Genomic DNA, 56,389 nt, shown 5'->3' with positions numbered 1-56,389 from the left:
CCGGCCGCAAACCGCGGGCTCGCGCTTCGCCGGCGGGGACGAATGAACGCACCGCTGCCCCCGGGCCTGCTGATCACGGCGCCTGCTTCGGGCACGGGCAAGACCACGGTGACCTTGGGCTTGCTCCGCGCGCTGACCGAGGCCGGCGTCTCCGTCCAGCCGTTCAAGAGCGGGCCCGACTATATCGACCCCGCCTTCCACCGCGCCGCCTGCGGCCGCGCCTCGTTCAATCTCGATAGCTGGGCGATGTCCGACGCGCTGCTCGATGGCATCGCGGCGCAGGGCCACGAGGCCGACCTGCTGCTGATCGAAGGCGCGATGGGCCTGTTCGACGGCGCTGCCCGATCGGGCGCAAGCGGCGTGGGAGCCAGCGCCGATCTCGCGCGCCGGATGGGCTGGCCGGTCGTGCTTGTGGTCGATGCTTCAGGACAGGCCCAGTCGACTGCGGCGGTCGCGCACGGCTTCCGCACGCTCGACGGCGCCGTGCCCTTCGCCGGGGTGATCCTCAACCGCGTGGCGAGCCCGCGGCACGAACGGCTGGTGCGCAGCGGCATGGAAGCCGCGGGCATCCGCGTGTTCGGCGCCCTGCCCCGCCGTCCCGACCTGACCCTGCCCGAGCGTCATCTCGGACTGGTCCAGGCCATCGAGCACCCGGGTCTCGATGCGCTGCTGTCCGACTACGCGGCGATGATCCGCGCGCATGTCGACCTGCCGGCGCTTCGGCAGGCCGCGGATGCGCGCGCACGTCAGGCGGCCGCGGCAGTGACGATTCCGCCCCCTGCCCAGCGCATCGCTTTGGCGCAGGACGCCGCCTTCTCGTTCACCTACCCGCATCTGCTGGCCGCCTGGCGGTCGAGCGGCGCGGAAGTGCTGCCATTCTCGCCGCTCGCCAACGAAGCGCCGCCGCCCAAGGCCGAACTGGTCTGGCTGCCGGGCGGCTATCCCGAACTGCACGCCGGGCGTCTGGCCGCCGCCGAGACCTTCCTCACCGGCCTTGCTGCGCATGCGACGACACGGCCGGTCTATGGCGAATGCGGCGGCTATATGGTGCTCGGCGAAGGCCTGATCGATCGCGATGGCGTGCGGCATCGCATGGCGGGTCTGCTGGGGCTCGTCACCAGCTACGCCGATCGCCGGCTCCATCTCGGCTATCGCCAGGCGCGCCTACTCGCCCCCGCTGCCGGCTTTGCTCAGGGCACGCGGCTGCGCGGGCACGAGTTCCACTACTCGACGATCGTCGCGCAGCCCGATGCGCCGCTGGCCGAGGTCACCGATGCCGAAGGCGCGGTGCTGGCCGAGAGCGGATCGCACCGCGGGCAGGTCGCCGGCAGCTTCTTCCACCTGATCGCACCGGATCCAGCATGATCGACCTGCACCTGATCGGTATCGGCACGGGCAATCCCGAGCACCTGACCCTGGCCGCGATCACGACGATGAACGACGCCGACCTCATCCTGCTGCCGCGCAAGGGCGATCGGAAGTCCGACCTGATCGACCTGCGCCGCCTGATCTGCGAGACCGCGCTGACCGGCGCGACACGCGTGGTCGAATTCGATCTGCCCGAGCGCTCGGCAGACCTGCCCTACATCGACGCCGTCCACGGCTGGCACGACGCCATCGCCGAGGCCTGGGCCGCACAGATCGCCGCGCACCTGCCGAGCGGCGGCAAGCTGGCGCTGCTGGTATGGGGCGATCCGTCGCTCTACGACAGCACGCTACGCATCGCCGAACGTCTGATCGTCGGCGGAATGGATATGCGCATCCGCGTCGTGCCAGGCATCACCAGCATCCAGGCCCTGACCGCCGCCCACGCGATCCCGCTCAACACGCTCGCCTCGCCGGTGCTGATCACCACCGGCCGGCGTCTGCGCGAGGAAGGCTGGCCCGACGCGGCCGACACGCTCGTCGTCATGCTCGACGGCGATTGCAGCTTCCAGAGCCTGCCGCCCGAGGGCATCACGATCTGGTGGGGCGCCTACCTCGGTATGCCGCAAGAGGCGCTGGTCCAGGGCGCGCTGACCGACGTTGGCGGCACCATCGCGGAAACCCGCGCCGCGCTGCGTCGGCAACACGGCTGGATCATGGACGTCTACCTGATGCGGAGATCGCTCACATAGGGGCTTGGATGGCTTCGTCACCGACCAGGGTGAACCGATGGAGCAGCCGACCGGAGGTCGGGTCGAACGGCCGGGCGCGATGGAGCGTCCCGGTGTTGTTCCAGATCACGAGATCGTTCGCGCGCCAGGAATGGCGATAGATGAAGGCCGGATCGTTCATGTGGCTGCGCAGGCGGCACAGCAGATCGTAGCTGTCGGCCGGATGCATGCCTTCGACATGCGAAACCGCCACCCCCAGCATCAGCGACTTGCGACCGGAAGCATGCTGCCAGACCAGCGGCTGGCGCGCGGGCGGGCGCCGGCGCCAGGCCGCGATCTGCGCGTCGGTGGCATCCGGGTTCGCGGACAGGCCCGAGGTCGTGGCCGAGTGGAAGACGTGCAGACCGTCGATCAGGCTGCGATCGCGCTCATCGAGCGCTTCGTAGGCGGCATAGGCGTTGAGGAATTCGGTCTCGCCGCCGTCGCCGGCCAGATGGATCGGGCGGAAAGAGCCGCCGAAGCAGGGGACCGTCTGATTGTGATGGCCGTCGAGATGCCAGAACAGCGTGCTGGCAAAATAGGCGGCGTATTCGGGGCTGATCCGCGCGTCGATCGTGACGTTCTGCAGCTCGGTCCCGTCGTTGTCCGACTGGATCGGGCCAAGCGTGGCGGTGATGTCGCGCTGCTGATCGGTGGTGATCTCGAGATCGCGGAACACCAGCACGCCGCGATCGACGAGCATCTCGCGCAAGGCCGCGGCATGGACGCCGTCGATCAGATCGCCGGTATTGGCGCGAACCTCGGTCGCGATCAGCGTGTTCAGATCGCGTGTGACTAGATCGGCCATTCTGTCCCTCCACTCCCGTCGGGGATGATCACCCGACGAGCCCGGTCTTGGGAAGCGCAAAATGGTGGTCGAGGCAGGATCGCGGCGAACGTCCGGTTCGCCGCGATCCCACCGATTTGTTACTTCCCGAAGCTGTAGCGCAGCCGCAGGCCGTACATCCGCGGTGCGCCGAGCGGGCTGTTCACGAAGCCGCTCGAATCCCCGACGGAGAGGTAGTAGACTTCCTTGGTCACGTTGGTGACGAAGGCCGAAAGGTCGATCGGCGAACCCGCCACCGACTTCCAGTTCAGGTTGAAGTTGAGCAGGTCGTACGACGGCAACGTGCCGAACGCGGTCTGCAGCACGTACTGCGAGCCGACGTGGGTGAAGTTGCCGCCCAGGCTGATCTCGCCGACTTCCTCGGGCAGCGGCAGGGTATAGGTCGCCGACACCGTGTACTTGTGCTTCGGCGTGAACGGCAGCTGCTTGCCCACCACCAGCGGGATGAAGCTGTTGTAGGGGCTGCCCACCGGGAACACCGGATCGGTCACCGCCTTCAGCTTGCTGTCGATATAGGCATAGCTGACGTCGAGCTTCAGGCCTGCGACGGGGCCGATGCCGGCTTCGACCTCGACACCCTGGATGCGCGACTTGCCGACATTGACGATCGCCGCGTTGGGCGGCGCGATCGCGATGGCCGGTGCCGGAGCGCGGGTATCGAGGAAGCCCTGCTGCAGCTGCTGGTTCTGGAAGTCGTTGTAGAAGCCCGAGACGTTGAAGAAGCCCGGAACGCTGCCGCGCCAGCTGGCCTTGCCGCCGATCTCGTAGGTATCGACGCGCTCGGGCTCGAAGGTCTGGAAGCCGCCCGCGCCGAGCGGGTTGGTGCTGCCCTGGCGATAGCCGCGCGCATACTTGGCATAGACCATGACGTCGTTGACCGGCGTGTAGTCGAGGCTGATCAGCCAGGTCGGTGCATCGCTCTTCTGCTCGAGGTTCTGGTAGCACTGCTCGGGGCTGGTGATCTGCTGCGTGCGCGGCACGACCAGCGGATTGGCGCAGAGCCGCGAGGTGACCTGGCCAGCCGGGCTGAAGGTGTACTGTGCGTTGTAGGCGCGGCTCTTCGTAACGTCCCAGGTATAGCGGATGCCGCCGGTCAGCTTGAGCTGTTCGGTCAGCGCGAAGGTCGCCTGGCTGTAGATGCCGTAGTCATAGTACGACGAACGATAGCGCTGGATCGACATCGAGCCGCTGGCGCCGCCGATCGAGGGCAGTGGCGAGACGCACTGCAGCGCGAAGCGGTCGGTGCAGGTCAGGTTCGAGGCGGCCCAGACGTCGTTGTAGCCCAACGGATTGCTCAGCTCGACATAGGCGCCGGCCTGCCAGGTCAGGCGCTCGCCGAACGAGCCCTGGAACTGCAGTTCCTCGGTGAAGTTCTCCTGGTCCGCGATCGTGCCGCCCGGGGGCGAGAACGCGGTGTTGAACGAGGTGCGCGAACCGGCGAAGGCGCCCGACGAGACGGTGCCCGTGCCCGTCGAATTCGGGAAGGTCGCGGGGACGATCCACAGTGTGCCGAAATAGTCGGCGTTGGCGGCCTGCTTGATCTGCGAGTAGCTGGCGATGTTCTTGACCGTCAGCGTGTCGCTGGCCTGCCAGGTCGTCGTGTTGATCACCTGCCACTGCGTCATGCGGTTGTAGACGCCGTCGGCCGACAGCTCGACCGCATAGGGGCTCTGCCCCGCGAGCCGCTGGACCTGCTGTTGGCACAGCTGCAGCAGCGGATAGCGCCCCGCGGCCGGGTTGCAGGCGCGGATCGCCTGGAGCTGGCCGTTGGTGTCCGAGTGGCTGTAGGAGACGATCGTGTAGTTCTCGAGCGTCGGGGTCAGCTCGGCGACGATCGAGCCGCGCACCGCCCAGTAGTCGGTGTCGTTGAAGTCCTTCGGACCGACGCCCGACACGTTCTTCATGTAGCCGTCGCGGACCATGCGGTCGACGCCGAGGCGAACACGGAAAGTGTCGCTGAGCGGCAGGTTGAGCACGCCCTGGAAGCGGCGCATGTCGTAGTTGCCCACCGAACCCTCGACATAGCCTTCGAGGTCCGCCGTCGGCTTCTTGGGCACCAGCAGCACGGCACCGCCGGTGGTGTTGCGGCCGAACAGCGTACCCTGCGGGCCCTTGAGCACCTGGACGTTCTGCAGGTCGAAGAAGCTGCCGGGTCCGGCACCGTCGCCGGTCGCGATCGAGTTGCCGCCGCCGCGCGGAGCGACCACATCGGCAAAGTAGACGCCGACCGAGGCCGTGGTGCGCGCTTCCTGCGAGAAGCCGCGGATCGCGAAGCTGGTGTTCTCCGAACCGTAGCGCGCGTTGGCGCTCAGCGAGGGCGTGTAGGCGGCGAGATCGGTGGCATTGACGACGTTGCGGTTGTCGATCTGGGCCTGGTTGAAGACGGTGATCGAGATCGGCACGTCCTGGAGGCGCTCTTCGACGCGGCGGGCCGTGACGATGATGTCGGCGCCGTTCTCGGCCGCGGCATCGTCAGCCTCCTGCGCGAAGACCGGCGCGGCCATGCTGAGGCCCAGGGCCGTTCCGACATAGACACACGATTTCAGAAGCTTATTCATGAATTCTCCCTGAGGTAACTGTTCTTGCGCAGCCCATGCGGCCGCTCTCCGAGCCGTTGCCGAAACTGTGTGCGGACTTTCAGCTCACCAATTCCCTCTCCCTCGCCGCGCGCCTTCCGTCGGGCGCCGTTCGATGTCAGTCGCCTACATATCCGAACGATAAGACACAATAGCGAATTATCCTTCATTAAACCGAAGTAACTTTCGGTTCATCGCACGAGCCAAGCTCCTGCGAGAGCAAGCCACAACGGGCGTTCCGTCGTTCATCCGCCTCGTGCCGCGCTCAATCGGGTATCGCCCGCACGCGCTTTCCATCGGCCGCGCTTGCGCATATCCAGCAAGGCATGTCCCAGGCTTCGCCGGCGGTCCGGCGCGTCATCGCCGTCCTGAACTTCTTCGCGGATCACCCGGGGAGCGCCTTCACGCTCACCGATGTCTCGCGCGCGCTGAAGATCAGCCAGGCCACGACCCACGGCCTGCTCGCCGGGCTGGTCGAGGGCGGCTATCTCTATCGGCTCAGCGACAAGCGCTACCTGCCCGGCCCCGCGCTCGTCGCCATCGGCGAGACCGCGCGCGAGCATTTCTCGCCGCTCCGGGTCGTCCAGCCGGAAATGCGCCTGCTCGCCGACCGCTACGACGCGATCTGCACCGCGGCGTTCCGCGAACACGACGACGTCATCGTGCGCGCCCGCGCGGCGGCGCTCTCGCACCTGGGGATCGCCCATCCGCGCAACGAGCGCTTGCCGCTCCTGCCCCAGTTCGCCGCGCTGTTCTTCGCCTGGGCGTCGCCCGACGAAAGGGCCGCCTGGCTGGACCAGTTGTCACCTGCCCCGACGGCCGCGCAGTGCGAGGCGATGGATCGCGGCGTGGACTTCATCCAGCGCCATGGCTTCATGCTGGCCGTGCGCAATCCGGCCTCCACGACGAATGACGAGTCGTCGCGCTGGATTTTCGAGCAGAGGCATACCAACGCACCGATGGTTCCGGCGACGGAGATCGAGGCTCAGGCAAGCTACGAAGTCGGCTTCATCCAGGTTCCGGTCCGCGGCGTAGCGCGCGAAGTCGCCTTCGTCGTCGGGCTCACCGGCATTCCCGGCCAGGTCAGCGGTGCCCAGGTCATCGAGATTGGCGAAACGATCCGCGCCGCTTGCGAGCGCGTGGCCGGTTTCCTTACCCGCTCCACGACATAGTTGCCGGACTATCCGAGGAACAGTTCCGCCGCAGCGTCGATGATCGCTTCGGCATCGAGCCGATAGGTGCGGTGCAGGTCGGGCAAGTCGCCGGTCTGGCCGAAACGGTCGGTGCCCAGCGGGCTGACACGCATGCCCGCGACGCTGCCGAGCCACGACAGAGCGGCAGGCGATCCGTCGAGCACGGTGACGAGGCCGGCGCCCGGAGCCAGTGCTGCGAGGAGGCTGTCCGCATGACTGGGCTCCGGCCGCTCCCCTCGCCAGCGCGCGGCCCGGCGCGCCGACCAGCCGCGATGGAGCAGATCGGGTGACGTCACGTTGAGCAGGCCCAGTCCGGGCAGGTCGTCCGCCAGTTGCGTCCAGGCATCGAGCGCCTCGGGCGCGACCGCACCGGTGAAGACGATCGCGGCCTCGGCCCCTGGTGCCGGCCGCTTCAGCCAGTAGCCGCCCTTCAACGCATCGGCCTGCCAGTTCGCATCCGCGCGCTCGATCTGCGCGATCGCGCGGGTGCTGAGCCGCAGGTAAATCGATCCGCCGTCGCTGGCCTGCATGTGCTCGAAGGCATGCTCCATCAGCAGGGCGACTTCATCCGCCCAGGCCGGCTCGAAATAGGTGAGCCCAGGCTGGCCCATGCCGATCAGCGGCGTGTTGATCGACTGGTGCGCACCGCCCTCGGCGGCCAGGGTCAGCCCCGAAGGTGTGCCGACCAGCAGAAAGCGCGCATCCTGATAGCAGCCGTAGTTGAGCGCATCGAGCCCGCGGGCGATGAAGGGATCGTAGACCGTCCCCACCGGCAGCAGCCGCGTGCCGAAATGCGGCGCGGCGAGGCCGAGCGCGGCGAGCAGCAGGAAGAAATTGCTCTCGGCGATACCCAGTTCGATATGCTGCCCGGCTTCGTGCGCCGACCATTTCTGCGCCGAGGGGATGCGCGCTTGCTGGAACACGTCGGCCAGTTCCTGGCGACGAAACAGCCCGCGCTGGTTGACGAAGGCACCGAGATTGGTGGTCTGGGTGACGTCGGGCGCGGTGGTGACGATACGGTCGGCAAGCGGCGCGCCCGACTTGGCCAGATCGAGCAGAACGCGGCCGAAGGCGGCCTGGGTCGATTGCTGCTCGCCCGGCGGCACGGGGAGATGCGGCACGGGAACGACCGCGGCGGCAGGCTCGGCCGGCTTGCGGGCGATGGGACTGTCGGCGACGAAAGCTGCGAGCCGCGCCGAGACATTGGCACCGAGACCACCCCAGGGCTCCCATTCGCTGCCTTCGGCGATGCCGAGATCGCCGCGCAGTTGCGCGATCTGCGCGGGGTTCATCATGCCCGAATGGTTGTCCTTGTGCCCGGCGAGCGGCAGGCCGAAACCCTTGACCGTATAGGCGATGAACAGGGTCGGACGGTCGTCATCGGCGGCATCGAAGGCATCGATCAGCGTCTCGAGGCAGTGCCCGCCGAGATTGGTCATCAGATGGGCGAGCTCGGCATCGTCGAACTGGCCGAGCAGCTTGCCGACTTCGGGCAAGGTGCCGATGTCGCGCAGCAGTCGCTCGCGCCAGGCCGCCCCGCCCTGATAGGTCAGCGCGGCGAATTCGGCGTTGGGGCAATTGTCTATCCATTCCTCGATCGCCCGGCCGCCGGGGCGCCGAAAGGTTTCGCGCTGCAATTTGCCGTGCTTCAAGGTCACGACGCGCCAACCACAGGTCTCGAAGATGTCGTCGAACCGGCGGAACATGCGATCGGCGGTGGTGCTGTCGAGCGACTGGCGGTTGTAGTCGACCACCCACCAGCAATTGCGCAGATCGTGCTTGTAGCCCTCGATCAGGCATTCGTAGATGTTGCCCTCGTCGAGCTCGGCATCGCCCATCAGCGCGATCATGCGGCCGGTATCGCCCGTGCCGAGCTTGCCGTGCGCCGTGAGATAGTCCTGCACCAGGCTGGAGAAAGCCGTCACCGCGACACCGAGGCCGACCGAACCGGTCGAGAAGTCGACAGGGATCGCGTCCTTCGTGCGCGAAGGATAGCTCTGCGCCCCGCCGAGCCCACGGAAGCGCTGCAACCGGTCGAGCGACTGCTGGCCGAGCAGGTAGTGGATAGCGTGCAGCACGGGGCCGGCATGCGGCTTGACCGCGACCTTGTCCTGCGGCCGCAGCGCGTGGAAATAGAGTGCGGTCATAATCGCCGTCATCGAGGCGCAGCTGGCCTGGTGGCCACCGACCTTGAGGCCGTCGCGCTTGGGGCGCAGGTGGTTGGCGTTGTGGATCGTCCAGGACGAGAGCCAACGCAGCCGTGTCTCGATCAGTTCGAGCGCTGCGACGGTTTCCTGGCGATCATTGGCGATGGCATTGGCGGTGGCGATGTCCATGCCCGAGGATAGCCCGCGAACACGCGGCAGGTCCTTGCGAAGAAGATCGCCTATCCGGTATAATTTGGCATAACTTTGCACTCATATCCAAGATCAAAGCAAAAAATGCCATGATTGACGAGATCGACCACAAGATCCTCCAATACCTGCAAGCCGATGGACGGATGTCGAACCAGGAGCTTTCCGAGCGGGTCGGCCTGTCCCCGAGCCCCTGCCTGCGCAGGCTGCGCCACTTGGAGGCGAGCGGGGTCATCCAGCGCTATGTCGCGCTGGTGGAACCTTCGACGGTGGGCCTGGGCGTCACGGCCTTCGTGCGCGTCCGGCTCGATCAGCAGGACGACCGCCACCTCGCCGTGTTCGAGGCAGCGGTTTCGGAGTTCGACGAAGTCATGGAATGCTATCTGATGACCGGTGAGGCCGACTATCAGTTGCGCGTGCTCGTCGGTTCGCTCGGCGAGTTCGAAGATTTCCTGCGCCATCGCCTGACGCGCATCGCCGGCGTGGCGCAGGTCACGACCAGCTTCGCCCTGCGCCCCGTGGTCTACAAGACCGCCCTGCCCGTCACCGGCCGCGACAAGCGATGAGCCTGCGATGGCAAGAGCCCCGCAAGGCGAAAAGAGTGCGTTTCACCCCGACTTCTGGGGCCGCTTGCTTGCAATCATCGCCGCGAATTCCGGACCGTGACCGGGGCTGTGATGCAGTTCCCAGGCGTTCCCCGCGGCAAGGCTCAGACCGTCGGTATCGGTCATCAGCTTCTTGATCTCGCGATTGGAGCGCGCGCTGTTGCCGGCGATGTCGGCGCAGAGCGCATCGACGTAGCTATCGAGCTCCGCATCGGGCACCGCGTGGTTGGCCAGGCCCATCGCCGCAGCCTCGCTGCCCGAATAGGTCCGCGCGCTGAACATCATCTCCTTGGCCTTGGCCATGCCGATGCGACGCGGGAGGCGCTGCGTCAGTCCCCAGATCGGGACGAGATCGAACTTGGAATGGGTATCCGCGAAGCGCGTAGTTTCGGCTGCGACGATGATGTCGGCTGCCAGCACCAGCTCGAGGCCCCCCGTATAGCAATGGCCGCGCACTTTCGCGACGACCGGAAAGGGCAAGGTCGCAAGGCGCTCGACCAGTCCGTTCTCGAAACGCTCGGTTGAGGCTCCGCTCTCTTCCCCCGAGGCGAGATCGTCGAGGTCGTGCCCCGCACAGAAGCTGCGGCCGGCCCCTTCGAGGATCATGCAGGCGACCTCGGCATAGTCGAGCCGGTCGAGATGCGCGGCGATCTCGTGAAACATCGCGATGTTGAGCGCATTGAGCTTGTCGGGCCGATTGAGCGTCAAACGGCAGATCCGGTCATTCAGCTTGCAGGTGACATTCTCGGTCAAGGCTGGTCCTCGTCGATTGGCTGACCGCGCCACCGTTACACGGTCGGGCGCGCTGCGACTTCTCCCTGTGAGATATCGATCTGTTGCGAGCCGGCAAAGCCTGTCCTTGCGGGGTGCCCGGCACCGCGATTGACCCGCGCCTGACCACTCGCTACCAAAATGACGAACAAAGGGAGAGAGCCAGATGAGCGGTGTGTCCGGACGCCTTGCGGGCAAGGTGGCGATCGTCACGGGTGCAGGTCAGGGGATCGGCGAGGCCATCGCTGCTGGCTATGCCGCGGCAGGGGCGAAAGTGATCATCACCGGCCGAACCCAAGGCAAGCTCGACGCGGTCGTGGCGAGGATCACCGAAGCCGGCGGCACCGCCATCGGCATCGAGGCACTGGCGGGCAATCGCGAACACGCGCGGCGGACGGTGAACCGGGCCATCGCCGAGTGGGGCCGCATCGACGTCCTCGTGAACAACGCACACACCTTTACCGACTATCTGCCCATCGAAGATCCGAAGATGGAGGAGAACTGCGGCACCGATCTGCAGTCGGCTTTCTTCGGCTCGCTGCAACTCATGCAATTGTGCTTTTCGCACATGGTGGCTCAGGGCGGCGGATCGATCATCAACATGGGTACCGGCTATTCGATCCGCTGCGAACCCGGCTTCCTCGCCTATGCCGCAACCAAGGAGGCGATCCGGGTGCTGACCAAGACCGCCGCGAAGGAATGGGGCAAGCACAAGATCCGGGTGAACACGATCCTGCCTTCGGCACTCACCCCAAAATCGATCTGGTATCTCGAGGACAGCGGCACCTACGATCTCGAACTGGCGAAAGTGGCCATGGGTCGTTTCGGAGAGCCTAAGGATATTGCGCCGACGGCGATCTTCCTGGCGAGCGACGACGCAGATTTCGTCACGGGCCAGACGATCGGCGTAGAAGGCGGCACCACCATGCTCTGACGGCCAAAGGACTTTGCGCGCGCGTCGCAAAGAAGTATCTCGAAATAAACGCAATCCCGCACGCATCTCCCGTGCACAAGCGTCCGATTTCGCGCATAGTGGCCGTGCGGATCCGCGGAACGCCGCACGACCAGGCCATCAGCTTGCCGTGCGCAGATTGCCGGGGCTCCGTTCGTGGGGGTTCCGTCATGACGACACGACCAGAAAGGCAGCCGCTGTCCTTCAGCCGTGCACTGCTCGTGAACATCATCGCGTTCTACGGGGCCCTGGCGCTCGGCTCGCTCGCGATCATGGCCTGGCAGGCGACCGAAAGCACCAATGAAGCGGCCGAGCGCGGAATCACCGAGATGCTCGATGGTTCGGCCAGCCGGATCGGCCGGCTCGTGCACGCCGCGGAGATGGCCGCAAGTTCGCTGGAACGCGTCGCGACCGACAGCCCGATCGACGGCAGCTCGCTGCGCCCTTCGCTGGACAAGCTGCTCGCCGCCTTCGAGCAGCACCCCGACCTCAGCTACATGGGGATCATCGTCCCCACGACCGGCGAATATGGCCTCATCGAGCGCAAGGCCAACGGCAAGATCGGGCTCGTAGTCTACCCGGACGCACGGCGGCGCGACGCTTTCGTGAGAACCTTCGCGCTCGCCGATAACGGTTTCGTTGCCGACCAGACCTATCCGAGCGAGGGCTACGACGCCCGCACGCGCCCGTTCTACCGCGCCGCCCTCGACGGCCCCGCCACGGGCGGCTGGATGCCGATCTATCCGTGGCGAAACTATGCCAAGCCTCAGCAACCGCTGTGGGGCTTCAGCTTCGTCAAGGCGCTGCGCGACGGCAATGGCGCCGTGCGCGGCGTGATCGATACGGACTTCGACATGCCCGCGCTCAACCGGCTCGTCCGGGCACTCGCGAGCGAGTATCACGGGCAGATCCAGATCCTGCAGCTCGGTCCCCAACCGCGCCTCATCGCCGGGCCCACGCTCATGGCCACGCCGCACACCGTACCGAGCGAGCTTCTTCCGCTGGCCGAACCGTCGGGCGCGCCGTTCGTTGGAAAGATGACGCTCGACGGCAGTCGGAAATGGGTCGCGACCCGGCAGATCCCGATCGCCGGCGACCAGCGATGGCTGGTGGTCGTTTCCCGGCCCGCGCAGTTCTTCGACACGATACTGCACGGTCAGTTGATCCAGGCGTTGCTGCTGGGCCTGGTCGCCGTGGTCGGCATCGGCCTGCTGTCGCTGCGCATCGGGCGCCGCTTCGGTCGCCCCCTTGCCGATCTCGAGGCCTACGTCGCCCGCGTCGGCCGAAGCGACCCGGCCCTGCAAGACAGCCGGATCCCCGCTTCCGCTCACGACTTCCAGGAGACCAGCCGCCTCGGATTGGCAATCGACCAGATGCTGGTGGAGCGGACCGAACTCCAACAGCGCCTCGCCCAACGTCAGCGGCTCGAGGCGCTCGGCCAGTTGACCGGCGGCATCGCGCACGATTTCAACAATCTCCTCACCGTCATCATCGGCAGCAGCGAGGATCTGGTCGAGGATCTGAAAGATCGCGACCACCTCGAACTCGCCGGTCTCATCCTCTCGACCAGCGAGCGCGCAGCCGAGCTCACCGGGCGAATGCTGTCCTTCGCACGCAAGCAGGCGCTGTCCCCCGGGGTCCTGGACGTCGACGGCCTGATCGACGGACTCCTGCCGCTGCTCCGTCGCTCGGTTCCAGCGGGGATCGAGATCGCGCACCGAACCGCGTCGCAGCCCAACACCGTATTCGTCGACCCGACACAGCTCGAAATGGCGCTGCTCAATCTCGTGATCAATGCGCGCGATGCCATGCCGAACGGCGGCTCCATCGCAATCGGCGCCGAACCTTTCACGGCGAGCGACAACCGTAAGCTGCATGCCGAGCTTCCGCCCGGTCGTTACGTGATGGTTTTCGTAGCCGACAATGGCGCCGGCATGGGTGAGGAAATCGCCAGGCAAGCCTTCGACCCGTTCTTCACCACCAAGGGCATTGGCAGCGGCACGGGCCTCGGCCTCAGCATGGTCTACGGCTTCGCCAGCCAGTCGGGCGGCCATGCCGAAATCGTCTCGCGGCCCGGAGAAGGCACGACCGTGAGACTCTACCTGCCGGCCGTGACGACCAAGCAGCCCGGCAGGGTCGAGGCTCCGGGACCGGCCGCCGATTGATGCGCGTCGTCACAAAGAGTGTCTTACCAGGAAGTTAGCGAGGATGGCGGCGAACTACACGCGCGCGCTACACCGATCAGCAAAGGTCGCCGGGCTAGACGGCGCCCTATGCGGGCGCTCTTTTCGCTAAAAGAACTCTATCGGGACGCGGTGCGAACCTCGGACTTCGAGATCGCGCAGGTCACCAATCTGCAACGCCAGATCGCCCCGCTCTATGCGCTGCTCTCGGTCAGCGCCGCTTCGCTGGCCTATACCCATCGCGATCTCGCGCCGACGAGCCTCACCATCGCCGTCCCGGCGGTGTTGATCGCCGCGTGCATGATCCGTTCGGTGCGCTGGCTCTTCGCCGCGCGCGAGCCGGCGCCGAGCCGGATCGAGGCTCGCGCCAAACTGCGCCGCACGATTTTCCTCGCCGCTTTCATCGCAGTCGCCTTTCTGGCCTGGGCCCTGGCACTCGATCAGTACGGCGGTCCAGATCAGCACGGCCACGTTTCGATGTTCATCGCGATGACCGTCGTCGCCTGTATATTCTGCCTCGGCTATCTGCCGATGGCCGCCATGCTCGTCTGCGGCATCGTCATCGGTGCCTTCCTCATCTACAGCTTCGCGCGCGGCAGCGAGGTCGGCATGGTGGTCGCGGTCAACATCGCACTCGTCACGCTCGTCATTCTCAAGGTGCTGCGCGATTCCTTCGCGGCCTTCCTGCGCCTCGAACTGTCGCAGCGCGACCTCGCGCACAAGCAGTCCGAAGCCGAGGTCCTGATCGAGACCAATGTCGCGCTCGCGCGCACCGATCCGCTGACCGGGTTGCCGAACCGGCGCTTCTTCCACGACGAACTCGAACGACGGCTGGCGACGGCGCAGAGCAGCTTCGCGGTCGCCCTCGTCGATCTCGACGGGTTCAAGCCGGTCAACGACACCTACGGCCATGCCCAAGGCGACAGCCTGCTCAAGGTCATTTCTGAACGGCTGCGCGACTTCGGCAGCGACTGCACGGTCGCCCGCCTTGGCGGTGACGAGTTCGGCATCCTGTTCAACGGCGACGCCGGTCAGGCGGCGAAGGCCGGCCAGCGACTGTGCGAGATCATCAAGCGCCCCGTGCCCCTGACCGGCGCGACCGTGGTGGTCGGCTGCTCGATCGGCATCGCCGGCTATCCGCAGGCAGCGCACAACGCGCAGGACCTGCTCGATCGCGCCGACTTCGCGCTGTATCACGCCAAGGACCATCGCCGCGGCGGCTGCGTAGTCTTCTCGAGCAAGCTCGACGGCATGATCCGCTCCGAACGCGCGGTCGAGAGTGCCTTCCAGATCGCCGACCTCGATCGCGAGCTGGCGGTGGCCTTCCAGCCGGTCTTCTCGACGCGGACACATCAGGTCGTCGCGGTCGAGGCGCTGGCGCGCTGGACCTCGCCCTCGATCGGCGTGGTCTCTCCCGAACGCCTGATCGCGACCTCCGAGCGGGCCGGCATGGCGCGGCGCACGACGCTCAAGCTGTTCGAGAAAGCCCTGGCGGGAGCGGCACGTCTGCCCGCCGAAATCCGCCTCAACTTCAACCTCTCTGCGGTCGATCTCGCCGACGAGACGACGATCGCGATGATCCTCGACGAGCTCACGCTGTCGCCCGTCGACGCCACGCGCCTCGTCTTCGAGATCACCGAAAACTCGCTGATCTCGGACATGACGACGACGCGTCGGTCGCTCGCGCGCCTGCGCGCGGTCGGCGCCAAGGTCGCGCTCGACGATTTCGGCACCGGCTTCTCCAGCCTCTCGTCGCTGCATGAATTGCCGCTCGATATCCTCAAGGTCGATCGCAGCTTCGCTGCGCAGCTCGCCGACGCCACGGGCCGCCGCCTGGTAAGCGCGATCCGCGGGCTTGCCGAGACGCTGTCGCTACGCTGCGTGCTGGAGGGAATCGAAACCGAGCAGCAGCTCGTCGACGCCACGGCGGCCGGCTTCGACTACGCGCAAGGCTACCTGCTCGCACGGCCGGGCAGCATCGAGGACGTGCTGGAGACCTTGAGGCAACTGCCCAAGGCCGCATGAGCCCGCGGCCCGGCCCCGCCTGGCGAGGCCGAACTCCGGGCGAAGCGGTTCACTAGTCGCAGGCCGAATAGTCGCCGGCACGACAGGCGTCGACCGCGCGGCGCCAAGCCGCCATCTGCCTTTCGTAACGGGCGCGCTCCTGCGCGTAATCGGCACGGTCGCGGTCATAGGCCCGCGAACGCGCGCTGTAATCCGCAGCCAGGCCATCGCGTTCCGACGCACGCCATTCGCGCCAGCCTTCGGCATAGCGGGCATCGCGCTCCTGCACCTGCGCGAGCTCGCGAAGATTGAGCTGCCGGATGATCTCGCGATCACGCGCCCTCGCGGCGGAGCTGCGCATGGCCGGGTCCTTGGGATCGTCCGCCAAGGCCACAGCCGGCATCAAAGCGACGAGCACCGGCGCACAGACCAACCAATTCCGTTTCATTGCATTTCCCCGCGGACCCGTACTGCCGGTATCCAGAAATGCGCTTGTCGCGCAAATCCTTTGCGATGAAGTTATCACGGCTCGCCGCAAGGCGATCATTCGCCGGCACGAACCGCAACCGGCGGGCGTTGCCCGAACTCCGCTCGACCGATAGCATGGCCCACATCCGGGGCGGCGGGGCCCTGTTCGCTATCCGCAATCGTCCATCCAAGCGACCCAGAACAAGGCTTTCCATGAGCACGTCGAAGGCATCTCAGAGCGAACTGGACGCCCTCGTCCAGCTCTATTCGCAGGCTCGGCTCGACGATGCGGTCACCCTGGCGGCGGAGCTCCTGCAAAAGTACCCGGACTGCGAGGTCACCCACAATATCGGCGGCGTCATCGTCGCCGCGGCCGGTTATCGCGACGAGGCCGTCACGCTCTATGACCGCGCGATCGCCCTGGCGCCCGACTACGTCGAGGCGTTCAACAATCGCGGCAACGTCCTGCGAGAACTGAAGCGCACGCGCGAGGCGGTGCTGAGCTTCGACGCGGCCATCGCGCTATGGCCCGACTACGTCGAGGCACGCATCAATCGCGCGATCGCCCTGCGGACCGAAAAGCGGTTCGAGGAAGCGCTGATCGAGATCGACGCGGCGCTGCGCCTGAATCCCAGCATCCCTCAGTCCTATACGACCAAGGGTAACATCCTGCAGGACCTGCACCGCTACGACGAGGCCGCGAGCGAACATCGCCGGGCCATCGCACTCGATGCGAAGTTCTTCGCCGCGCACAGCAATCTCGGCAGCACCCTGCTGCACCTGAAACGCCTGCCCGAGGCCATCGACAGCTTCGTGACCGCGCTCGGCCTGGCACCGTCGCATGCCCTGACCTACCGCAACCTCGGAACCGCGCTCAAGGGACTGCGCCGGTTCTCCGAAGCCTTGCCCTGTTTCGAGAAGGCCTTCGAACTGGATGCCAGCGACGACGTCGCTCTGGGCGAAGTCGTCTTTCTCCGCGCACAGATGTGCCTCTGGGTCGAGGACGATCTGCGACAGCAGCTGTTTCGCCGTCTCGAGCTGGACGGCAGCGTCTCGCCGTTTCACCTGGCCGCCCTCACCGACGACGCCGCGCTCCAGCTCAGGAATGCGCGGCAATGGGCCAGCCGGCATTTCCCGGCCCAGGAACCCGTTCCCTTCGGCACGGAAGCCGAGAAGTCGAAGATTCGCATCGGCTACTTCTCTTCGGACTTCCACAACCACGCGACGATGGCGCTGATGATCAAGATGCTCGAGCGGCACGACAGGGCGCGCTTCGAGATCCACGCCTTTTCCTACGGGCCGCAGAAGCAGGATCCCATGCGCGAACGCGTGATCGCGGCGGTGAACGGGTTCCACGACGTCAGCGGGATCAGCGACGACGAGGCGGCACAGCTGTCGCGCGACCTCGGCATCGATGTCGCCGTCGATCTCAAGGGCTATACCGAAGACGCCCGCACCGGCATTTTCGCCGCTTACCCGGCGCCCTGCCAGATCGACTACCTGGGTTATCCCGGCACGATGGGGGCACCTTACTTCGACTATATCATCGCCGACCCGACGGTCATCCCCGACGAGAGCCGGAAGCACTATTCGGAGAAGACCCTCTATCTTCCGCACAGCTATCAGGTGACCGACGACGAGCGCCCGATTGCACAACGCCAGTTCAGCCGGAGCGAACTCGGCCTTCCCGAGGCCGGCTTCGTGTTCTGCTGCTTCAACGGCAGCTTCAAGATTTCCCGACCCGAGTTCGACATCTGGATGCGGCTGCTCGCCCAGGTTGAGGGAAGCGTGCTCTGGCTGCTGGCCGACAATCCCTGGTCGATGGAGAACCTGCGCCGCGAAGCCGAAGCGCGCGGGATCTCACCCGACCGCCTGGTCTTCGCCGAGCGTATGCCGGTCAGCGAACATCTGGCCCGCCAGACCTGCGCGGACCTGTTCCTCGACACGTTCAACTACAACGCGCATACCACGACCAGCGATGCGCTGTGGGTCGGTCTGCCGGTGGTCACCAAGCTTGGCGAGAGCTTCGCTTCGCGCGTAGCCGGCAGCCTGCTCCGCGCTGTCGGGCTAGCCGACCTGGTGACGGACACGGCGCAATCCTATGAGGACCTGGCACTCGCGCTCGCCTCGGATCCGGCGCGGCTGCACGAGGTCAAGGAACGGCTCGCAGCGAACCGGACCGCGCAGCCCCTGTTCGACACCGAAGCCTTCACGCGCGCCTTCGAACAGTTGCTGGTCGATGCCGACAACGGCCACGCGCGAAGCACCTCACCGGATGCTAGCCCTGCCTGAAGAGCAGACATCAACGCCGTCCCCAGGCGCTGTGGCGCGCGCGTTCGCGCATCGCTTCGATGAAGCTTCGCACGGCCGGCATCGCGGCGCGCCCGCTCTCGTAGAGCAGGCTTACCGGCAAGGGCGCGGGCGCGTGTTCGGCGAGGACCTCGACCAGCCGCCCCGCCGCCACGGCCCGTTCCATCTGATAGCTTAGCAGGTTCGCCAGCCCCAGCCCCGCCTCCGCCGCGGCGATCGTCGCATCGACGGTGTTGACGGTCAGGCGAGGCGTGACGGAGACGCTCGTCTCACCCCGGGTTCCGAACGACCAGGCACCCGCGGCCCGCGGGCCGCTTCCGACGATGCAGCGGTGCGAGACAAGATCGGCGGGACTGACAGGCGTGCCCTGACCGGCCAGATATTCGGGACTGGCAACGACGATCTGGCGGACCGCACCGATCGTCACGACACGCAGCGCGCTGTCGGTTAGCGCGCCGATGCGGACCGCAACGTCGATCCCCTCCTCGACGATGCGGACATTACGGTCGAGCAGCATCATCCGCGCATTCAGATCCTCGTGCCGCGCGAGCAGCGCGTTGATCGCCGGCAGTACGTGCAGCCGACCGAACATCACGGGCGCCGTGACGTAGAGCTGCCCGCGCGGAGTCGAGCGACCGCCCATCACGATCTGCTCCGCCTCGCGCAGATCGATCAGGATCCGCCGCGCGCGATCGAGGAAGGCCGCACCTTCGTCGGTCAGGGAAACGGCACGCGTCGAACGCTGGAACAGGGTCACGCCCAGATGGCGCTCGAGCGCCGCCACGGCGCGCGTGATCGCCGGTGGCGAGGTTCCGAGCGCGCGCGCCGCCGCCGCGAAACCGCGCTGATCGGCCACCGTAACAAAGGCGGTCAGGGTTTCGAACCGATCCATTATTTCCCAAATTGCAATAGTGAGAGACGATCTTACGGTATTATAATAATCCATGCCCAGGAATAGGTCTCTGCGCATGGCACAGACCTTTCTTCATACGATGTTCGGCCCCGGCAGCCGCGGCTTGCAGGAGATCGCGGGTTCGCGCGCTTCCTACGCCCGCATGGAAGCCCAAGCCGGTGAAGCCGATATGCTGACCGCACGCGAGGACGAGTTCATCGCCGCGCGCGACAGCTTTTACATGGCGACGATCAGCGAGGACGGCTGGCCTTATGTCCAGCACCGCGGCGGGCCGGCGGGCTTTCTCAAGCGCCTCGGTGGCAACCGGATCGGTTTCGCCGACTATCGCGGCAATCGGCAATACCTGTCGACCGCCAACCTTGCCGCCGACGACCGCGTCGCGCTGTTCCTGATGGACTATCCCCACCAGCGCCGGCTCAAGCTGATCGGTCATGCGCGAAGCAGCGAGGACCCGGCCGACATCGACGCGGTCATGCCGCCCGACTACGCGGCCGAGCCCGAGCGCGCCTTCGTGATCGATGTGGTCGGGTTCGACTGGAACTGCCCGCAGCACATCACCCCGCGCTTCACCGAAGCCGAAATTCGGCAGGGCACCCAGCCGCTGCTCGACGAACTGGACCGCCTGCGTGCGCGGGTGGCCGAACTGGAAGGAGAGAACCGATGAGCGAGAAACTGACCCAAGGCGTGCACCACGTCGGCCTGACGGTCCCCGATCTGGACCAGGCGCGCGACTTCTTCTGCGGCCTGCTGGGCTTCGACGAGGTCGGCGGCGTGCCCGACTATCCGTCTATCTTCGTGTCCGACGGCGCGATGCTGCTGACCTTGTGGCGCGCCGCCGATCCGCTCTCGGCACGGGCCTTCGATCGGCGAGCGAACATCGGCCTGCATCATCTTTCGCTGGCCGTCACCGACGACGAAGCGCTCACGGCGACCTGGGACAAGGTCAGCAGCCACCCCGAAGTGGTGGTCGACGTACCGCCGGGACCGATCCGCGCCGGCTCGGCGACACGTCATTTCCTGGTCTTCATCCCCGGCGGCATCCGCATCGAATTCGCGACACCTTTCGCCTGACGCCTAGTCGGTATCCGACCAGTTCCAGGCTTGCGGGAAGCCCTGCTCGGCCAGCCAGTCCGGAACGTGCGCCGCGGGCGCGAAGTCCCGGTTCGGGCTGGCGAGCGAGCGGATCCGCAGCAGTTTTTCGGGCCTGCCCTGGATGATAGCGGCCATGGCAACGGTCTGATACTTGTCGCACTCGATCGCGCCGAACTCGACCGCGAGCGACCGCCGGACCTGGTCGATGTCGTAGTGCGGCCAGGACACCTGCATCGTCAGCGGATTCTGGAACCAGCGCCGCTGCACGCCGATCCGGTCGGCCATGACATGGAGTTCTTCCAAGTCCGGCGAGAACATGTGACACATGAGCCTTTCTCGCAGGGGATGTATGGCGGCATCTACATATACGCTCATGGTCTTCCCAAAGGGCCAGGACTTGCACGGTTGCACAAGCGGATTTTCATCGCATCACACCGAAACCGCCAGTCTCTTTCGCGGTTGCCGAGGCGCGGATCGATGAGTCCGGCCCACCCTGCACTGAGCGAGGCCATGGAACGCCTCGACGTGCCCGAGCTTATCGGTGCGACGATCGCCGAGCGACATAGTGAGCCGCACCGGCATTACCATACGCTGCGCCACATCGACCTGATGCTGCGCGAGCTCCCGGCGGACGATCCGTTTTCGCGTGAGATGGTCGCCGCGACGCTGTTCCACGACATCGTCTACGACCCGACCCGATCGGACAACGAAGACCAGTCGCTCGCGCTGTTCCTGTCGGTTGCCGATCAACTCGCACCGCTCGATACGGCGCTGGTCGCCGAGATGATCCTCGCGACCAAGAGCCATCACTTCCGCGGAGGGATTTCGACGCAAGACCTGGCGATCAACCGGCTGCTCAAGGCCGATCTAAGCATCCTCTGGCACCCGGATCCGCAAGTCTATGCGTGGTACGCGCAAGGCGTCCGCCAGGAATATGCCTTCGTTCCCGACGCACAATTCCATGAAGCCCGCACACGAATATTGACCACGCTGCGCGACGATCTGCTCGCGAGCGGCCAGTTGCCCGCAAACGAGACCGAAGCGTTGAAACGCAACGTCGCCTCGGAACTCGCCTGAACGACTTGCCCGAGGCGACCGGCATGTCTCGCCGGTCAGCCAGGTTCCTCGGCCGGCTTTCCCTTCTGCTTGCGGATCGTCACACTGTCCCAATCGTCTTCGCGGACGATGTTCGCCCCGAGGACCATGGGCAGATAAAGCGATCCGTCTTCGCAGATTTCGATCCCGGTCGTATCGAAACTCCGGGTTGCATCGGTGTCTTTGGCAAGGTCTGTAACGGTAACACGGTAAGCGCGACTGTTCATTTTTTCTCCGTGACCCAGGTGTCTCATAGGAGATTCCGTGGCCAATGAAAGGCGCATTTCCCGATTATGCGACGGGGCGAGTTGGTTAACACTTCGCCAAGCATGGCCGCGGGACGGCGCAACCGCGCGAATACATGCGGAGACAAGAGATAAAGGTTTGAATCCGCGATTTAGCGGACGAAGTTGACAAAGTTTACACGGCGCAAGGTGAAAGTGTCACCTTGCGCGCAGACGTCACCTGGCAGTCGCCAAGCCAGTGATGATGCCTCAGAATCCCGAACGACGATACCAAGACCGCACGCAGCCTGCCCCTTTCCTCTCGTGTAGGACAGGCTGTCGATATAGGCCCGATCAGTCGCCGGTCAGGATGCGATCGACGAGTTCCTTCACCGTGGGGGTGAAGTTGTTCGAATAGAACGGGTCCTGCTTGAACCGATAGGCAGCGTGCCCAGCGAAGGCGAGGTTCTCGTCCACCGGACCGCCATGGGCGATGTCCTGCAGCGTCTTCTGGATGCAGAAGCTGCGCGGATCCGCCAAACGCCCCGTGGTGTAGTCGTCGTGGTCCTTCCACGACGAGAAGCCGCAGTGCGACAGGCAGCCCATGCAGTCGGCCTGGTCCTGGCGGATCCAGTCGCGCTCGGCGGGATCGACGAAGATGATCGTGTCGTCGGGCGTGCGCAGGCCTTCGGTGAAGCCGGCATTGGCCCAGGTCCGTGCGCGCTCGAGATCCTTGGGCGCGACCCAGAAGTTCTTGCCCTTGACCCCGACGTCGAGCTTGACCGTGTGCTCGCCGGCCTCGACCTTCGAATAGGGCACCTGGCGCTCGCTGCGCGCCTCGAGGCCGCGCAGGAACGGGTTGCGCACGGCCGACGAATAGAAGCCCGTCGGCGAGAAGCGGTGGAGCAGCACGTCGCCCGGTTCGAGCGTGCGCAGCATGTCCTTCCAGCCCTGCGGGATCGGGCTCTCGTGCGTCAGCAGCGGACGCGTGCCGAACTGGAAGGCGATCGAGCCGAGCTCGGGATTGTCGATCCAGTGGTCCCACTCGCGCAGGAACCAGACGCCGCCGGCCATGATGATCGGCACGTCGTCCGACACGCCCTCGGCGCGCATCGTGTCGCGCAGCGCCTTGACGCGCGGGTACGGATCCTCGGGCTTGGTCGGGTCCTCGGCGTTCGACAGGCCATTGTGGCCGCCGGCGAGCCAGGGGTCTTCGTAGACCACCGCCGCCATCAGATCGGCGACCTTGTTGTAGGCGCGCTTCCACAGCGCGCGCCAGGCGCGCGCGGAGCTGACGATCGGCAGATAGTTGACGTTGAAGCGCTGGGCGATCTCGGACAGACGGTAGGGCATGCCCGCGCCGCAGGTTACGCCGGTGACCAGGCCCTTGGTCTTCTCGAGCACGCCTTCCAGCACCTGCTGCGCGCCGCCCATTTCCCACAGGACGTTGATGTTGATCGCGCCCTTGCCGCTGGCGATGTCGTAGGCCCGCTTGACCTGCTCGACCGCGCCGTCGATCGCGTACTGGATCAGTTCCTCGTGGCGCTCCTTGCGGGTCAGCGCACGATAGATCTGCGGAATGATCTTGCCCTCGGCGTCGTAGCTGTCGGCATTCACCGCGCTGACCGTGCCGATGCCGCCCGCCGCGGCCCAGGCGCCCGAGCTCATGTGGTTGGTGGCAGCCACGCCCTTGCCGCCCTCGATCAATGGCCAGACTTCACGTCCGCCGTAGAGTATCGGCTTCAGACCCTTGAAACTCATTGCGATCTTCTCTCTCTGTCGCGGTGCGGCTAGCGCGGTGCCGCAGGCTTGTCGGCTTGCCGGCAGGGCTTGATCGCTTCGGGCGCGGGCCGATCACCCACGGCCTCGAACTGCGCATAATAACCCTGCATTTCCGGCTTACGAATAAATTGGGTCAAACGAAAGCCCACTGCGCCGAATTCACAGAACAGCAGCGACGGCGGGATGCCATGCTGGTCGGTCGGGCGATCGGTATCGACGACGATCACGCGCGCGCCCGGGCGCAGCGCCGGACGCAACCGCCAGAGGAAGGCGTAAGGCTCGGTCACCTCGTGATACATGTGCACCATGAAGATGCGGTCGAAGCTGGCCTGCGGCAGCCGCGGATCGTCGATCGCGCCGGGCTTGATCGAGACGTTGTCGAAGCGCTCGCGCTCGACGCGCTCGCCCAGCCGGTGGAGCGCGGCGGCATCGATGTCCTGCGCGAGCACGCGGCCCTTCTTGCCCACGCGCATGGCGAGGCGCACCGTGTAGTAGCCCTCGCCCGCGCCGATGTCGGCGATAGTCATGCCTTCGCGGATGTCGGCCAGATCCATCACGGTCTGCGCTTCGTTGACGCTGTCGCGCTGGACCTCGGTCGAGAAGGCGGTCTGCCCCGCCTGCGACACCGGCCGATCGGGACGCGGGAAGGCACGCGCGGTCACTGGCCGGCCGGACTGGTCGTCCTGCTTAGCACCGCAGCCGGCCAACAGGGCCAGGCTCAGCAATGCAATCCCGACCGACCACGCGGCGCGTTTCAATCGACGTCCTCCACGGCCACCTTCTCGCCGGTCACGCGCTGCGACAGAGCAGCGGCCATGAACGGATCGAGCGCGCCGTCGAGCACGTCGTCGGGCGCGGTCGAGGTCACGCCGGTGCGCAGGTCCTTGACCAGCTGATAGGGCTGCAGGACGTAGGATCGGATCTGGTGGCCCCAGCCGATCTCGGTCTTGGCCTGGTACTCACCCAGGGTCTCGGCCTCACGCTTGGCCAGTTCGGCTTCGTACATGCGCGCCTTGAGCATACCCATCGCGGTCGCACGGTTCTTGTGCTGCGAACGGTCGTTCTGGCTGGCGACGATGATGCCCGTCGGAATGTGGGTGATGCGGACCGCGGAGTCCGTGGTGTTGACGTGCTGGCCGCCCGCGCCCGAAGCGCGGTAGGTATCGATCTTGAGATCGCTTTCCTTGATCTCGATCTCGATGTCGTCGTCGATCACCGGATAGACCCAGACCGAGCTGAAGCTCGTGTGGCGGCGCGCCGAGCTGTCGTAGGGGCTGATGCGGACCAGGCGGTGAACGCCGCTCTCGGTCTTGGCATAGCCATAGGCGTTCTCGCCCTTGATCAGCAGCGTCGCGCTCTTGATCCCGGCCTGTTCGCCCGCATGGTAGTCGACCAGCTCGACCTTGTAGCCATGGCGTTCGGCCCAACGCGTGTACATGCGCTGGAGCATCTGCGCCCAGTCCTGGCTCTCGGTGCCACCGGCGCCGGCATGGACTTCGAGATAGGTATCGCTGGCGTCGGCCTCGCCCGCGAGCAGCGCCTGGACCTTGTCGGCATCGGCCCGCTCGGCGAGTGCGGCCAGCGAGGCGAGCCCCTCGTTCACCGTATCGTCGTCGCCCTCGGCTTCGCCCAGTTCGACGAATTCGATCGCGTCGGTCTTTTCCTGGGCAATCGTCTTGACCGTGCCGATCGACGCATCGAGCCGGCGCCGCTCGCGCATGACCGCTTCGGCTTCCTTGGGATTGTCCCAGAGCTTGGGATCTTCGACGCGCGCGTTCAGCTCGTCCAGCCGCCGCAGCGCGCGATCCCAGTCGAGAGACTTGCGGACGAGCGCCAGTGCGGCGTCGATCCGATCGATATGAGCCTGCCCTTCGGCACGCATGGCACAGCACTCCAAAAACGAGGGCTCCGCTTAGCGGAGCGCCACGTTTTGTAAAGCGTGACGGCCTGCTTAGTGCCGGTGATTGAGTGCCTGGACCGCCTGCAAGGTCAAGCGAACGTGCTCGCGGTAGTCGAGGTCCGAATGGACGAAACTGACGCGTCCATTGGGGGCGATGACATAGGAAGTGCGCCCCGTCAGGTTGCTCGGCATGCGCGCCTGGGCCGCTGCCGGCAGGCCATCGCGCTTCATCGCCACGTCATAGGAGCGCACGATCGCCGGCGTCGCCGATGCGACCGCAAACTTGCTGCGGCATTCCTCGGTCGAGAAGCGCTGCAGGGTCGGAATGTCGTCGGTCGACAGGCCGACGATCGTCGCGTGCGCGGCACCGAACTGCTCGCTCGCCTCGGCAAAGGCGCGCGTCTCGAGCGTGCAGCCCTGGGTGAAGGCCTTGGGGAAGAAATAGAGCACCACCGGCCCGCGGCGCAGCGCCGCACGCAGGTTGAAGCTCTGCACCTTGCCCCCCATCGCGCTCTGCGCGGTGAAGTCTGGGGCCCGCGCGCCGACCGGCAGTTCGGCCTGGGCGGCAGCGGGAATGGCCATGGTGAGCAGGGCGGCGGCGGCGCGAGCGAGTTTGGTCATGACGCGATCTTGCGCCTGCTTGCCGCCGCCTGTCCAGCCCTTCCCGCGGTCGTCAGAGTCCTTCGACCAGGAAGCCGCGATAGGGCGCGGCCTTCTGCCGCAGCTTCGCGCGTTCGTTGTATTCGCCGTAGTACCAGTCGCGCGCTTCCTGCATCGACGGGAACTCGAGGATGACCATACCGTCGGCAGGCTCGCCCTCGACCGTCTCCAGCGCGCCGTAGACGACGCGCGGGTTCAGGCCGGGCACGGGCACGCCGGCATTGCCCGCCTTGTAGGCGGCCATCGCCTCGGGATCGACGATCTCGCCCTCGCGGATGAAGATGGCAAAGGCTGACGGCATGGCAATTCTCCCGAAATCTGGTTTCGGCGTCGTCTTACCGCCAATCGCCGAGCGAGCAAGCGATCAGGACAGGCCGCGCACGTAGGCGTCGACCGTGCCGGCACAGCCGATCTTGTCGTCGCCTTCGAGGTCCGAATAGCGATAGACGTTGTCGGCGATCGACGGCGAACGGTTGCCGCAGGCGCAGGGGCTGTAGTCGATCTCGATGTGATCGCCCGAAATCACCCCGCCCCAGCGGCCGTCCATCGACAGATCGAAGAAGGCGGCGCGGCCTTCGACCTTGCCCTGGAAATCCTTGTCGCCGACACCCGGCACTAGAGCGTCACCCTCCTTGTTCAGCGGCAGCGGCACGAGCCACGGCGGCACGTGGTAGCGGTGGCCTTCCTGGCAGCGCGGCATCGAGGTGCCGAGTTCCTGCATGCCGTACATCTGGTAGATGTACTCGGGCTGGAGATTGAAGGTCTCGTAGACGAATTCCCGGTAGTCGTCGGGCAGCTTGGCGCGCTTGAGCCCGCCGCCGAGATAGACGCCGTTCTGCGGATGGAAGTCCTTGGCGCTGTAGCCCTTGGCACGCACCGCCTCGGCAAACGGATAGAGCGCGCCCCACATGCCGGTGATGTAGAGCTTCTCGTTGCGCTTCGAGATGATGTCGTCGACCGCGCGCAGCTGCGCATCGTCGAGGCCCTTCTGGCGGCTCTCGGTCTCGGCCTCGTATTCCTGGATCTCGCCGGGCTTGGCCGTGCCGTCGGCAATCGCCTTGCGCAATGTGATCATCTTGGTCAGCGAACCGACGGTGACCGGCGGCAGGCCCGACTGGAAGCGCGGCGCGTCGGGATCGACGAAAGCGCCCATCATCGCCATGCCCATCGCCGCGTTCTTGTGCGTGTAGGCGACCGCGCCCGCCGCACCCGCCGAGGTGCGCATGTCGCCCGCGCGGATCTTCGAACCCCACTGGACCGCGCTGATGCCGTCCTGGCTGGTAAAATCGAGGTCCTTCTTCGAGGCCACGAGCATCGCCGACTTGCCCGTGGTGCCGCTCGAGCAGGCGACGAACAGACCGGCCTTGGCGCAAGCCTCGACCCAGTCGTCGATCTCCTTGACCTCGGACAGGTCGACCCCGTCGGTCGGATAGGCCGAGACCGTGCCCAGCCACTTGGTCAGGCGGTCCCACTTCTTCTCGGTGAGGAAGCTTTCGGGATAGGACTTGTAGGCCGTATGCGGCAGCAGCAGCGGCACGACGTCCTCGAGACTGGCAATCTCGGTGATGTCGGCATCCTGCGCACGCAGCTTGACCAGCTTGATGCGGCCGACCTGCTCCTGGAAACGCTCGTTCAGCGCGGCGACCTGGGTCTCGCGAATATCGGCGGGAGGAATGTCGAAGCCCGAGGCATCGGGCATATGCTTGAGCAGGCTTTCGGCGGCTTCGCCCATGGATCTCTCTCCGACTCGATTAATGGATACTTATGCGTGTCATTATCGCTCCAATCCGATCCGAGGCAAGCCCCTTCTGCACACCGCGCGACTTGCACGACCCCGCTGCGGCCCTATTGATCTTGCCTTTGCGCGGATCGCCCATAGAATGATAACTCAAGCGTGTCATTTATTCGCGATTCGCCGGGGACCTTGGAAGGCCAGTGACGAACCATGAATGAAGTTTCGCCGATCAGCCGCCCCCGCGCGGGCCGCCCCACGCGCGAACAGGCCGAGGCGCGGCACGAGGAACTGCTCGATCACGCGCTCGACCATTTCCTCGACAAGGGCTTCGAGCAGGCGACGATCGAGGCGATCGCCGCCGACGTCGGCATGACCAAGCGCACGGTCTATGCGCGCTATCCCGACAAGGCCTCGCTGTTCCGCGCCGCGGTGAACCGCGCGATCGCGCGCTATGCGATCTCCGAGGATCGCATCCACGAGACCGAGGTTCCGGGCGATCTCGCCCAGACGCTGACCAACATCGCCATGCTGCGCATCGACCTGGTCTCGTCGCCGCAGGGCCTGAAACTGCAGCGGATCATCCAGACCGAGAGCTACCGCTTTCCAGAGATCTTCACCGACACCTACGAGATCGGCGCCTTCCCGACGATCAAGTTCCTGGCCAAGCTGCTCCGGCGCGAGACCGAGGCGGGCAACCTGGCGATCGAGGACACCTTCGCCGCCGCCAACGCCTTCGTCTCGATGGTCGTCACGGGCCCGGTCAAGCTGATCCTGGCCGCCATCCCCCTGCCCCGCGAAGAGCTCGACCAGCGGGTCGCCTTCGGCGTCAACCTGTTCCTGAACGGCGCGCGTCCGCGCTGACCCAAAAATCCACGGAGAGGATCACCATGAACCAGCCCAGCGCCCAAGCCGCGCCTCAGCGCGTCGTCGTCATCACCGGTGCCAGCTCGGGCATCGGGCTGGAGACCGCCAAGGCCTTCGCCGCCCTGGGCTGGCACGTCATCGGCCAGGGTCGCGACGCCGAGCGCAGCGCCAAGGCCGCGGCGGCCATAAAGGCGGCTGCGGCCCAGGGCTGCAAGGTCCACTTCCTGCGCGCCAACCTGTCGCTGATGGCCGAGACCAAGCAACTCGCCGACGAGATCAAGGGTCTGACCGATCGCATCGACGTGCTGATCAACAATGCCGGCGGCGTCCGCGACCAGCGCTACGTGACCAGCGAGGGCACCGAAGAAACCTTCTCAGCCAATCACTTGGCGCCGTTTCTTCTGACTCGCGAGCTCATGCCGGTGCTCGAGACGGCGGCGGCTGAGAGCGAACCCGGCGCGGTGCGGGTGCTGGCCGTATCGTCGATGGCCTATCTGCAGCCGCAGCACGGGCTCAACTGGGTCGATCTGCAGCGGCTCGAAGGCGAGTTCCCGGCCGGCGCCGCCTATTGCGAGGTCAAGCTGGCCAACCAGCTGTTCAACGTCGAGCTCGCCCGCCGCGTCGCGGGCAAGGGCATCGTGTCGCAGGCGCTGGTCCCCGGCCCGGTCGCGACGAACTTCTTCAAGCATGGCGACGAGACCATGCAAGCCTATGAAAAGACGGCCCAAACACTGACACCGCAGGAAGTGGCCGAAACGCTGGTCTGGATGGCGACCGCGCCCGAGACGGGCAAGGACGGCGGGCGCATGTTCTACCAGATGGCGGAGCACACCGTCCAACCGCACGGCAAGGACCCCGTAGCCGCCGAAAGGCTTTGGAACGAAAGCGAAATCCTGCTCGCGAGCATGGGATACTGACAGCTCATCAACAAGCCGCTATCCGGCCCCATATGAGCACCCAGATCGATCGCCCGCGCCGCAGCGCGCTGTACCTGCCCGCCACGAACGCCAAGGCGCTCGCCAAGGCGCGCACCCTGCCCGCCGACGTGGTCATTCTCGACCTCGAAGACGCAGTCGCGCCCGATCACAAGGAAGCGGCACGCGCCGCCGCGCTGGCTGCGGTCGCCGAGGGCGGCTTCGGCCGGCGCGAGCTGGTGATCCGCGCCAATGGGCTCGATACCCCCTGGGGCGCCGACGACCTCGCGGCGATCGCGCAGTCGGGCGCCGATGCCGTGCTGGTGCCCAAGGTGTCCTCGCCCGCCGACATCGACGCGTGCCAGATCGCGCTTTCGGCGGCGCCGGCCAGCCTCCAGCTCTGGGCGATGGTCGAAACCTGCGCCTGCCTGCCCCAACTCGACGCGATCGCCGCCAAGGCGCGCAGCACCCGGCTCTCGCTGTTCGTCATGGGCACCAACGATCTGGCCAAGGAAATGCGCGCCAAGCTCACCCCCGAGCGCACGCCGTTCCTGCCCTTCCTGTCGCTGGCCGTCGCCGCGGCGCGCGCGCATGGCGTCGCCATCCTCGACGGCGTCTGCAACGAATTCCGCGACATCGACCTGTTCCGCGCCGAGGCCGAACAGGGCCTGCTCTACGGCTTCGACGGCAAGAGCCTGATCCACCCCAACCAGATCGATCCTTGCAACGCCGTGTTCTCGCCGAGCGAGGACGAACTCGCCTGGGCCCGCGCGGTCATCGCCGGCTTCGCCCTGCCCGAGAACCTGGGCAAGGGCGCGATCCAGGTCGAGGGCAAGATGGCCGAACTGCTCCACCTCGAGCAGGCGCAGCGCCTGGTGGCGGTCGCGGAGCAGATCGCCGCGGGCTAAGCCCACTTCCCGGACCGGCAACAAAAAACCTCCCCGGAGCGGTCTCCGGGGAGGTTTTTGTTTGGCTTGTCGCGTCAGATCAGAACTTGAGGCCGACCTCGACGCCGTAGGTCGTCGGCGAGGACCAGTTCGCGCCCAGGCCGATCGTGTTGTACTGGACCGCGGTCAGGTAGCGGTTGTTGGTCAGGTTGTCGCCCCAGACCGCGACGGTGAAGGTGTCGCTGGGATCGGTCCACTGCGCGCGGGCCGAAGCGACCTCGTAGGCCTTCTGCGGGAACTGCACGCCCGAGGGGCCGAAGTTGACCTTCGAGGTGTAGTAGAGGTTGCCCGACAGGACGAACTCGCCGCCGCCGATCTCGGTCTTGTAGCGCGCACCGATATTGCCGGTGAACTCGGGCACGCGCTGCATCGAGACGTCGTCGAGCGGGGTCAGCTGAACGCCGAACAGGCCGGGCGTGCAGCGCAGGGTCGCCGAATTGGCGGCGGTGCAAGGCACGTAGACCGGCGCGATGCCGAAGTCCTTGTAGCGCGCGTGTGTCCACGAACCGCCGGCGCTGATCTGGAAGCCGTCGAACAGCTCGTAACGGATCGAGCCGTCGAGACCGTAGATCTTCGACTGCGCGGCGTTGATGATGTTCGCCTGGCTGGCGAGGAACAGCGAGACCTGCAGGTTCTTGTAGTCGTAGTAGAACGCCGAGAAATCGAGGCTCAGCTTGCGATCGTCGTACTTGAAGCCGACCTCGTAGGCGTTGATCGTCTCGGGCTTGACGTCGTTGCAAGTGCGGCCCGCGCCGGTCGGGTTGGTCGGCGTCGGGATGTTCGTGAGGTTCTGGCAGGTACCGCCCACGTCGAGCAGCGCCGCCTTGTAGCCGCGCGTGAACGAGGCATAGATGCTCGATTCCTCGCTGGGCTTGTAACGCACGACGACACGCGGGGTAACGCGATCGCTGCTGATGTTCGGCACGTAGGTGCGCGGCGCGCCGGCGTTGAAGTAGGCGTTGGTCACCGCGTCGTGGGCATAGCGCACGCCGGCCGTGACGAAGAGCTGCGGCGACAGCTCGTAGGTCGCGTCGATGAAGGCCGCATAGCTCTTCGTCGTCGTGCTCGAACCGCCCGAACGCGTCGCACCGATCGGATCGCGCGAGGAGACCGTGGTGTCGACATAGGTGAAATAGGTGTCGCGGTTGCTGAAGTAGAACAGGCCACCGGTCCACTGCAGCGCCGAACCCGGCTTCGAGTTCAGCAACAGTTCCTGGCTCCAGGTGTCGTTCTTCACCGGCAGGCCGAGCTGGAAGATCGGCGCCGCCGTATTGTCGAGGTTCTGCGACGCGTCGACGTTCTCACCGCGATACTGCGAGTACGAGGTTAGGTCGGCGAAACCGAGGTCGGCCTTGAAGGTCGCCTGGACCATGTCGTTCTTCGAACGGAAGAAGGTCGGCCGATCGAGCGCGACTTGGTCGGGATCGGTCGTGTAGAGGATGCCGCGCGTGATGTCGGGCACGAAGCCCGGCTTCATCTCGCCGAAGACCGGATCGACATAGGTGTTCGACATCAGCGAGGTGGGATCGTTGACGTCGCCGTGCTGGTAACGGACGACCAGCGAGGCCGGACCGAAATCGAGCTTCAGGCCCGCGCGGACGTTCCAGGACTCGAACTTGCCGACCTTGTCGTTGTTGCCGATGATGTTGGTGACGAAGCCGTCGCCGCGGCGGTACGAACCCTCGATGTCGACGGCAACGCCCTCGGCGATCGCGGTCGTGGCATAGCCCTGCAGACGCAGTTCGTTGAAGCGGCCGTAGGAAGCCTTGAACTGGCCGCCCGTGTCCTCGCTCGGATCGGCGGTCTGGATCAGGATCGCGCCGCCCGTGGTGTTGCGGCCGAACAGCGTGCCCTGCGGCCCCTTGAGCACCTGAACGCTCTGGACGTTGAGCAGCTGCATGTCGGCTGCGAGCGGGTTCGGCGAATAGAAACCGTCGACGTAGATACCGACGTTGGCGCCGCCGCCCGAGGTCGTGATCGAGGTGCCGATGCCGCGGATCGTCGGCTGCGAGAACGCGCCGGTGGTGTCGAAGCGCAGCGACGGCGTGACGCGCGAGATGTCCGAGAGATCCTGGACGTTGGCGGTCGCCAGCGTTTCCTGGCCCAGCGCCGTGACGCTGATCGGCACGTCGACCGAACGCTCCTGGCGACGCTGCGCGGTCACGACGATTTCGGACGAGACGCTGGCGTCATCGCTGTCGGCCTGGGCGAAAGCCGGCGCGCTGAGCGCAACCAGGCCGATCAGGCCGAAAACGGACGTGGTGCTGCGGATGATATGACGGCGCATGGCTTCCTCCCTCGCGTGGTTCTATCGTTCTGTACGGTCGCACAGGTTTGGCCGCGAGCTATCGTATACGTCGACGAACTGTCCAGCTTACGATACGGAGGAGGACGATTTTACCACGCCCTGTGCCCGGAAGGCCACTATCGGTGTAAGAAACCGATAATGGCGCAGTTCGACACTCAGGGCCCAATAAAGGTGACGGTGCTGCCGCGGTACGGATCGGGCGAATCCGCCTTCCAGCGCACCGAACCGAACGGCCGCTCAAGCCGGCGGCGTACGCGGTGACCGTGGCCCGTGCGGTTGTAGCTGTCGGCCAGTTCCTGCAGCTCGAACTCGGTTTGTGTATACCGATCGCGCATGCGCAGATAGTCGCCCCAGGTCGGGCAGTGATAGCGTTCGACCCAGACCGCGGGATTGGCAATGTCGCGCGAGATCGACCAGTCGAAGGCGCCAATGCGGTTCCGCGCGCGCTGCAGCCGGACCATGACGTCGTAGAACTCGCGCGCCTGATCGGGATCGACGTCGTATTCGACCTCGACCACGACGGGGCCCGAACGCATCGTCAGACCCAGCGCGACCTCGGGCTCGTAACCGATGTCGACCGAGGAGGTATCGACCTCTTCGTCGCTGGCGAGCGGGAACAGACGACCGAGCAGCGCGGTCGCGGCGACGGCGCCGCCCGAGGCCATGAAGGCGATCGAGACGCTCCAATGCGAAGCGGCCACACCCCAGGCCCAGGCACCGATGCCGATGCCCGCAGTGATCGCCGAGGTGTAGAGCGACAGCGCGCGCGCGGTCACCCAGCGCGGCGCCGACATCTGCACGCTGACGTTGATCAGCGCGACGGTCAGGATGTTGCAGGCACCGATCACGAAGAAGGCCGCGCAGGTGAGGATCAGCGAATGACTGAAGCCGATGCCGACCAGCGAGGCGCCGGTGCCCAGGGCAAAGATCCGCACGGCGTTCTCGCTGCCGATACGCTCGCGGATGTCGCTGACGAAGAGCGCGCCGACCACCGCGCCGACGCCGGTCGCGCCGAGCAGGATGCCGAATGTCGAGGCATCGCCGTTCGGCATTTCCTTGGCAACGAGCGGCGCCAGCGCCGAAGCCGTCGCGCTGGCGAGGCCGAAGGCAAAGGCGCGGACCAGCGCCGTGCGCACCGGCGGCGCGTGCAGCGCGTAGCGCGCACCCGAGATGATCGCGCGATCGATCCGTTCGGGCGGCAGCCGCGACGGGCTATGCTGGCGCGTCCAGAAGAAGAAGGCCACCCACAGCGGGATGTAGAAGGCCGCATTGATGCCGAAGGCGGCCTGCGCACCGAACAGCAGCACGACGAGGCCGCCGAGCGCCGGGCCGAAGCTGCGCGCGATGTTGTAGCTGATCGTGCCGAGGGCGATGGCCGCGGGGAGGTTCTGCGGGCTGACCTGTTCGCCGATCGAGGCCTGCCAGGACGGGCTGTACAGCGCGACGCCGCCGCCGATCAGCACGCAGAAGCCGAGCAGAACCCAGGGCGTGGTCAGCCCCAGCACGGCCAGGGTGGTCAGCACGGCGGCGCTCAGCGCCGAGAAGCCCAGGCCGACGAGCGCGATCTTGCGCCGGTCGAACATGTCGGCGACCGCGCCGGCGGGCAGCGCCACCAGCATCAGCGGCACCATCATCGCGGTCTGCACCAGCGCGACCATGCTCGGCGAATTGTTGCTGAGCCGGGTCATCTCCCAGGCTGCACCGACACCGAGGATGAGTTGGCCGAAATTCGAGAACAGGCTGGCGGTCCAGATCGTGCGGAACGTCTTCTCGCGCAGCGGGGCGAAGGCACCGGTGCGCGCATCGCTCTGCGTATCAGCGCTGGTTGCCATCAATTCCCCTCCATTGAGAACCTGTAGTTGTCGCCCGGCGCCGTCGCGTCAAGGCCCCCTTCCCGGCCAAAATGCATGGAACGCCCGCTGGCTCCATCGACACGCCCTGCAGAGCTTGAACCGCGACGCATCGCACGCACATTGGATGGGAACCGCAATCGCGTGGGCGATGCCATACGGATTGCAAAAGCCCGGCCGGCCAAGCATGGAACGGGCAAGCAAGAAATACGAGGAGAAGACCCGTGGCCGACGCCTATATCATCGACGCCGTCCGTACCTTCCGCAGCATCGGCAAGATGGGCAAAGGCGCCCTCTCCACCATGCATCCCGAACACCTTTCGGCCACCGTCCTGACCGCACTCAAGGACCGCAACAACCTGAACACCGCCGACGTCGACGACGTGATCTGGGGCGTGTCGGGCGCGATCGGCCTGCAGGGCGGCGACATCGGCCGCAACGCCGCGCTCGACGCCGGCTATGACGTCAAGGCCGGCGGCGTGACGATGAACCGCTTCTGCGGCTCGTCGATCACCACGACCAACTTCGCCGCGGCGATGATCATGTCGGGCATGCACGACCTCGTGATCGCCGGCGGCATGGATATGCTGTCCTACGTCAACTACTACGGCATGAAGATGCGCGAAGCCGGCCTCGGCGGCGGCGGCATGGGCACGGGCAACCCGCGCCTCCAGGCCAAGCACCCGCAGTCGAACCAGGGCGTCTGCGCCGACGCGATCGCCGCGATCGAGGGCATCACCCGCGAAGAGCTCGAAGAGATGGGCGTCGAGAGCCAGCGCCGCGCCGCGGTCGCGCTCAAGGAAGGCCGCTTCGACAAGTCGACGATCGTCGTGAAGGACGACGAGGGCAACGTCATCCTCGACCACGAGGAATATCCGCGCCCCGAGACGACCAAGGAGGGCCTCGCCCAGCTCAAGCCCGCCTTCGAGATGTTCCTGAACATGCCCTCGCAGGAGGGCGGCAAGACCTATGGCGAACTGATCCAGCAGAAGTATCCCGACGTCGACATCAAGCCGATCCACCACGTCGGCATCTCGTCGGGCGTGGTCGACGGCGCCGCCGCGATCCTGCTCGCCTCGAAGGACTATGCCGACAAGCACGGCCTCAAGCCGCGCGCGCGCATCGTCGCCATGGCCGAGATCGGTGACGATCCGACCCTGATGCTCAACGCCCCCGTCCCCGCCGCGCAGAAGGTGCTGGCCAAGGCCGGCCTGACCAAGGACGACATCGACGTCTGGGAAGTCAACGAAGCCTTCGCCGTCGTCGTCGAGAAGTTCATCCGCGACCTCGACCTCGACCGCGCCAAGGTGAACCCCAACGGCGGCTCGATCGCGCTCGGCCACCCGATCGCCGGCACCGGCGCGATCCTGATCGGCACGGCGCTCGACGAACTCGAGCGCACGGGCGGCCGCTACGGCCTGATCACCATGTGCGCCGCCGGCGGCATGGCCCCCGCGATCATCATCGAACGGGTTTGAAGCGAACGCTTGATACACACTGTATCACATCGCGCGATTCCTGATTAATCCGTGCATTTCCGCGCCGATCCGGGTAGTTTCCCCCGGATCGGCGCGGCGCTAACTGCGGGGAAAGACAATAGAGGCCACGATAGATAACGATCACGAGATGCGGCGCGCCATCGGCCTTCGCTTCACCGTGCTCGCTCGCCTGCTCCGCAACAACTTCGACCGCCAGGTCGTCGGCCTGCACGTCACGCGCTCGCAATGGGCCATGATCGCCGTGGTCTCGCGCCATCCCGGCGCAACCCAGCGCGTGATCGCCGAAGCGCTCGAAATGTCCGAAGCCTCTGCCGGCCGCCTGATCGATCGCCTCTGCGCCGATGGCCTGCTCGAACGCCGCGAGCGCGACGACGACCGCCGCGCGCGCGCGGTCTATCTGACCGACCTCGCCGGCCCGCTGCTCGACAAGCTGGCGACGATCGCCCGCGAGGCCGAAGAGCGCATGTTCCGTGGCATGGAAACCGAAGAGCTCGAGCGACTCCAGAGCTCGCTCGACAAGCTCTACGCCAACGTCCTCAAGGGCTGAACACGCCAAACACAAGGAAACCGCCTGCGCGTCGGCAGCAGGGCGGCTTTTTCTTTCGCATTGCACACAAACAAAAAGGGCGGCGCATGGCGCCGCCCTTTCCGTATCAGTTGCGTCGGGCGCTTACTTGGCGCGGCCGAGCTCGATCTTGGTGAGCGAGGTGGTGACCTTGCCGTTGACGTCCGAGAGCGTCGAGGCGGGGACGGTGACCAGCTTGCCATTCAGGATGATCTGCGGGTTGCCGTCGGCGGTGACGCGGTAGATCGCGGCGACGCGCTGGCCGTTGCTCGAGTAGAGCATCTTGCCGGCGTTGACGGCAACGGCGCCAGCAGCGGCGTCGGTGGCGGCGCGAACCGACTGCGACGACTCAGCGGCGAACACGGCGGCCGGAGCAGCGAGGATGGCGAGAGCGGCAGCAGCGGCGGCGGGGATTGCGAACTTGGTCATGAGAAATCTCCGAATGAAACGAGTTGGGGGAGGATCAACTTCTGAACGCTAACCTAGTTTAGTATAAGCTTTGTGTCAATTGCATAGAATGCAACATCAGTGGCATTTTTCGCAAACAACTAAGCAAGCTTATTAGATGTTGCGGTGCAGCATATCGCGGCGCAGCAAACGGATTTCAAGCCTTAATCGTCAGTGCGATGGCCAGACGGTTGATCGCGGCCGCGAATCCGCGCAGGACGGCGCTTTCCAGGGCGCGCACAGCCGCCCGATTTCCCAAATAGAGACAGAGGGACAGGACAGATGACGACCAAGGTGATGCAGGGCGTGCGCATTCTCGAGGTGGCGCAGTTCACCTTCACTCCCGCGGCCGGTGCGATTCTCGCCGACTGGGGCGCCGACGTCATCAAGATCGAACATCCGGTCCGCGGCGACACGCAGCGCGGCTTCCTCAACATGGGCGGCGTCAAGCTGGACCCGCTGCGCCACACGCTGATCGAGCACCCCAACCGCGGCAAGCGTTCGGTCGGCATCGACCTGTCGACCACCGAGGGCCAGGAACTGCTCTACGAACTGGCCAAGCAGTGTGACGTGTTCCTGACCAACTACCTCCCCCAGCACCGCCAGAAGAACAAGTTCGACATCGAGCACATCCGCGCGGTCAATCCGAACATCATCTATGCCCGCGGCTCGGCACTGGGCAACAAGGGCCCCGAGCGCCACGTCGGCGGCTTCGACGGCACCTGCTTCTGGAACCGCAGCGGCATCGCCCACGCCATGACCCCCGAAGAGCTCGACGGCCCGCTGAGCCAGGGCATGCCCGCCTTCGGCGATTCGATCGGCGGCATGTTCATCGCCGGCGGCATTTCGGCCGCGCTCTATCACCGCCAGATGACCGGCGAGGCGACCGAGCTCGACGTCTCGCTGCTGTCGACCGCCTGGTGGGCCTCGGGCGCGCTGCTGGCGCAGGTCATGGAGACCGACATCTACAGCCCGAATTCGATGCCGAAGTCGGGCGGCGTCAGCGTCAATCCGTTCATGGGCAACTTCCGCACCTCGGACGGCGGCTGGATCAACCTCTGCACCTTGAGCCCGACCGGCCTGATCCGCGACATGTTCGAACACCTGGGCCTGGCCGAACTGGCCGACGACCCGCGCTTCTCCGAGCCGCGCGCGCTGTTCGAGAACGCGGCGATCGCCAGCGGCTACATCGTCGACGCCTTCTCGAAGAAGCCGTTCGCCTACTGGCGCGAGCACCTCAAGACGATGAAGGGCCAGTGGGCGCCGATCCAGACGATGCGCGACCTGATCACCGACGACCAGACCGTGGCCAACGACATGATCATCGAGGTCGAGGGCGCCGACGGCGGCGCGCCGATGCGCCTCGTGCGCGGCCCGGTCCAGTGGAACGGCGAGCCGACCGAGACCACCCGCGCGCCCCAGGCCTCGGAGCACACCGAAATCGTGCTCATGGAAATGGGCATCGAGTGGGACAAGATCGAGGAACTGAAGGCCAAGGGCGCGATCGCCTGAGGCACCTCGCCTAGAGTACCGTTTCCAGGCCGGGAGGGGCCGCGCCATGACGCAGGTGATGAAGGGAATTCGGGTCCTCGAAGTGGCCCAGTTCGTCTTCGTGCCCGCGGCCGGCGCGGTCCTGGCCGATTGGGGCGCCGAGGTCATCAAGGTCGAGCATCCGGTCCGCGGCGACGCCCAGCGCGGCGCGCGCTCGATCGGCGGCATGACCTTCGACGCGGTGGCCAATCCGATGATCCAGCACCCCAACCGGGGCAAGCGCTCGATCGCGATCGACGTGTCCAAGCCCGAGGGCCAGGAACTGGTCTACGAACTGGCCAAGAAAGCCGACGTCTTCCTGACCAACTACCTGCCCGCCGCGCGGCAGAAGCTGAACATCGATCTCGAGCACATCCGCGCCGCCAATCCGAACATCATCTATGCGCGCGGCAGCGGCTATGGCGACAAGGGCCCCGACCGCGACCGCGGCGGCTACGACATGACCGCGTTCTGGATCCACAGCGGCATCGCCCACGCCATGACCCCGCAGGAGTTCGACGTGCCGCTGCAGATGGGCATAGGCGGCATGGGCGATTCGCTGAGCGGCATGAACCTGGCCGGCGGCATCGCTGCAGCGCTATTGCACCGCGAACGCACGGGCGAAGCCACCGAGGTCGATGTCTCGCTGCTGTCGAGCGCGATGTGGATGTCGGGCATGGTCATCGCCCCCTACCTCCACGGCGGCTCGATGATGCGCGTGGGTCTGCCCAAGGTCGGCGGCGCCGCGGTCAATCCGTTCATGGGCCATTTCCAGACCAGCGACGGCCGCGTCATCAGCCTGTTCATCATGGTGCCCGATCCCTACATCCGAGACACCTTCGAACACCTGGGCCTGCCCGAAGCCGCGAACGACCCGCGCTTCGCCAATGCGCGCGGCCTGGCCGAGCACCACGCCGAGATCAACGATCTGATCGTCGCCGCCTTCGCCGCACGCGATTTCGACTACTGGCGCGCGCATCTGCAGACGATGAAAGGCCAGTGGGCCGCGGTGCAGAGCCTGCTCGACCTCGGCGAAGATCCGCAGGCGATCGCCAACGATGCCTTCTTCACCATAGACCCGATCGACGGATCGCCCCCGGTCCGCGTGGTGCGCAATCCCGTGCAATTCGATCACGCACCAGTCGAAAGCGCACGCGCGCCCGAGCATTCCGAGCATACTGAGACGGTACTGTTGGAGCTCGGCCTTGATTGGGAGCGGATCGAACGCCTAAAGGCGTCCGGTGCGATCGCCTGATCGCGAAACTATATTCCAGATACTGACTGCGAAGGACAAGAGAGATGAAGCCCGGAACCCGTTTGAAGAGCGTCGCCGACGATACCGAAGTCATGGTCATCCGCACCGGTGGCGGCACGATCGAATGCGGCGGCTCGCCGATGGCCGAAGAAAAGCCCGCCGACCTCGCCCCGCTCGCCGCCGACTTCTCGGCCGGCACTCTGATGGGCAAGCGCTATGTCGATGCCGACGGCCAGTACGAGCTGCTCTGCGTCAAGCCCGGCAAGGGTTCGCTCTCGGTCGACGGCGTCGCGCTGGTGATCAAGGATGCGAAGCCGCTTCCCGCTTCGGACTGATCGGCCGCTTCGGACTGATCGACTTAAGACACCTCGGGGATAGATACCGTCGCATGAACATCTCGCTGCTTCTCGAAATGGCCGCAGAGGCCGCACCCGATCGCGTCGGGCTCGTCTGCGACGGCAAACGCTGGACCTATGCCGAACTGCTCGCCGCTGCACGCGGCGCCTATGAGCTGATCGAACAGAGCGGCGCGCAGTACGTCGCCCTGCTCGACGAAAGCAGCGAGGCCGCGGTGATCGCGCTGTTCGGCGCGGCGCTGGCCGGCGTGCCCTATTGCCCGCTTAACTACCGCCTTGCCGACGCCGATCTCGCCGCCCTGCTCGACCGCATCGCGCCGGCGTTGGTGGTGGGCGACGAGGAGCGCGTGACACGTATCGCCGGCGATCAGGGTCACACCGTGCTCAGCCGCGAGGAGTTCACGCTCAAGGCACAGGAAACCGTGCCCGGCGACGATCGCGTCTACGACATGGGCGAAGGCATTGCTGTGCAGCTGTTCACCAGCGGCACGACCGGCACCCCGAAGGCGGCGATCCTGCGCCACTCGAACCTGCTCGGCTACATCCTCGGCACGGTCGAATTCGCCTCGGCCGAGGAAGACGACGCCGCGATCATGGTGGTGCCGCCGTACCACATCGCCGGCATTTCGGCGATCATGTCCTCGGTCTATTCGAACCGCCGCATCGTCATGCTGCCCGCGTTCAGTCCGGAGGGCTGGCTCAAGCTGGTCGACGCCGAGAAGGCGACCAACGCCTTCGTCGTGCCCACCATGCTGGGCCGCATCATCGCGGCGATGGAAACGACACCCGCCGACGTCTCGTCGCTGCGCGCGATCTCCTACGGCGGCGGCAAGATGCCGCTCGAGGTGATCAGCAAGGCGCTGGCGCTGTTCCCGAACACCGGCTTCACCAATGCCTATGGCCTGACCGAGACCAGCTCGACCATCGCCCTGCTCGGCCCCGACGATCACCGCGCGGCGCTCGCTTCGGACGATCCCAAGGTGCGCGCACGCCTGACCTCGCTGGGCCAGGCGCTGCCTACGGTCGAGATCGTGATTCGCGACGAGGACGGCAATATTCTCCCCCCCGGTGAAGCGGGTGAGATCTACGTCCGCGGCGACCAGGTGTCGGGCGAATACAAGGAAAAGAGCGCGCTCGTCGAAGGCGGCTGGTTCCCGACCCGCGACGCCGGCTACATCGACGAGGACGGCTACATCTTCCTCTCGGGCCGCGCCGACGACGTCATCGTCCGCGGCGGCGAGAACATGTCGCCGGGCGAGATCGAAGACGTGCTGCTGACCCATGCCGCGATCGCCGATGCCTGCGCCTGCGCGGTGCCGTCGGTCGAATGGGGCGAGGCCGTGGGCATCGCCGTGGTCGTCCGCGAAGGCCATGGCGCACCGGGCGAGGACGAGCTCAAGGAGCTGATCCGCGGCCGCCTGCGCTCGAGCCGCGTGCCCGACAAGATCGCCTTCGTCGCCGAGCTGCCCTACAACGAAATGGGCAAGCTGCTGCGCCGCGAGGTCAAGAAGATCCTTGCCGACTGAGGCGCACTGTCACTTTACCGTCGCCCCTGCGCAGGCAGGGGCCCAACCGACCTTTCCACCACGCGCCCTCCGTTTTCGGACGAGAGCTGGGTTGGGCCCCTGCCTGCGCAGGGGCGACGGTGTGGTATGAGTGGCGAACGTGAGTAGCCCCGCCATCCCCCTCGCCCGCTGGGCCGACCGTCACCTGCGCCTCCTCGCCGAGGAGACCGGCTCCCCCCGCATCGCCGCGCTGACCGGCGACACGATCGTCGGCGAGCGCGGCTCGAACGGCGACTATACGATCAACGGCCGCATCTCGGCGGGGCTCGGCGGCAGTCGGCTGATGCCGACGCGCGACGGCGGCTGGTTCGCACTGACACTGATCCGCACCGAGGACCGCGAGCTGCTGCCCGCGCTGTTCCTCGACGACGGCATCGACGTCCATAGTCCCGAAGCCATCGCCGCGGCCGTGGCGCAGCACGACTGCGCCGACCTGGTCATGCGCGGACGGCTGCTCGGACTGCCCGTGGCTTCGGCCGACGAAGCGCCAGCCTCGCCGCCGGTGGAGCTGCTGGTCGAGGGACCGCACCGGCAGCGCGAACCGGGTCATGTCCCGCTCGTCGTCGATCTCTCGGCGATCTGGGCCGGGCCGCTCGCCGGGCATCTGTTCTGGCTCGCCGGTGCCGAGGTGGTGAAGGTCGAGAGCCGCAGCCGCCCCGACCTGATCCGCCGCGACGATCCCGCGACCTTCGACCTGATCAACCAGGGCAAGGCCAGCGTCATGATCGACATGGCCAGCGATACCGACAAGGCCGCGCTGGTCGGGCTGATCCGCCGCGCCGATTTCGTCATCGAAAGCTCGCGGGTGCGGGCCCTGAAACAGCTCGGGATCGACGCCGAGGCGCTGGTCAAGGAAACGCCGGGGCTCGTCTGGCTCAGCGTCACCGGCCACGGCGCCAGCGGCGATGCCGCCATGTGGACCGGGATCGGCAACGACTGCGCGGTCGCCGGCGGCCTCGCCCGCGCGCTCGCCGACGCCAGCGGCACGATCGGCTACGTCGGCGACGCGATCGCCGATCCGCTGACCGGGATCACCGGCGCGCTCGAAGCCTGGCGCGCCTATCGCAGCGGCACCGCGCGCCGCATCGGCCTGGCCATGAGCGCAATCACCGCGCGCGCGCTAGCCGAGGAGCGCGCCTATGATCCGGCCTTGCTCCGCGCCGAACTGCTCGGCTGGGCCGAAGCCAACGGCCAGCCCTTCCCCAAGGTTCCGCGCCGCGCGTTGGCGGCGGAGGTGCGCGAACTCGGCGCCGATACCGCGGCATGGCTCGCATGCTGATCCGCAACGCCGAGGTCTGGGGGCATGGTAGGGCCGACCTGCGCCTGAGCGACGATCGGATCGCCGAAATCGGCGGTCTCGCGCCCACCCCGGGTGAAACGGTGATCGACGCGCGGGGTGGCGCGCTCCTGCCCGGACTCCACGACCACCACATCCACCTTGCCGGCCTGGCCGTGCGCGCCGCCTCGGTGCCCTGCGGCCCGCCCGAGGTGAACGACGCCGGCGAGCTGACGGCCCAACTCCGGCGCCCCGGCAGCCGCTGGATCCGCGGGATCGGCTATCACGAGAGCGTGATGGGCCTGCCCGACAGGCACGAACTCGACACGCTGGTGGCCGATCGCCCCTTGCGCCTGCAGCACCGCTCGGGGCGGCTGTGGCTGTTCAATTCGCTGGGACTGGAAACCGTCCTCGCGAGCGCAGAAGCCCCCGCCGGGCTCGACCGCGCCAAGGGCCACCTGTTCGACGAGGACGCCTGGCTCCAGACCGCGCTCGCCTCCACGCCGCCCGATTTTGCCGCGGTCTCCGCCGAACTCGCGGGCTTCGGCGTCACCGGCATGACCGACATGAGCCCGCGCAACGATCCCGTCATCGCGCGCCACTTCGCAAGGCAGCGCGAGACCGGATCGCTCCGCCAGCATGCGCTTCTCGCGGGAACGCTGGGCAACTGGACACGCGGCCCGGCCAAGCTCCACCTCCACGAAGCCCAGTTCCCCGATTTCGACGAGACCCAGGCCTTCATCGCCGCCGCGCATGACCAGCAGCGCGGCGTCGCGGTCCATTGCGTGTCCGAGATCGAGCTGGTCTTCGCGCTCGCCGCGATCGAAGCCGCCGGGGCCGTGCCGGGCGACCGCATCGAGCACGCCTCGGTCGCCTCGCCCGAACTGGTCGCGCGGATGGCGGCGCTGGGGCTGTCGGTCTGCGTCCAGCCGCACTTCGTCGCCGAGCGCGGCGATCGCTATCTCGCCGACGTCGAGCCGCGGCATCACGGCGATCTCTATCGCCTGCGCAGCCTGGTCGAGGCCGGCATTCCCCTCGCCGGCGGCAGCGACGCGCCTTTCGTCAGCGCCGATCCCTGGCAGGCGATGACCGCGGCGGTCTCGCGCCGGACGCGCGACGGCCAGGTCATCGGCGCGGGCGAAGCCCTGACACCTGAAGAGGCGCTGACGCTCTACTTCGCCGATCCGCTCGACCTCACCCGCCGGCGCCGGATCGTGCCGGGCGAACCCGCCGACCTGTGCCTGCTCGATCGCCCCTGGGCGGCGGTGCGCGAAAATCTCTCGGCCGAACTCGTCCGCGCGACCTTCGTGTCAGGCGATCTCGTCTATCAGGCCCCAGCCTAGCGCCTGCCGCGCGTTCAGGCGCTTGCCCGAGAGGATCATCAGCGCGGTGCGCTGGCGCCCGATCCGCCGCGTCAGCGCGACGCAGCCCCCCGCCCCCGGAAGCACGCCCATGGCCAGCTCGGGCAGCTGGAACCACGCGTTCTCGGTCGCGACGATCCGCCGCGCCCAGGCCGCGAGTTCGAGCCCCGCGCCGACGCAGGCGCCCTGGACATGGACGTCGAGCCGATCGGCACAGCGCGACGCCGGCCGCGCCGGCAAGGTCGCCAGCCGGATGGCGTGGGCGGTCGCAGGATCGGTCGTCGTGCCGAATTCGCCGAGCTCGGCGCCGAGACTGAAGGCCTTGCCCTCGGCGCGCAGTTCGATCCGGGCGATGCCAGGATCGAGCGCCGCCAGCGACAGCGCCTCGTGCAAGGCATCGCGCAAGTGCCGGTCGATCGCATTGCCGTTCTCGGGACTGGCGAGCGTGAGGACCAAGGCCTCGCCAGCGGGCTCGACCCGCAAGCGCCCCTCCGCCCGCCTCGCGGCCGGCGGCTGCGCCGCGCGCCAGCGCAAGTGTTCGTCGCTGCCCTGGAGCACTGCATAGGCCAGCGACTCCGCGGCCAGCCCGGCATCGGACGACAAATCCGGCAGCAGGCGCAGAAGCTGCACGATCACCGCCGCCGATCGCGGTCTGGCCATTACCTGGCGCGCGATCGCTTCGGCGCCGACCGGCGGCTCGATCACCGCATCGAGATGGGCCGCCAGCGGATGCTCGGGATCGCCCAGCCCGATCACCGGACACGGCGGCAAGGCCAGCGACTCGGGCACGCCATCGGTGCGGTCGAGATCGACGAAGGCCAGCGGCACCTCCGCCCAGGCTTCGCCCGGCCAAAGCCGTTCCGCCGGTACGATCAGCTCGCGGATGTCCATTTTCTCGCGATCTCCGGGCGAATCGGTCGCCGTTTCGAGACGATCCATCGCGCAAATCGCACGGGTTGAACACCAAGCCGCTTGCAATGTAAGCTAACCAAGGTCAGGAATAAACGAGACATTCTCATTTTCGTTGACATTGCTCCGATATGGCGCAAACTTCGACGCATAAGAGGTGGAGGAGAGAGTCCATGCCTGTCGGGTCAGCCCCTTCGAACAAGGCCAAGATCGCGCGCCGTGTGATCGAGGTTCTGGAATTTTTCGACGATACGCATCGTGAAGCCACGGTGATGGACATCGTGCGCCGCTATGACCGGCCGCAGTCGTCCACGTCCGAACTGCTGTCGAGCCTCGTCGAGCTCGGCCTGCTCTACAAGGATCCCAATTCGCGCTCGTACAGCCTGGCGCCGCGCGCCGCGCTGATCGGCGCCGCCGGCCAGACCGGCATCGTCCGTGACGGCCGCCTCGTCGGCCTGGTCGACCGCCTTGCGGCGCAGACCGGCCTGTCGGTCGCGGTCTTCGGTCGCGTCGGCCTCAAGAGCCAGATCGTCTCGTGGCATGCCGGCCCGCGTGCCTCGGGCAAGGCCATGCGTGGCCTGCACGGCGGCCTGCAGGAACCGCTCTGCGACAGCGCGCCCGGCTGGCTGCTGCTCTCGACCATCGCCCCGTCGCGCCGCGACGGCGTGCTGCGCCGGCTCAACGCCGAAGCCGCCGAGGATCGCAAGTTCGCCGTCTCCGACATGACCGCGCGCATCGAGACCTGCCGCGAGAGCGGCCACGTCCGCGGCAAGCTGGGCTTCAGCTCGCAGGCCGACGTCGTCGCCGCGCTGCTGCCCGGCCAGGACGAGAGCCATCCGCTGGCGATCGGCATCGTCTATGGCGAAGAGGACCGCGTCAGCCGCGAGAGCCTCGTGCGCTGCCTCGACGATGCGATCGAAGGCCTCGCCTCGCCCACCAAGATCGAGAAGCTGCCGACCGCGGCCTGACCGCTTACAATCGCGCGAGTTGTTCGACGGCCAGACCGTCGAGCGGCTCGGCATCTCCAGCATTGAAATCGCGCAAAGCCCCGACGCGCTGGGCCGCGACCGCACGCTCGGGCTGGAAGGTATAGCAATTGGGCGGCAGATCGGTCGCGCGCGACTGCTGCTCGATCGGGATCGTGCGCCCATGCGCGACCAGTCCCGCCCACTGCAAGACGCGCGCCGGCTCCTGCAAGTCTGCCGGCAGCGTCGCGATCCAGTCGCGAAGCTGGTGCAGCATCAGTCCGCTGGCGCTCGCGGGCTCGACGATCACCCCCATATGCTCGCGCCATAGCAGCAAGGGCTCGCCGTCGCGGCGCAATTCGAGCAGGCGTTCGCCCTCGATCGGATCACTGACCAGCACGTCGTAGACCAGCGGCGCGCCGTCGGCATGGGCCGCGGCGAAGACCGCCAGATCGTGCAGGTGCGTGCAGTTCGCGCGCTTTTCGCGCTTCGCGGTGATCTCTGCCAGCGGCTGCCCGGCAAAGGTGGCGACGAGTTGCGCCCGCGCGCCGGGGCAGGTCGTCCACGGCGCACGCTGCATCACCGGCTCGACCGCGCTGACCACCCCGCCCTCATGACGCAAGGTCACCGCCATGCAGTGCATGTCGTCCTCGAGCATCGCCAGCACCACGCCGGCACGCGGCTCGATGCGGATGCGGCGGCGATAGCCGGGTAGATCCTGGGTCTCGATCATGCGCCGCAGAAAATCTCACAGCCGCCGCAGCCTGTCGACCGGCATGCTCGGTGCCATCGCCCGCGCGATTGCCGTCGGCTCGCGCCCGATCGCATCGACAAGCACGCCCCGCGAATGGCAAATAGGCGCTGCACGGCCGCAAAGGCGGCGCCATGGCTGGAGAGAGGCATGAAGATCCGGATCGACAAGGCTCGCTGTGTCGGCAACGCGCGCTGCTGGGCCGTCGCGCCCGAACTCTACCCGCTCGACGACGAAGGATACATCGCCATCGAGGACCTGCTCGTTCCCGAGGGTCAAGAATCGCTCGCCAAGCGCGGTGCCCGCGCCTGCCCCGAACGCGTGATCGAGATCATCGAAGAGTAATGGTAAAGTAGCTGATCATCTCAGATGAGAGCAGTAAAGAGACACGCCTTCTCACAACCTTCGCAGTTCGTTGTATACAAGCAACGGTTCGAAAGAATCTGACACCGCTGTTACGTTTGCCGATTGGCAATCGCTGCACGAGGCGTACCCAATAGGTCGGCTCGGTACATAAAACCCATCCAGGGTGACCGGGCCGCATAGCGGGGGAAGATGCCAGTGAACACCAAGACGAAAGCGGCCTTGCTGGCCGCAACGACCTTCTGCGCCTTCAATTCGGCGGCCGTCCAGGCGCAGACGTCCGAAACCGACACCAATTCGAGCAACGACATCATCGTCACCGCGCAGCGCGTCGAACAGCGCCTGCAGGACGTGCCGATCTCGATCACGGTGGTCGACCAGGCCAAGCTGCTGAACAACAACATCAGCAACCTCAAGGACGTCGCCAGCCTGACGCCGGGCTTCGCGGTCAACAGCCGCTATGGCGCCGACAACACGACCTTCACGATCCGCGGCTTCTACCAGGAGCAGCGCAGCTTCGCGACCGTGGGCGTGTTCTTCGCCGACGTGGTCGCGCCGCGCGGCTCGGGTGCGACCTTCGGCGGCGACGGCGCCGGTCCGGGCGCGCTGTTCGATCTGCAGAACGTCCAGGTGCTCAAGGGTCCGCAGGGCACGCTGTTCGGCCGCAACGTCACCGGCGGCGCCGTGCTACTGGTGCCGCAGAAGCCGACCGACAACCTCGAGGGCTATATCGAGGGCAGCGCCGGCAACTACGACATGTGGCGCACCCAGGGCGTGATCAACATCCCGCTGTCCGACAGCTTCCGCATCCGCGCGGGTGTCGATCACATGGATCGCAAGGGCTATCTCAAGAACGCCGGCAATCTCGGCGACGGCGACTTCAAGGGCCGCGGCCTCGGCGACGTCAACTACTGGGCCGCGCGCCTCAGCATGATCGGCGAGCTGACGCCCGATCTCGAGAACTACACGGTGTTCTCCTATACCCATTCGCAGAGCAACGGCGTGATCCCCAAGATCATCGCCGCCTTCCCCGGCACGTCGAACCAGGCCTTCTTCGGCAACGAGTCGGCCGCGCAGATCGCGCGCGAGGCGCCACTCGGGTTCTGGTCGGTATCCAACCGCGCGCCGGATTCGCACTCGATCAGCGAGCAGTGGCAGGCGATCAACACGCTGACCTGGACCGCCAGCGACAGCCTGACGGTCAAGAACATCCTGTCCTACGGCGAGTTCCGTGGTCGGACCAATCTCGACCTGTTCGGCAACTATGCGCTGCTGCCCGGCGTGACCTATGGCACCGAGACCGGCCAGCAAGTGCGCGGCTTCGCCTTCACCCACGACAATCCGCTGACCAAGCGCACCAACGCGGAAAGCTCGTTCGTCGCCGAACTGCAGTTGCAGGGTCATCCGGGTGACGGAACCTTCACCTGGCAGGCCGGCGGCTATGCCGAGATCAACGATCCGCTGGGCTTCTCGGGCGTCTCGACCGCCTCGTTCACGGCCTGCACCGACATCGGCAACTTCGGCTGTCTGCCGTCGAGCGCCGTCGGCGGCCCGGCCTTCCCGGCCGGCACCGGTCTCGGCACGATCTCGGGCGGCACGGGCTCGTTCTCCTACCAGAAGACCAAGTTCCGCGACTATGCGCTCTATGCCCAGGCCAGCTACAAGCTGACCGACCGGCTCACCCTGACGGGCGGCCTGCGCTACACCTGGGACCAGATGCGGACCTATCTGATCAACCAGACCGCGGTCTATCAGACGAACCCCGCCAACACCCGGTTCGGCTGTACCAACCTCACCGCCCCCGGCTACGTCTCGCCGGTCTCGGCCGCCAACCCGGCGACCTATCCCTATACCCTGGCCAACCACCTGAACTTCTGCGGCCAGAACCTGAAGAAGGACACCAAGGCGCCGACCTGGCTGATCCAGGCCGATTTCAAGCCGGTCGACGACGTGATGATCTACGGCAAGTGGTCGCGCGGCTATCGTCAGGGTGGCCTGGCGATCTTCGGACCCGATCCGCTGCAGCCCTACGACAAGGAAACCGTGGACTCGTTCGAGGCCGGCGCCAAGACGAGCTGGCGCGGCGCCGTGCCGGGCAGCTTCAACGTGTCGGGCTATTACAACACGCTGCGCAACCAGCAGCTCCAGCTCGGCGTCGCCTGTAATCCCGCCAAGCCGGGCTTCACGGTGATCTGCTCGGGCAATGCGACGATCATCAACGCGGGCAAGTCGCGCATCTGGGGCTTCGAGGCCGATCTCAACGTCTCGCCGTTCCAGGGCCTGCGGCTCGACCTCGCCTATGGCTACATCAACGCCAAGCTGCTCAAGGTGACGATCCCGGCGGTGCCCGCGCCGTACAACGACATCACCCCGCCGCTGGCGCAGGGCTGCACGGGCGAGCAGTGCAACACGATCGCCAACTCGGGCCCGCCGCATCAGGTCGTCGCCTCGGGCAACTACACGCTGCCGTTCGACCAGTCGTTCGGCAAGTTCACGGTCGGCGCGACCTTCGTCTACCAGTCGCGTCGCCGCATCGTCGCCGATGGCGTGGCCGGCAGCGGCCGCGGCATCGCGCCGTCGTCGAGCGTGCTCAACCTCAACGCCACCTGGGAGAACGTCGCGTCGATGCCGATCGATCTCTCGGTGTTCATGACCAACGTGACCAACGAGCACGTCATCCAGCAGATCAACGACAACCAGGCCCGCGGCTTCGTCTCGGCCATCGTCGGCGAACCGCGGATGTGGGGCGCGCGCATCAAGTACCGCTTCGGCAACTAAGGCCGAGCGGACGGGTCGCTAGACTGAGGCGGCGCCTTCCCACGGGGAGGCGCCGCTTTTGTTTGGATCGCGGCGGCGATGGGGCGAAATTCCCATTGCCGCGACCCGCCTTTCCGTGCTGATGCGGCTGGGCCTGCTGAACGATCGTGCAGCACTCAGATCAGAAGACCGGGAAGAGACAGCTCCATGAATTTCGACCTCACCGACGAACAGGAAATGGTGCGCGACACCTTCGCGCGCTTCCTCGACGACAATTCCTCGGGCGAGCGCGTGCGCGCCGCCCTGCCCTCGGGCTTCGACCCGGCATTGTGGCAGGGCCTGGCCGAACTCGGCGCCTTCGCGCTGCGCGTTCCCGAGGATGCCGGCGGCCTGGGCCTCGGCCTGTTCGACGCCGCCGTCGTGATGGAAGAAGTTGGCCGCACGCTGGCTTCGGGCCCCGTCGCCGAAGCGCTGGTCGCGACGCGCCTGCTGGCGCTGCTCGGCGGCCAGGAAGACCTGCTCGGTAGTGCGATCGGTGGCGAGAAGGTGGTCACGATCGCCATGCGCGACGTCGCCGAATTCCCGCGCCAGTGGGTCTCGGGCGGCCTCGTCGCCGATGCGGTCGTCGCCAAGAAGGGCAACGACGTCGTCCTGATCCAGGTCCCGGTCGAAGCCCGCGTCGCCGAGGAGAACCTCGCCTCGACTCCGATCGCCGAGATCGACCTCGCCGCCCTGCCCGCCACGGTGCTCGGCAGCGGCGAGGCCGCGCTGGCCAGCTTCGCCGCCGGTCTCGAGGAGTGGAAGCTGCTGATCGGCGCAGCGCTCTCGGGCCTGTCGCGCGCGGCACTGCTGATGGCCGCGGCCTATGCCGGCGAGCGCAAGGCCTTCGGCGTGTTCATCGGCACGTTCCAGGCGATCAGCCACCCGCTGGCCGATCTCATCGCCGAGGTCGACAGCGGCAAGTTCATGGTGTGGAAGGCGATCCGCTCGATCGCCGACGGCGACAAGGACGCCGCCGCACAGGTCTCGCTGGCTGGCTGGTGGACCGCGGAAACCGCGTCGCGCACGGTCACCCAGTCGCTGCACACCTTCGGCGGCATCGGCCTGACGACCGAGCACGACATCCACCTGTTCAACCTGCGCGCCAAGGCCTGGCCGCTGGCCTTCGGTGACCCGCAAGCCTTGCTCGCCGAAGCCGGCCGCCGGCTCTACGGCAACGAGCAGGCGAGCCTGCCCGACGTCGGCGACCTGCCGATCGAGTTCGACCTCGGCGAGGAAGCCCGCGCGGTCCAGGCCGAGATCCACGAATTCTTCGCCAAGCACGTCACCGACGAGGAGCGCGAGAAGTTCCACTATTCGTGGGAAGGCCATAACCCGCGCATCCACAAGCTGCTGGTCGAGAACGACCTCGCCTATCTGCAGCTGCCCAAGGACGTCGGCGGCCGCGGTCTCAGCGCCTATGCCGTCACCGCCGCGCGCGACGCCTTCGAGGAAGAGGGCTGGAACAACCCCGTCGCCGGCGTCAGCCAAATGGTCTCGCTGATCATGCACCGCTTCGGCTCGGACGAGCTCAAGCAGGACGTGCTGGCCAAGGTCATGTCGGGCGACGCGATCTGCTCGCTCGGCTATTCGGAACCGGGCTCGGGTTCGGACGTCTTCGCCGCACAGTGCCGCGCGATCCCCGACGGCAACGGCTGGAAGATCGAGGGCACCAAGATGTGGACCTCGGGCGCCAACCTGACCGACTACGTGCTGATGCTGACGCGCACCAACACCGAGGTGGCCAAGCACAAAGGCCTGACCATGTTCATCGTGCCGCTCAAGGCCGAGGGCGTGACCGTCCAGGCCGTCCACACCTTCATGGACGAGCGCACCAACATCACCTTCTACGACGGCGTGAAAATCCCCGATTCCTGGCGCCTCGGCGAAGTCGACGGCGGCGCACGGACGATGGCGGCGAGCCTCGAGCTCGAGCACGGCGGCGGTTTCGCCAAGGTGCAGAAGGTCATGGTCGAGGAAGCGGTCGAGCTGGCCCGCGAGATCCAGGCCCCGGGCGGCGGCAAGCTGATCGACCAGCCGAATGCCCAGGCTCGCCTGGCCAAGGCCTATGCCAACTACCTGGCGGCCGAGCTGCTCCAGTATCGCGCCAACTGGGTCCAGGTCGAAGGCAAGACCAACCTCGCCTATGGCCCGATGACCAAGGTGTTCTCCTCGGAGAAGTTCACGCTCGATTCGCGCGACCTGCTCGACCTGACCGCACCCTATTCGCTGTCGAAGCGCAAGGGGCCGGCGGGCAAGCTCAACCAGGCCTATCGCCATGCCCACGGCACGACGATCTACGGCGGTTCGAGCGAAGTCCACCGCTCGATGGTCGCCGAGAAGGGCCTCGGCATGCCGCGTTCGCGCCAGTAAGCACGACAACAAGATACCGATCCTCCCCTGCAAGGGGAGGTGGCAGCCCGCAGGGCTGACGGAGGGGTGTCCCCCTCACGATGGCAGGACACCCCTCCACCGCCCGCTTCGCGGGCGGTCCCCCTCCCCCTCAGGGGGAGGATCGACTGATTGGAGAGACCCATGACCGAAGAAGCACCGCACCTGCTGACCGAGGAAGTCGACGGCATCCTCATCGCCACGCTCAACCGCCCGGACAAGCTCAACGCGATCTCGCGCCAGATGATGGACCTGCTGACCCAGGCGGTCCTGCGCTTCCGCGATGCCGACGAGCTCAAGGTCATGCTGATCCGTTCGACCGGCCGTTATTTCAGCGCCGGCGCAGACCTCAAGGCCGGCAACCAGAACGTGGTTTCACCTTCGGTCAGCGGCGTGCAGTCGGCGCGCTCGATCCGCGAGAACCACCGCCTCAATCTCAACAACATGCAACAGCTGTGGGACGAGATGGAGCACGTCGAGAAGCCCATCGTCGTCGCGCACCACGCGATGTGCGTCGGCGGCGGGCTCGAGATGAGCCTGTCGTGCGATTTCCGCCTGGCCGCCAAGAGCGCCGGCTATGCCTTCCCCGAAGGCCTGTTCGGCGTGCTCCCGGCCTCGGGCGGCGTCAGCCGCCTGACGCGGCTCTGCGGCCCGCACTGGGCGCGCTGGCTGGTCATGGCCAACAAGCCCGCCTCGGCCGACAAGGCGATGACCATGGGCCTGGTCCACGAGGTCTACCCCGACGAGACCTTCGAGCAGGACGTCATGGATTTCTGCCGTCACCTGACCAAGCAGAACGGCGAGCAGATGGGCGCGGCCAAGGTAGCGATCGAACTGATCGCCGATGCCGTCGGCCGCGACGCCGGCCGCCACATCGAGCGCATGGCCAACTCGGGCCTGATGCTCAACCCGTCCTACATCAAGGGGATGGAAGAGTACCTCAAGGGCGTCGGCGGCAAGGGCAAGTAGTCCGCAAATGTCCCGCGACGACGGCACCAGGATCGTTCGCGGGCGCACGCCGGAATCGGCGGCGATGGTCGCATCGACCCGACGGGCGATGGCGATCACCGCGCGGATCAATCGGCTGACGTTCGACGACGCGGACGAGGTCCGGCGCCTGTTCGGCGAACTGATCGGAAGAAAGGTGGACGACGGCTTCCTGCTGCTGCCACCTTTCTACACCTCGGGCGGAACCGAGATCACGGTCGGACGCAACGTCTTCATCAACCAGAACTGCACGTTCTACGATCTCGGCGGCCTCGACATCGGCGACGAGGTGATGATCGCGCCCAACGTGAGCATCATCACCTCGGGTCATCCGCTAGCCCCGTCGCAGCGTCGCTCGATCACGATCGGCAAGCCCATCGTGATCGAACGCGGCGTCTGGATAGCGACCGGCGCCACCATCCTGGGCGGCGTGACGATCGGCGAGAATTCGGTCGTCGCGGCCGGCTCGGTGGTGACGCGCCACGTCCCGCCCAACACCTTGGTGGGTGGTAATCCCGCGCAGCCCATCCGCGAAATCGTCGACGTCTAGCGGAAGATCAGCCCCTCAGCCGAACTCGCCGCGCGCAAAACGCGCGCGCGTGTCGGCGATCGCCAGTTCGATCAGGCGCGCCTCGGGCACCATGTAGTGATCCGGCTTGCGACGCTCGCGCTCGCCGAACAGGCTGGTCAGGCCCGTATCGGTCGAAACCGTGACGGTACGCTCGACCCCCGTCATGAGCACCGTCGCCATGCCGCGCAGCGGCGACATCATGTCGTCGCCATCGCCGCCCATCTGCGTCACGAACAGGCCGATCAGCGGCTGGGTCGACTGGACGCGATGGATCATCATGCGCTCGTCGCGCGTGTCCGCCATCGTGTTGCGCAGGTGCAGCAGCCGCGAATTGCGCGCCCAGAAATCGTGATAGGCGCACATGAAGGCATAGGCGCGCTCGCCCAGACGATCGTCGGGCCAGCGCTCGCGCAACATGGCGAGATAGCTGTCCTCGGCCGTGACCATGACCGGCTCGAGCACGGCGAGCAGCAGTTCGGTCAGGTCCGAGAAGTAGTTGTAGAGCGAGGTCATGCCGAGCGTCGCACGCCGCGCGACCGCGCTCATCGAGATCGCGGTATCGCTCTCGGCCAGCAGTTCAGCACAAGCGGCGAGGATCCGCTCGCGCGTTCCCCGCCCCTTGCGACCGAGACGCTGGCCATTGAGATTATGGCTGACGTCTCCAACCGCATCCGCAGCCGTTTCGGCCGGATCGGGCAGCGCCCGATCCGTGTCCACCTTTCCTGCTGCTTTCATCCTCCCCCCTATCCCCTTGTTATGCTTTGACGGGGTAGGCGATCATCTTGGTTTCGAGGAACTCCTCGATACCCTCGACACCCCATTCGCGACCGATGCCGCTGGCCTTGTAGCCGCCGAACGGAATGTCGCCGGCAATGCACATGCCGTTGTTGACCGACACCGAACCCGTGCGAATGCGCTTCGCAACCTTCATGGCACGCTCGTGGTCGCCCGACGAGACACCGCCCGACAGACCATAGGAGCTCTCGTTGGCGATGCGGATCGCGTCTTCGTCGTCCTTGAACGGAATGACCACGAGCACCGGGCCGAAGATCTCTTCCTGGGCGATGCGCATGTCGTTGGTGACGTCGACGAAGACGGTCGGCTCGACGAAGAAGCCGTTGCCCTTGTCGGGACGTGCGCTGCCGCCATGGAGCAGCGTGGCGCCTTCGTCCTTGCCGAGCTGGATGTAGCCCAGCACGCGTTCCATCTGCTTCTTGCTGACCACCGGGCCCATGATGTGCTCGGGATTGTTCACATCACCCCAGTTGTCGCCGAAGTGCGAGTAGCCGCCCTTGAGGATCGCCTTGGCTTCCTCATAGCGGCTCTCGGGCACCAGCAGGCGCGACTGCACGGCGCAGCCCTGGCCGGCGTGGAACACCAGCATGGTCATGGCCACTTCCATCGCGAAGTTCGGCGCGTCGTCGAGCACGATCTTGGCCGACTTGCCGCCGAGTTCGAGGAACACGCGCTTCAAGGTCGGAGCGCCCTGCTCCATGATGCGCTTGCCGACCGCGGTCGAACCGGTGAACGAGATCAGGTCGACGCGCGGATCCTTGACCAGCATCTCGCCGGCTTCGGCCGGGTCGCTACCGAACACGACGTTGATGACGCCGTCGGGGAAACCGGCTTCCTTGGCCAGCTCGCCAAAGATCGCGCCCATGCCCGGGGTATCCGGCGCGGGCTTGAGGATCACGGTGCAGCCGGCGAGCAGCGCCGCGACGACCTTGCCGATGTTGACGTAGAGCGGAACGTTCCACGGCGTGATCGCGGCGACGACGCCGACGGCCTCATAGACCGCGACACGATGATGGTTCGACCCGAAGGCCTCCTTCGTGCCGTAGTCCTTTTCCCACTGGACCTTGTCGAACACGGCCAGGTAGTCGTCCCAGCCGTCGAGCGCCATGTTGACATGCGCCTTGTTGACCGCACCCTGCGCGGCGCCGGCTTCGTGCACGGCCAGTTCGCCGAGACGCGCACGGTTCGCTTCGAACAGCTCGCGATACTTCTTCACGAGCGCGACGCGCTTGTCCTTGTTGGTCGACCAGTCGGTGTTGTCGAAGGCGTTGCGCGCGGCGACGATCGCCGCCTCGACGTCTTCGGCCGTGGCATCGGCCGCCTTG

At 66.4% G+C, this 56,389-nt stretch carries 50 protein-coding genes (2 of these 50 only partly in view); 29 read left to right on the top strand and 21 right to left on the bottom strand.

Annotation, left to right across the window (positions count from 1 at the left end; translation table 11 throughout):
- The 3 genes in view from cobM to cobF are tightly spaced (each overlapping or abutting the next) and all read left to right on the top strand, a layout consistent with a single transcriptional unit that may run on beyond the window.
- Window positions 1-46: the end of a precorrin-4 C(11)-methyltransferase gene (gene cobM, locus OLX23_RS19090; protein ID WP_264446638.1), read on the top strand. 740 nt of this gene lie to the left of the window's left edge; 46 of the gene's 786 nt are visible here — the last part of the coding sequence; the start codon falls outside the window, past its left edge; the stop codon is at window positions 44-46.
- Window positions 43-1,365, top strand: a complete 1,323-nt coding sequence (locus OLX23_RS19085) for a cobyrinate a,c-diamide synthase (protein WP_264446637.1) — start codon at window positions 43-45, stop codon at window positions 1,363-1,365. The genes cobM and OLX23_RS19085 overlap by 4 nt, the downstream gene beginning before the upstream one ends.
- Window positions 1,362-2,117 carry a precorrin-6A synthase (deacetylating) gene (gene cobF / locus OLX23_RS19080; protein WP_264446636.1) on the top strand — a complete coding sequence of 252 codons (756 nt, stop codon included), beginning with the start codon at window positions 1,362-1,364 and terminating at the stop codon, window positions 2,115-2,117. Before OLX23_RS19085 ends, cobF begins: the two co-directional genes overlap by 4 nt.
- On the opposite strand, the gene OLX23_RS19075 is transcribed toward cobF, so the two are convergent.
- Window positions 2,110-2,943, bottom strand: coding sequence for a TauD/TfdA dioxygenase family protein (locus OLX23_RS19075; protein ID WP_264446635.1), 834 nt, complete (start codon window positions 2,941-2,943; stop codon window positions 2,110-2,112). The two genes, cobF and OLX23_RS19075, sit on opposite strands and share 8 nt — an antisense overlap.
- Before the next feature lie 119 nt (window positions 2,944-3,062).
- Window positions 3,063-5,540: a TonB-dependent receptor gene (locus tag OLX23_RS19070; RefSeq protein ID WP_264446633.1), complete on the bottom strand. Its 2,478-nt coding sequence runs from the start codon at window positions 5,538-5,540 to the stop codon at window positions 3,063-3,065.
- Between the two features lie 344 nt (window positions 5,541-5,884).
- Between OLX23_RS19070 and OLX23_RS19065 the strand changes: the two genes are divergently transcribed.
- Window positions 5,885-6,730, top strand: a complete 846-nt coding sequence (locus OLX23_RS19065; RefSeq protein WP_264446632.1) for an IclR family transcriptional regulator — start codon at window positions 5,885-5,887, stop codon at window positions 6,728-6,730.
- 8 nt (window positions 6,731-6,738) lie between these two features.
- Here OLX23_RS19065 and OLX23_RS19060 read toward each other — a convergent pair whose 3' ends face one another.
- Entirely contained in the window at window positions 6,739-9,087 is a 2,349-nt protein-coding gene (locus OLX23_RS19060; RefSeq protein WP_264446631.1) for a transketolase, read from the bottom strand.
- A gap of 110 nt (window positions 9,088-9,197) precedes the next feature.
- On the opposite strand from OLX23_RS19060, the gene OLX23_RS19055 reads away from it, so the two are divergent.
- A complete protein-coding gene (locus OLX23_RS19055; protein WP_264446630.1) occupies window positions 9,198-9,671 on the top strand; it encodes an Lrp/AsnC family transcriptional regulator in 474 nt (157 codons plus the stop codon).
- A 42-nt stretch (window positions 9,672-9,713) separates the two neighbouring features.
- On the opposite strand, the gene OLX23_RS19050 is transcribed toward OLX23_RS19055, so the two are convergent.
- Window positions 9,714-10,463, bottom strand: a complete 750-nt coding sequence (locus tag OLX23_RS19050; RefSeq protein WP_264446629.1) for an enoyl-CoA hydratase/isomerase family protein — start codon at window positions 10,461-10,463, stop codon at window positions 9,714-9,716.
- A 184-nt stretch (window positions 10,464-10,647) separates the two neighbouring features.
- On the opposite strand from OLX23_RS19050, the gene OLX23_RS19045 reads away from it, so the two are divergent.
- The 3 genes from OLX23_RS19045 (at window position 10,648) to OLX23_RS19035 (ending at window position 15,641) form a co-directional block, all read left to right on the top strand.
- On the top strand, window positions 10,648-11,415 hold the full coding sequence (locus OLX23_RS19045) for an SDR family NAD(P)-dependent oxidoreductase (protein ID WP_264446628.1): 768 nt from the start codon (window positions 10,648-10,650) through the stop codon (window positions 11,413-11,415).
- Between the two features lie 71 nt (window positions 11,416-11,486).
- Entirely contained in the window at window positions 11,487-13,598 is a 2,112-nt protein-coding gene (locus tag OLX23_RS19040) for a sensor histidine kinase (RefSeq protein WP_264446627.1), read from the top strand.
- A 108-nt stretch (window positions 13,599-13,706) separates the two neighbouring features.
- Window positions 13,707-15,641, top strand: coding sequence for a putative bifunctional diguanylate cyclase/phosphodiesterase (locus tag OLX23_RS19035; RefSeq protein WP_264446626.1), 1,935 nt, complete (start codon window positions 13,707-13,709; stop codon window positions 15,639-15,641).
- Window positions 15,642-15,693: 52 nt separating this feature from the next.
- On the opposite strand, the gene OLX23_RS19030 is transcribed toward OLX23_RS19035, so the two are convergent.
- Complete coding sequence (locus tag OLX23_RS19030) at window positions 15,694-16,068, bottom strand: hypothetical protein (RefSeq protein WP_264446624.1); 375 nt, start codon at window positions 16,066-16,068, stop codon at window positions 15,694-15,696.
- A 233-nt stretch (window positions 16,069-16,301) separates the two neighbouring features.
- Here OLX23_RS19030 and OLX23_RS19025 point away from each other — a divergent pair, with 233 nt between their 5' ends.
- Window positions 16,302-18,380 (top strand): tetratricopeptide repeat protein, encoded by a 2,079-nt coding sequence (locus OLX23_RS19025; RefSeq protein ID WP_264446622.1) that lies wholly within the window; start codon window positions 16,302-16,304, stop codon window positions 18,378-18,380.
- A gap of 10 nt (window positions 18,381-18,390) precedes the next feature.
- Here the strand turns inward: OLX23_RS19025 and OLX23_RS19020 are convergent, their stop codons facing one another.
- On the bottom strand, window positions 18,391-19,290 hold the full coding sequence (locus OLX23_RS19020) for a LysR family transcriptional regulator (protein WP_264446620.1): 900 nt from the start codon (window positions 19,288-19,290) through the stop codon (window positions 18,391-18,393).
- A 76-nt stretch (window positions 19,291-19,366) separates the two neighbouring features.
- Here OLX23_RS19020 and OLX23_RS19015 point away from each other — a divergent pair, with 76 nt between their 5' ends.
- Together OLX23_RS19015 and OLX23_RS19010 are read left to right on the top strand one after the other, a co-directional pair.
- Window positions 19,367-19,975, top strand: coding sequence for a pyridoxamine 5'-phosphate oxidase family protein (locus OLX23_RS19015; RefSeq protein WP_264446619.1), 609 nt, complete (start codon window positions 19,367-19,369; stop codon window positions 19,973-19,975).
- Window positions 19,972-20,382 carry a VOC family protein gene (locus OLX23_RS19010; protein ID WP_264446618.1) on the top strand — a complete coding sequence of 137 codons (411 nt, stop codon included), beginning with the start codon at window positions 19,972-19,974 and terminating at the stop codon, window positions 20,380-20,382. The genes OLX23_RS19015 and OLX23_RS19010 overlap by 4 nt, the downstream gene beginning before the upstream one ends.
- Window positions 20,383-20,385: 3 nt before the next feature.
- Here the strand turns inward: OLX23_RS19010 and OLX23_RS19005 are convergent, their stop codons facing one another.
- Window positions 20,386-20,778 carry a DUF4031 domain-containing protein gene (locus OLX23_RS19005; protein WP_264446617.1) on the bottom strand — a complete coding sequence of 131 codons (393 nt, stop codon included), beginning with the start codon at window positions 20,776-20,778 and terminating at the stop codon, window positions 20,386-20,388.
- A 102-nt stretch (window positions 20,779-20,880) separates the two neighbouring features.
- Between OLX23_RS19005 and OLX23_RS19000 the strand changes: the two genes are divergently transcribed.
- Window positions 20,881-21,480, top strand: a complete 600-nt coding sequence (locus OLX23_RS19000; RefSeq protein WP_264446616.1) for a hypothetical protein — start codon at window positions 20,881-20,883, stop codon at window positions 21,478-21,480.
- Window positions 21,481-21,515: 35 nt separating this feature from the next.
- Here the strand turns inward: OLX23_RS19000 and OLX23_RS18995 are convergent, their stop codons facing one another.
- The 7 genes from OLX23_RS18995 to OLX23_RS18965 all read right to left on the bottom strand — a co-directional run bounded on the left by OLX23_RS18995 (window position 21,516) and on the right by OLX23_RS18965 (window position 27,796).
- Window positions 21,516-21,725, bottom strand: a complete 210-nt coding sequence (locus OLX23_RS18995; RefSeq protein WP_264446615.1) for a hypothetical protein — start codon at window positions 21,723-21,725, stop codon at window positions 21,516-21,518.
- A gap of 351 nt (window positions 21,726-22,076) precedes the next feature.
- Window positions 22,077-23,483: an NAD(P)H-dependent flavin oxidoreductase gene (locus tag OLX23_RS18990; protein WP_264446614.1), complete on the bottom strand. Its 1,407-nt coding sequence runs from the start codon at window positions 23,481-23,483 to the stop codon at window positions 22,077-22,079.
- Window positions 23,484-23,512: 29 nt separating this feature from the next.
- Window positions 23,513-24,262: a class I SAM-dependent methyltransferase gene (locus OLX23_RS18985; protein ID WP_413629920.1), complete on the bottom strand. Its 750-nt coding sequence runs from the start codon at window positions 24,260-24,262 to the stop codon at window positions 23,513-23,515.
- Window positions 24,259-25,386: a peptide chain release factor 2 gene (gene prfB / locus OLX23_RS18980; protein WP_264446613.1), complete on the bottom strand. Its 1,128-nt coding sequence runs from the start codon at window positions 25,384-25,386 to the stop codon at window positions 24,259-24,261. Before prfB ends, OLX23_RS18985 begins: the two co-directional genes overlap by 4 nt.
- Window positions 25,387-25,455: 69 nt before the next feature.
- Entirely contained in the window at window positions 25,456-26,025 is a 570-nt protein-coding gene (locus OLX23_RS18975) for a peroxiredoxin (protein ID WP_264446612.1), read from the bottom strand.
- A gap of 52 nt (window positions 26,026-26,077) precedes the next feature.
- A complete protein-coding gene (locus tag OLX23_RS18970; RefSeq protein ID WP_264446611.1) occupies window positions 26,078-26,365 on the bottom strand; it encodes a DUF1330 domain-containing protein in 288 nt (95 codons plus the stop codon).
- Window positions 26,366-26,428: 63 nt separating this feature from the next.
- Window positions 26,429-27,796: a hypothetical protein gene (locus OLX23_RS18965; protein ID WP_264446610.1), complete on the bottom strand. Its 1,368-nt coding sequence runs from the start codon at window positions 27,794-27,796 to the stop codon at window positions 26,429-26,431.
- Between the two features lie 213 nt (window positions 27,797-28,009).
- Between OLX23_RS18965 and OLX23_RS18960 the strand changes: the two genes are divergently transcribed.
- The 3 genes from OLX23_RS18960 to OLX23_RS18950 are packed head-to-tail and all read left to right on the top strand — an operon-like array spanning window position 28,010 to window position 30,485.
- The gene (locus OLX23_RS18960; protein ID WP_264446608.1) at window positions 28,010-28,660 is read left to right on the top strand and encodes a TetR/AcrR family transcriptional regulator; all 651 of its coding nucleotides are present in this window, start codon (window positions 28,010-28,012) and stop codon (window positions 28,658-28,660) included.
- 26 nt (window positions 28,661-28,686) lie between these two features.
- Window positions 28,687-29,580, top strand: a complete 894-nt coding sequence (locus OLX23_RS18955; RefSeq protein ID WP_264446607.1) for an SDR family NAD(P)-dependent oxidoreductase — start codon at window positions 28,687-28,689, stop codon at window positions 29,578-29,580.
- A 32-nt stretch (window positions 29,581-29,612) separates the two neighbouring features.
- The gene (locus OLX23_RS18950) at window positions 29,613-30,485 is read left to right on the top strand and encodes an HpcH/HpaI aldolase/citrate lyase family protein (protein WP_264446606.1); all 873 of its coding nucleotides are present in this window, start codon (window positions 29,613-29,615) and stop codon (window positions 30,483-30,485) included.
- Between the two features lie 79 nt (window positions 30,486-30,564).
- On the opposite strand, the gene OLX23_RS18945 is transcribed toward OLX23_RS18950, so the two are convergent.
- Both OLX23_RS18945 and OLX23_RS18940 read right to left on the bottom strand, forming a co-directional pair.
- Window positions 30,565-32,811 (bottom strand): TonB-dependent receptor, encoded by a 2,247-nt coding sequence (locus OLX23_RS18945; RefSeq protein WP_264446605.1) that lies wholly within the window; start codon window positions 32,809-32,811, stop codon window positions 30,565-30,567.
- A 176-nt stretch (window positions 32,812-32,987) separates the two neighbouring features.
- Window positions 32,988-34,664 (bottom strand): MFS transporter, encoded by a 1,677-nt coding sequence (locus OLX23_RS18940; RefSeq protein WP_264446604.1) that lies wholly within the window; start codon window positions 34,662-34,664, stop codon window positions 32,988-32,990.
- 242 nt (window positions 34,665-34,906) lie between these two features.
- On the opposite strand from OLX23_RS18940, the gene OLX23_RS18935 reads away from it, so the two are divergent.
- Window positions 34,907-36,160, top strand: a complete 1,254-nt coding sequence (locus OLX23_RS18935) for an acetyl-CoA C-acetyltransferase (protein WP_264446603.1) — start codon at window positions 34,907-34,909, stop codon at window positions 36,158-36,160.
- 148 nt (window positions 36,161-36,308) lie between these two features.
- Window positions 36,309-36,728, top strand: a complete 420-nt coding sequence (locus OLX23_RS18930) for a MarR family winged helix-turn-helix transcriptional regulator (protein WP_264446602.1) — start codon at window positions 36,309-36,311, stop codon at window positions 36,726-36,728.
- Between the two features lie 123 nt (window positions 36,729-36,851).
- Here the strand turns inward: OLX23_RS18930 and OLX23_RS18925 are convergent, their stop codons facing one another.
- Window positions 36,852-37,175, bottom strand: coding sequence for a hypothetical protein (locus tag OLX23_RS18925; RefSeq protein ID WP_264446601.1), 324 nt, complete (start codon window positions 37,173-37,175; stop codon window positions 36,852-36,854).
- A gap of 300 nt (window positions 37,176-37,475) precedes the next feature.
- Here OLX23_RS18925 and OLX23_RS18920 point away from each other — a divergent pair, with 300 nt between their 5' ends.
- From OLX23_RS18920 to OLX23_RS18895, 6 genes are all read left to right on the top strand, one after another.
- Window positions 37,476-38,705 carry a CaiB/BaiF CoA transferase family protein gene (locus OLX23_RS18920; protein WP_264446600.1) on the top strand — a complete coding sequence of 410 codons (1,230 nt, stop codon included), beginning with the start codon at window positions 37,476-37,478 and terminating at the stop codon, window positions 38,703-38,705.
- Window positions 38,706-38,751: 46 nt separating this feature from the next.
- On the top strand, window positions 38,752-39,978 hold the full coding sequence (locus tag OLX23_RS18915; protein ID WP_264446599.1) for a CaiB/BaiF CoA transferase family protein: 1,227 nt from the start codon (window positions 38,752-38,754) through the stop codon (window positions 39,976-39,978).
- Window positions 39,979-40,022: 44 nt separating this feature from the next.
- A complete protein-coding gene (locus OLX23_RS18910) occupies window positions 40,023-40,313 on the top strand; it encodes a hypothetical protein (RefSeq protein WP_264446597.1) in 291 nt (96 codons plus the stop codon).
- 53 nt (window positions 40,314-40,366) lie between these two features.
- Window positions 40,367-41,860 carry a class I adenylate-forming enzyme family protein gene (locus tag OLX23_RS18905; protein ID WP_264446595.1) on the top strand — a complete coding sequence of 498 codons (1,494 nt, stop codon included), beginning with the start codon at window positions 40,367-40,369 and terminating at the stop codon, window positions 41,858-41,860.
- Window positions 41,861-41,999: 139 nt separating this feature from the next.
- Window positions 42,000-43,178: a CoA transferase gene (locus tag OLX23_RS18900; RefSeq protein ID WP_264446594.1), complete on the top strand. Its 1,179-nt coding sequence runs from the start codon at window positions 42,000-42,002 to the stop codon at window positions 43,176-43,178.
- Entirely contained in the window at window positions 43,163-44,518 is a 1,356-nt protein-coding gene (locus tag OLX23_RS18895) for an amidohydrolase family protein (RefSeq protein WP_264446593.1), read from the top strand. Before OLX23_RS18900 ends, OLX23_RS18895 begins: the two co-directional genes overlap by 16 nt.
- Here the strand turns inward: OLX23_RS18895 and OLX23_RS18890 are convergent.
- Window positions 44,486-45,475 carry an enoyl-CoA hydratase/isomerase family protein gene (locus OLX23_RS18890; protein WP_264446592.1) on the bottom strand — a complete coding sequence of 330 codons (990 nt, stop codon included), beginning with the start codon at window positions 45,473-45,475 and terminating at the stop codon, window positions 44,486-44,488. The genes OLX23_RS18895 and OLX23_RS18890 overlap by 33 nt on opposite strands.
- Before the next feature lie 143 nt (window positions 45,476-45,618).
- Between OLX23_RS18890 and OLX23_RS18885 the strand changes: the two genes are divergently transcribed.
- Window positions 45,619-46,413, top strand: coding sequence for a helix-turn-helix domain-containing protein (locus OLX23_RS18885; RefSeq protein WP_264446591.1), 795 nt, complete (start codon window positions 45,619-45,621; stop codon window positions 46,411-46,413).
- Between the two features lie 4 nt (window positions 46,414-46,417).
- On the opposite strand, the gene OLX23_RS18880 is transcribed toward OLX23_RS18885, so the two are convergent.
- The gene (locus OLX23_RS18880) at window positions 46,418-47,143 is read right to left on the bottom strand and encodes a DUF2889 domain-containing protein (RefSeq protein WP_264446590.1); all 726 of its coding nucleotides are present in this window, start codon (window positions 47,141-47,143) and stop codon (window positions 46,418-46,420) included.
- Between the two features lie 168 nt (window positions 47,144-47,311).
- Between OLX23_RS18880 and OLX23_RS18875 the strand changes: the two genes are divergently transcribed.
- The 5 genes from OLX23_RS18875 to OLX23_RS18855 all read left to right on the top strand — a co-directional run bounded on the left by OLX23_RS18875 (window position 47,312) and on the right by OLX23_RS18855 (window position 54,248).
- Entirely contained in the window at window positions 47,312-47,506 is a 195-nt protein-coding gene (locus OLX23_RS18875) for a ferredoxin (RefSeq protein WP_264446588.1), read from the top strand.
- 216 nt (window positions 47,507-47,722) lie between these two features.
- Window positions 47,723-50,302 (top strand): TonB-dependent receptor, encoded by a 2,580-nt coding sequence (locus tag OLX23_RS18870; protein WP_264446586.1) that lies wholly within the window; start codon window positions 47,723-47,725, stop codon window positions 50,300-50,302.
- A gap of 186 nt (window positions 50,303-50,488) precedes the next feature.
- Entirely contained in the window at window positions 50,489-52,693 is a 2,205-nt protein-coding gene (locus OLX23_RS18865) for an acyl-CoA dehydrogenase family protein (RefSeq protein ID WP_264446585.1), read from the top strand.
- Between the two features lie 162 nt (window positions 52,694-52,855).
- The gene (locus OLX23_RS18860; RefSeq protein WP_264446584.1) at window positions 52,856-53,680 is read left to right on the top strand and encodes an enoyl-CoA hydratase/isomerase family protein; all 825 of its coding nucleotides are present in this window, start codon (window positions 52,856-52,858) and stop codon (window positions 53,678-53,680) included.
- Window positions 53,681-53,687: 7 nt separating this feature from the next.
- A complete protein-coding gene (locus tag OLX23_RS18855) occupies window positions 53,688-54,248 on the top strand; it encodes a sugar O-acetyltransferase (RefSeq protein ID WP_264446583.1) in 561 nt (186 codons plus the stop codon).
- Window positions 54,249-54,263: 15 nt separating this feature from the next.
- On the opposite strand, the gene OLX23_RS18850 is transcribed toward OLX23_RS18855, so the two are convergent.
- Together OLX23_RS18850 and OLX23_RS18845 are read right to left on the bottom strand one after the other, a co-directional pair.
- Entirely contained in the window at window positions 54,264-54,986 is a 723-nt protein-coding gene (locus OLX23_RS18850) for a TetR/AcrR family transcriptional regulator (protein ID WP_264446582.1), read from the bottom strand.
- Between the two features lie 37 nt (window positions 54,987-55,023).
- Window positions 55,024-56,389: the 3' portion of an aldehyde dehydrogenase family protein gene (locus OLX23_RS18845; protein ID WP_264446581.1), read on the bottom strand. It continues 107 nt past the right edge of the window; the window shows 1,366 of its 1,473 coding nt (coding positions 108-1,473); the start codon falls outside the window, past its right edge; it ends in the stop codon at window positions 55,024-55,026.

Origin of the sequence: Novosphingobium sp. JCM 18896 (assembly GCF_025938095.1) — a bacterium.
In the GTDB taxonomy this organism is placed as follows: domain Bacteria; phylum Pseudomonadota; class Alphaproteobacteria; order Sphingomonadales; family Sphingomonadaceae; genus Novosphingobium.
This window is presented reverse-complemented; position numbering and strand designations above follow the sequence as displayed.

What these genes read in the sequence shown, in the direction of transcription:
- OLX23_RS18950 (WP_264446606.1), top strand. Translation starts at nt 29,613, where the DNA reads ATGAGCACCCAGATCGATCGCCCGCGCCGCAGCGCGCTGTACCTGCCC.
- OLX23_RS18890 (WP_264446592.1), bottom strand. Translation starts at nt 45,475, where the DNA reads ATGGATCGTCTCGAAACGGCGACCGATTCGCCCGGAGATCGCGAGAAA.
- OLX23_RS19060 (WP_264446631.1), bottom strand. Translation starts at nt 9,087, where the DNA reads ATGGACATCGCCACCGCCAATGCCATCGCCAATGATCGCCAGGAAACC.
- OLX23_RS19085 (WP_264446637.1), top strand. Translation starts at nt 43, where the DNA reads ATGAACGCACCGCTGCCCCCGGGCCTGCTGATCACGGCGCCTGCTTCG.
- OLX23_RS19010 (WP_264446618.1), top strand. Translation starts at nt 19,972, where the DNA reads ATGAGCGAGAAACTGACCCAAGGCGTGCACCACGTCGGCCTGACGGTC.
- OLX23_RS18965 (WP_264446610.1), bottom strand. Translation starts at nt 27,796, where the DNA reads ATGGGCGAAGCCGCCGAAAGCCTGCTCAAGCATATGCCCGATGCCTCG.
- OLX23_RS18930 (WP_264446602.1), top strand. Translation starts at nt 36,309, where the DNA reads ATGCGGCGCGCCATCGGCCTTCGCTTCACCGTGCTCGCTCGCCTGCTC.
- OLX23_RS18905 (WP_264446595.1), top strand. Translation starts at nt 40,367, where the DNA reads ATGAACATCTCGCTGCTTCTCGAAATGGCCGCAGAGGCCGCACCCGAT.
- OLX23_RS19000 (WP_264446616.1), top strand. Translation starts at nt 20,881, where the DNA reads ATGAGTCCGGCCCACCCTGCACTGAGCGAGGCCATGGAACGCCTCGAC.
- OLX23_RS19070 (WP_264446633.1), bottom strand. Translation starts at nt 5,540, where the DNA reads ATGAATAAGCTTCTGAAATCGTGTGTCTATGTCGGAACGGCCCTGGGC.
- OLX23_RS19005 (WP_264446617.1), bottom strand. Translation starts at nt 20,778, where the DNA reads ATGAGCGTATATGTAGATGCCGCCATACATCCCCTGCGAGAAAGGCTC.
- OLX23_RS19075 (WP_264446635.1), bottom strand. Translation starts at nt 2,943, where the DNA reads ATGGCCGATCTAGTCACACGCGATCTGAACACGCTGATCGCGACCGAG.
- OLX23_RS18920 (WP_264446600.1), top strand. Translation starts at nt 37,476, where the DNA reads ATGACGACCAAGGTGATGCAGGGCGTGCGCATTCTCGAGGTGGCGCAG.
- OLX23_RS18975 (WP_264446612.1), bottom strand. Translation starts at nt 26,025, where the DNA reads ATGACCAAACTCGCTCGCGCCGCCGCCGCCCTGCTCACCATGGCCATT.
- OLX23_RS18970 (WP_264446611.1), bottom strand. Translation starts at nt 26,365, where the DNA reads ATGCCGTCAGCCTTTGCCATCTTCATCCGCGAGGGCGAGATCGTCGAT.
- OLX23_RS18990 (WP_264446614.1), bottom strand. Translation starts at nt 23,483, where the DNA reads ATGAGTTTCAAGGGTCTGAAGCCGATACTCTACGGCGGACGTGAAGTC.
- OLX23_RS18885 (WP_264446591.1), top strand. Translation starts at nt 45,619, where the DNA reads ATGCCTGTCGGGTCAGCCCCTTCGAACAAGGCCAAGATCGCGCGCCGT.
- OLX23_RS19030 (WP_264446624.1), bottom strand. Translation starts at nt 16,068, where the DNA reads ATGAAACGGAATTGGTTGGTCTGTGCGCCGGTGCTCGTCGCTTTGATG.
- cobF (WP_264446636.1), top strand. Translation starts at nt 1,362, where the DNA reads ATGATCGACCTGCACCTGATCGGTATCGGCACGGGCAATCCCGAGCAC.
- OLX23_RS18925 (WP_264446601.1), bottom strand. Translation starts at nt 37,175, where the DNA reads ATGACCAAGTTCGCAATCCCCGCCGCCGCTGCTGCCGCTCTCGCCATC.
- OLX23_RS18875 (WP_264446588.1), top strand. Translation starts at nt 47,312, where the DNA reads ATGAAGATCCGGATCGACAAGGCTCGCTGTGTCGGCAACGCGCGCTGC.
- OLX23_RS18955 (WP_264446607.1), top strand. Translation starts at nt 28,687, where the DNA reads ATGAACCAGCCCAGCGCCCAAGCCGCGCCTCAGCGCGTCGTCGTCATC.
- OLX23_RS19025 (WP_264446622.1), top strand. Translation starts at nt 16,302, where the DNA reads ATGAGCACGTCGAAGGCATCTCAGAGCGAACTGGACGCCCTCGTCCAG.
- OLX23_RS18910 (WP_264446597.1), top strand. Translation starts at nt 40,023, where the DNA reads ATGAAGCCCGGAACCCGTTTGAAGAGCGTCGCCGACGATACCGAAGTC.
- OLX23_RS19015 (WP_264446619.1), top strand. Translation starts at nt 19,367, where the DNA reads ATGGCACAGACCTTTCTTCATACGATGTTCGGCCCCGGCAGCCGCGGC.
- OLX23_RS18995 (WP_264446615.1), bottom strand. Translation starts at nt 21,725, where the DNA reads ATGAACAGTCGCGCTTACCGTGTTACCGTTACAGACCTTGCCAAAGAC.
- OLX23_RS18895 (WP_264446593.1), top strand. Translation starts at nt 43,163, where the DNA reads ATGGCTCGCATGCTGATCCGCAACGCCGAGGTCTGGGGGCATGGTAGG.
- OLX23_RS19020 (WP_264446620.1), bottom strand. Translation starts at nt 19,290, where the DNA reads ATGGATCGGTTCGAAACCCTGACCGCCTTTGTTACGGTGGCCGATCAG.
- OLX23_RS19055 (WP_264446630.1), top strand. Translation starts at nt 9,198, where the DNA reads ATGATTGACGAGATCGACCACAAGATCCTCCAATACCTGCAAGCCGAT.
- prfB (WP_264446613.1), bottom strand. Translation starts at nt 25,386, where the DNA reads ATGCGTGCCGAAGGGCAGGCTCATATCGATCGGATCGACGCCGCACTG.
- OLX23_RS19035 (WP_264446626.1), top strand. Translation starts at nt 13,707, where the DNA reads ATGCGGGCGCTCTTTTCGCTAAAAGAACTCTATCGGGACGCGGTGCGA.
- OLX23_RS19045 (WP_264446628.1), top strand. Translation starts at nt 10,648, where the DNA reads ATGAGCGGTGTGTCCGGACGCCTTGCGGGCAAGGTGGCGATCGTCACG.
- OLX23_RS18915 (WP_264446599.1), top strand. Translation starts at nt 38,752, where the DNA reads ATGACGCAGGTGATGAAGGGAATTCGGGTCCTCGAAGTGGCCCAGTTC.
- OLX23_RS18860 (WP_264446584.1), top strand. Translation starts at nt 52,856, where the DNA reads ATGACCGAAGAAGCACCGCACCTGCTGACCGAGGAAGTCGACGGCATC.
- OLX23_RS19065 (WP_264446632.1), top strand. Translation starts at nt 5,885, where the DNA reads ATGTCCCAGGCTTCGCCGGCGGTCCGGCGCGTCATCGCCGTCCTGAAC.
- OLX23_RS18940 (WP_264446604.1), bottom strand. Translation starts at nt 34,664, where the DNA reads ATGGCAACCAGCGCTGATACGCAGAGCGATGCGCGCACCGGTGCCTTC.
- OLX23_RS18960 (WP_264446608.1), top strand. Translation starts at nt 28,010, where the DNA reads ATGAATGAAGTTTCGCCGATCAGCCGCCCCCGCGCGGGCCGCCCCACG.
- OLX23_RS18880 (WP_264446590.1), bottom strand. Translation starts at nt 47,143, where the DNA reads ATGATCGAGACCCAGGATCTACCCGGCTATCGCCGCCGCATCCGCATC.
- OLX23_RS18945 (WP_264446605.1), bottom strand. Translation starts at nt 32,811, where the DNA reads ATGCGCCGTCATATCATCCGCAGCACCACGTCCGTTTTCGGCCTGATC.
- OLX23_RS18855 (WP_264446583.1), top strand. Translation starts at nt 53,688, where the DNA reads ATGTCCCGCGACGACGGCACCAGGATCGTTCGCGGGCGCACGCCGGAA.
- OLX23_RS18865 (WP_264446585.1), top strand. Translation starts at nt 50,489, where the DNA reads ATGAATTTCGACCTCACCGACGAACAGGAAATGGTGCGCGACACCTTC.